The sequence below is a fragment of the Lysinibacillus sp. FSL L8-0312 genome (assembly GCF_038003285.1).
In the GTDB taxonomy this organism is placed as follows: domain Bacteria; phylum Bacillota; class Bacilli; order Bacillales_A; family Planococcaceae; genus Lysinibacillus; species Lysinibacillus fusiformis_D.
Window position 1 is genome coordinate 746,744 of the sequence record NZ_JBBOOV010000001.1, and the last position, 57,671, is coordinate 804,414.

The following is a 57,671-nucleotide window of genomic DNA, read 5'->3' on the forward strand; positions in this document are numbered from 1 at the left end:
CATATTGATGCTTGCGAAATAGATTGAAAAATTTGACAGTTTCGTCTACATAATTATCATCACGTGTTGCTAAGAAAAATTGTGTTAAGTATTGATTGATATTTTCTTCACTAATGGTTAATTGAGAGGTAGGGGATATCTCGCTTAAATAATGATGAAAAATGGCATTCATGGAGGGGGTAATATCTTTTAGCTTTTGATAGAGTGTCCTCAAATGCTCCTCATCCTGTGAATGAAAATGGTTGAATGCCAGTGTTTGATGGAATCGGCCTGTTGCATGCAAATCCGTACCACGTTTTAGAAGTTCTTCTAACTCTGCTTTAGGTCGAATACTTGAAAACATAAAAATTCCTCCCAAAAAGTATGTATAATAAGGTAATAATAGCATAATTCAGGTGGTTTTAATAGACATTTCAGATGTGTTTGCTAAAATGAAATTATCTAATGACAGCAAGGAATGGGCAAATATGTATACAATTATTTACATGAAAGCGGACTACGAGCCTTGGTGGAAATTTGAAGGCTGGGAAGCTTTTATTCAAACACAAGATACATTTGAAACGAAGGAGCTTTTTGAAAGTGCATTACAGCAAAAATTAGCACACTTTCGTTCCTCTTATGACAATGAAATGACGAAAGAAGGGCAGTATTGGGCTTTTTGGTCTGATGACGAAAGCTTCTATTGTGAGGCTTGTGATGACGATGCACAAGTTTATCATGGCATTATTGCTTGTAAAATCGGAGAGTTGTAAAAAGATTTTGAAATAAAGTAAAAAAACAATTTCTTTATTTGACAAAATTATGAATGGCGGTTATACTTAGGTTAACAATTTAATTGCTTCACCGGAAACATGAATTCACATATTACAAAAAGTGATCGCGTTAGTTCGGTACTCTTTGTAATATGTGAATTTTTTTCATTCCTTGAAGAAATTACATATTGTTCACTTTTATTTTTTGGAGGTTTTCTTAAATGAAACAAGGTACAGTAAAATGGTTTAACTCAGAAAAAGGTTTTGGATTCATCGAAGTTGAAGGTGAAAACGACGTATTCGTACACTTCTCAGCTATCCAAGGCGAAGGTTTCAAAACACTTGACGAAGGTCAAAAAGTGGAATTCGAAGTTGTAGATGGCAACCGCGGACCACAAGCTGCTAACGTAACTAAACTTTAATTCTCAGTAATTAAAAAATACTTTCGTTAAACCCAGACATCCTATGCAAATAGGGTGTCTTTTTTTGTAGCATTTAAAAGTTTAAGGGATTACAAATCATTATTTAGGTTATATATAGAGTAGTGGATAGAATGAGCAAAGTGAAGGATAGCCCGCAAAATTGGAGAGCATCTGAGCAAAGCGGTGGATAGAATAGCAAAAATAGCGGATAGACTGCGTAAAGCGAAGGATAGCCTTATGAAAGTAGTGGATAGAATCTTCAAAGTAAAGGATAGCTCGCAAAATTGGAGGGCAATTGAGCAAAGAGGTGGATAGGATAGCAAAAGTAGCGGATAGACTGCGTAAAGCGAAGGATAGCTTTATGAAAGTAGTGGATAGAATCTGTAAAGTGAAGGATAGCTCGCAAAAATGGAGAGCATCTGAGCAAAGCGGTGGATAGAATAGCAAAAGTAGCGGATAGACTGCGTAAAGCGAAGGATAGCTTTATGAAAGTAGTGGATAGAATCTTCAAAGTAAAGGATAGCCCGCAAAATTGGAGTGCAACTGAGCAAAGCGGTGGATAGGATAGCAAAAGTAGCGGATAGACTGCGTAAAGCGAAGGATAGCTTTATGAAAGTAGTGGATAGAATCTTCAAAGTAAAGGATAGCTCGCAAAATTGGAGTGCAACTGAGCAAAGCGGTGGATAGAATAGCAAAAGTAGCGGATAGACTGCGTAAAGCGAAGGATAGCTTTATGAAAGTAGCGGATAGACCACACAAAGCGAAGGATAGCCTGCAAAATTGAAGGGCAACCGTGCTAAGTAGAGAAAAGACTGCACTTAATAGTAGCGAATACCATGGAAAAAATTCTAGATTGTTTGTAATAATGAAGGAGGTAGATGGATTTGCAGAATGTAGAAAAATTGCCTGAGGAACAGGAGCAGCAAGATTTTTATCAGAAGTTGCGTATGAAATTAGTAGCTTTTCTTGGATCGAAGAAGGGGAAAAAGAATAAATTTACGTCTTATTTAATGTTTGTGCCTGATTTATTTCATTTATTAATTAAAACAGTAACCGATGCGGGTGTAGATAAGAAAAGTCGAGCTTTAATAGGGGCTTCTATTGCGTATTTTGTGCTACCGATTGATCTGATGCCAGAGGGATTATTAGGCTTTGGTGGCTACTTAGATGATGTGGTGCTGGCGACTTTTGTGATTAATACGATCATCAATAAATTGGGGCCAGAAGTAGTGGAAAAGCATTGGACGGGGGATGATAAGCTGTTACATGTGCTACAAAAAGTTGCAGAAGTGAGTGATGAGGTAGTCAGTAAGATTCCTGTGAAATCGCCAATCGCTCAGTTTGTAAAGCAAGAAAGTAAGGATAAATAATAATATTATGTAAACTCTATTCCCCCAAAAAATGAACCTGCTTACCACAAGTTCATTTTTTATGTTGCGCTTCTAATAAATGATGGAGCTGTTGAACGGGTACGAACAGGCCGACACGACCAATCGGCTCATGTTTCATCGTCGCAAAGATAATGCCAATGACCTTCCCCTGTTGGTCGATTACAGGGCTACCACTATTCCCTCGATAAACCGGGGCTTTCAGCATCATAACGGGCTCCTGCCAATCCTCTAATTGAATGGATTCTAGTAGTGTCCCTTCATTCGCAATACCTGTAAAGGCGAGAGGGTTACCAATAAAATAAATATGTTCATCCGCAGAAAAAGGTGGATCTTCTGCTAGTGGGAGATAGGGGAGTTGCTCGGCCTCCACTTGTACTAGAGCTAAATCTACTGCTGGATAACTTTCGATTAACGTTGCCTCCATCAATCCCTCGTCTGGAAATACAACAGATAATGAAGTGGCATCTTCTACTACGTGGGCATTGGTGACAATAAGCCCGTCAGGAGAAATGGCAAAACCAGTGCCTTTACTAGAGCCAGTCGAGATTTCAACGACTGCCTTTTTATAGGTTTGTATATCCTCTTGTGCCGAGAGCCGGGTTGAAACTTTGATGAATTCAATCGCTGGAATGGAATAAATTTGAAAAACCAAGGCGAATGTATTGAAAAACAGGACCATTGCCATGCTCCACACCATCCAGCGCACAAGAGGTTTTTGTTTTTTGGGTTTTTTTCCATGAAGCCGTTCTTCTCGTTCTCGTGCTAATGCTTTTTGTTGTTCTTCGAGTACGAGCTCAATGAATTCTTCTTCCGTCAATTCTTCTTGCTTGGATGTTGCATTATGTATGTCACTCATATAAGACCCCCTAAGCTAAAATAACAGGTGCCCAAGCTGGACGCCTGTTATCATCAAACTATTCTATTTTTTGCAAGGTGGATGTTACAACAAATGGTTCATCTTGATCTGTCTCCATCGTATCCTCTATGCGAATTAGGCCTATATCTTTCACAAAATATTTGGTCGTCGTCATTTGATCTTTAGAGCGGGTTAGCTGGATCACATCTTGATAAATGTTTGTTCCTGTATCAACAGTGGCGGTCGTTGATTGAATGGTCCAGCCTTGAAAACTTGTCCCAACTTGTAATGGCTTTTGAAGAATTGTTTCCAGTACAGGATAAGAAGCTGCCTCTGCTGCACTTGGCAAACTTGGATTGCTGTCAACTGGTTCCCGATAGACAAGATCAATATTTGTATCCGTTATGCGATAGATTTTTAAGAGAGTCACACCACCATTATCCTCTATTTGTGCAATATGCTGTGGATCGAGATAGGTTGTACGCAGTGTGAAGCTAGCAAACTCATTTCCTTCTCCTTGAAAATAGGCCGTAGACCCATCAGCTGGAAAATAGGAGAGAAGCGATGTTTGTTTCTGCTCAACAGGCTGTTTGTCCTCCGCAGTTGGCGTGGGCTCTACTTTTCCTTCTTCATTACAACCAGTGAGTAAAAATGCAAGAGAAAATACTAGGACAAAGTGTCTCATAGGCATACTCCTTCGCTATTTTCTTTCATTATACGTGAATGCGAGACGTTATACGAGTGATATGAGGTTAATATAAATAATTATATTATGTAAACTATAATCAGAAACTTGTCTCCCATGGGAAAATTAACTATGATAGAAATGAAGTTGAAGAGTGGGGGGCAAAGATATGTATAGACAAATTGATGATTTTTTACAGGAATGGTCGAATGCATCTAAAGGAACACTGCAAGTATTACAGGCTCTAACAGATGATAAGCTAAATCAAAATATTGTGGAGGGCCACAGTACACTTGGCTGGCTAGGCTGGCATTTAGTTGGGGCTGCAGGCTATTTTAGTTATCTGGCAGGCTTAAAGGTGCCAATGATTCGACAAGAAGATCCCGTACCAACGACAGCTGCTGACATTGTGACAGCCTATGAAAATATTGCCAACGGTATTAAAGAGGAAGTGGCAAAGCTTTCTAACGAAGATTTACTAGAGGTAGTCAATGGCTTTACAGCGCCAATGCCAAAAGGGGCTTTATTACGTGTATTGATCGACCATCAAACACATCATCGTGGACAAATGACGGTTCTGCTACGTCAAGCTGGTTTACCAGTACCTGGTGTGATGGGACCAACAAAAGAAATGCAATAATTATTCAAGCGGCAGATAAATCATTTATCTGCTGTATTTCTAAAAATTGACACTTACCTACTAGTAAGTTAGTATAAAACCATGACAAATAGAAAAACGCAAATTATAGAATTATCATTGAAGCATATTCAGGAAAAAGGTTTCACATCATTTAGTTATGACCATTTAGCTAAAGAGCTTGGCGTTACGAAGGCAAGTATTCATTATCATTTTGAAAAGAAAGGAGACTTAGGGGTTGCGGTTTGCGAAAGGATTCAACAAGGGCTAAAAGGGACGTATAAAACGATTCAAGATTCCGCTATACCAGTGGAGGAAAAACCTTTTGCTTTTATTTTGCAACGAGTAAAATGCCTAGAAAAAGAGGGTGTTTGTCCTATTTCAGCTTTACAGGCAGATTATCAAGAATTACCACAACGGATGCAAGACAAGCTACAACAGCTTAGTCAAATGGAAATCGATGTTTTTATAGCCCTATTGAAGGAAGCCAAACAACAGGGTGCACTCCAAGCGACGGATGATTTAGAGTCTCTAGCCATATTGCTTATTTCTAGTACAAAGGGTGCGTTACAATATAAACGCGTTTTAGGAGAAGCGTTTTTTGTAAAAATGCTGGAGCAATTAAAGGCGTTATTAAAATAATTTTCTAAATAAGAAGGAGAGATGTGCATGGTACGAAGAGTCGTTGTGACTGGATATGGTGTTATATCTCCATTAGGGAATACAGTTTCAGCCCTATGGGAGAATATAAAAACTGGGAAATCAGGAATTCAAAAAATTCAAGGAGAGCAATTCAGCGGTATTAATACGCAAATTGCAGGGACGATTACGGATTTTGACGCAACACAGTATATGGATAAAAAAGAAATCAGTAAGTATGATTTATTTGTGCAATATGCAGTTGCCGCTTCTCAACAAGCTTTAGAGCAAGCCAATTTAAATATGGAGCAGATCGATAAGGAGCGTCTAGGTGTTTATGTTGGCTCAGGCATTGGTGGTATTGAGACGATTTTAGAGAATCATCAGGCAATGCTCGATAATGGGCCTAGAAGGGTGTCCCCATTCATGGTGCCAATGATGATTAGCAATATGGCCGCGGGAATACTAGCGATACAAACGGGCTTTAAAGGGCCAAGCTTTTCACCTGTCTCAGCCTGTGCAACAGGAAACCAAGCGATTGGAGAAGCCTTCTTAGCTATACGACATGGCTATGCGGATGGCATTTTAGCAGGTGGAGCAGAGGCGCCCATCAATCCACTTAGCTTTGCAGGTTTCTCACGAATGAAAGCAATGTCCACCAGAAATGATGAGCCAGCAAAAGCAAGCCGTCCCTTCGACAGTGAGCGAGATGGCTTTGTCATGTCAGAAGGAGCTGGCATCGTATTCTTAGAGGAATATGAACATGCCAAACAAAGGGGCGCAACGATTCTTGGTGAGATTGTAGGCTATGGTGTCACAACAGATGCTTACCACATTACAGCACCTGATTATACGGGCGCTGCCAATGCGATGAAATTAGCCTTAAAAATGGGCGATATAGAAGTATCGACTGTCGATTACATTAATGCGCATGGTACTAGTACACCAGAGGGCGATAAATCCGAAACAAAGGCAATTAAAAGTGTCTTTGGCGAACATGCCTATCACTTAAAGGTGAGCTCTACAAAATCGATGACAGGGCATCTCTTTGGAGCGGCTGGGGGCATCGAAGCCATTATTACATTGAAAAGTATAATGGAAGGCATCATTCCGCCAACCATTAATTACGAAACACCAGATCCAGAGTGTGATTTAAACTATGTGCCGAACAAGGCACTGCAACAACCTGTCAATATTGCGTTATCCAATGGTTTTGGCTTTGGAGGTCATAATGCCGTACTAGCGTTTAAAAAGGTTGAGGAATAAAAATCGAGTAATCGTTGATGAAAAGAATGGTAGGAGCATCCAGCTTCTTACCATTCTTTTATTTTTGCCCCTCCTAAGAAATCGTTTCATTCAATAAGCCTTTCTTATAATAAATAAATCAATCAAAAGCTATATTATGGAAATTGGAAGAGGTAGAAAATTATCAGCAGAACAAGCAAATCTCCATGTCGTGGGGGAGTGGATGTATCAGGGGCTTTTCAAGATTTCGATCAAAACTAGTTATTATCACCTAAACAAAAAATTCTTTCAATCTTTCTTAATCAAATGTCCTTTACCACTGCCTCTAATGCTGTTTTATTTCCGTGGACATCCGAAATAATTGCAATTTTGCCCCTCCTAAATCATCTTTTGTATCTTAATAGCATTCTATAAATTATGACAGCATCCGCTACACAAAAAAATCCTCTACCTAATGCTGGTAGAGGATTTTTGGTGGAAATTAGCTTAAGCCTTGGCTGTCTTTCCACTCTAAGAATTCATCATATGTTAATTGTTTATCTAAAATTGAGCCGTCTTCACGGATTTCGATGACACGGTTGGCGATTGTTTGGATAAACTGATGGTCATGTGATGTGAAAATCATGGCACCTTTGAAACGAATTAAGCCTTCGTTCAATGCTTGAATGGATTCAAGGTCAAGGTGGTTCGTTGGTTCATCAAGTAAAATCACGTTTGCTGTCGCAAGCATCATTTTTGATAACATACAACGAACTTTTTCGCCTCCTGATAGAACAGCAGGGGATTTTTTCACTTCTTCACCAGAGAATAGCATACGTCCTAAGAATCCACGTAGGAAGCTTTCTGTTTCATCGTCTGGAGAATATTGACGTAGCCATTCCACTAATGTTTTCTCAGAACCTTCAAAGTACTTGTCATGATCGTTTTCGAAGTAGCTTTGAGATGTTGTGACACCCCATTTAAATGATCCAGCATCTGCTTCTTTTTCTTCCATTAAGATATCAAGAAGGGCTGTTTTCGCCATTGGGCTACCAAGTAAAACGATTTTGTCTTCTTTGTTCATAGAGAAGCGAATGTCTTTGAATAATGTTGCGCCTTCATGACTTGCTGTCAAATCTTCTACTGTCAGTACATCATTACCGATTTCACGACCGATTTGGAAGTTGATAAATGGATATTTACGGCTTGATGGCTTAATATCATCGAGCTCAATTTTATCCAGCATTTTTTTACGAGATGTTGCTTGTTTTGATTTAGAAGCATTCGCAGAGAAGCGTGCGATAAACGCTTGTAATTCTTTAATTTTTTCTTCTTTTTTCGAATTTTGATCTTGCGCCATTTTTTGTGCTAATTGAGAAGATTCATACCAAAAATCATAGTTACCTACATATAATTGGATTTTAGAGAAGTCCAAATCTGCAATATGTGTACATACTTTGTTTAAGAAGTGACGGTCATGGGATACTACGATGACTGTATTTTCAAAGTTAATCAGGAATTCCTCTAACCATTGAATCGCCTTTAAGTCAAGGTGGTTGGTAGGCTCATCGAGTAAAAGGACATCAGGCTGACCAAATAGTGCCTGTGCAAGTAAAACTTTGACTTTGTCAGAACCTTCAAGATCGCCCATTAGCATGTAATGAAGATCATCTGAGATACCTAAACCGTTTAATAATGTTGCAGCTTCTGATTCAGCTTCCCAACCGTTTAGCTCGGCAAATTCACCTTCTAGCTCGGCTGCACGCATGCCATCTTCATCTGAGAAGTCTTCCTTTGCATAGATAGCGTCTTTTTCCGTTTTTACATCATAGAGGCGTTTATTCCCCATAATAACTGTGTCGAGCACTGTATGCTCATCGTATTCGAAATGGTTTTGTTTTAGGACAGATAAACGTTCGTCCTTGCCCATTGATACGTTACCTTCTTGGGCTTCAATTTCACCAGAAAGGATTTTTAAAAATGTTGATTTACCAGCACCATTTGCCCCAATTAAACCGTAGCAATTTCCTGGTGTGAATTTTATATTTACGTCTTCAAATAGTTTACGATCGCCATAGCGAAGACCTACATTACTAACTTGAATCATGCAAGTTCCTCCTTTTTTCACAATGGCTCTAGTATAGCATGAAATATGTTCCATAGTCTATAAACATTATTAAATCAAGGTTTGGCGTTCTTTCAATAGTTTTTGTTAAACAAAAACTGAATAAAGATACATTTTTAAAATTTTTCTTGCTGTAACTTTCTTTTAGGATGAGACGTCTACATTGTAGTGTGATTAACTGTTTTTGCAAAAGAATAGAAAAATGACATCATTTACCACATGGATATTGTTTGCTTCTTCACAAAGCTATCAACTAAAATAATGCTGATTGTTTACATTCAAGGAAACAACGTCCTGATCATCACTGGTGTGTAGGCACGTCATCCCCGATTTGATTGCTAGCCGATCGTTCCTTTCAATCATCCTAGTTTTCGCAACTAGCATTGTCTAACAGATGGACAAAAAACATCCAATCCTCAAAAAATGATTACATTCATGAGTTTAGGTGAATCCTTTCAAACCAAAGAATTCCGTAGATGAGGCGTTTTAGTTAGCTTTACAGACATGCTTTCATATGGATGCACAGAAAATAGGACATTCAGCTCTTCCAAGAGGCGGAAATGATGATAAAATAAACATGTTTGTGGAAATATTAGTTATCGGAGGTACTTTATGGGTAAGGGCTTATTATGGACAGCCACTTGTGTAATAGTAGTTTTACTTGGGTTTGGAAGCTACTATTTTATAAAAGAAATGACGAACTCTATGGCATACAATAAATTAGTGGATGAGTATAAAAAGCCAGAGCCAATCAAAAATATAGAGACAGAGTATGATGTCATTGTCATTGGTGGTGAACCTGAGGGAGTAGCTGCGGCAGTGGCTGCGGCACGAAATGGTGCTAAAACTTTATTGGTAGAAAAACGACAAGAGTTAGGTGGATTATTTACATACGGTATGTTGAATTTCCTTGATATTCCGCGTGATGGTCGTAACAACTCAATTAGTGAAGGTATTTTTAAGGAATGGCATGAGCTGGTGACAGGGAAAGATGCGTTTGGCATTGTTGGTGCTAAGGCTGCCTTTAAAAAACTGATCGATGAAGAACCTAATTTAACCTTGTCGGTGCAAACCGAGGTCGTGAAAGCGAATGTTCATCAACAACAATTAACGTCAGTGGAATTAAAAAATGAGTACGGTACATATGTAGTGACAGGGAAATCATTTATAGATGCCACGCAGGATGCTGATTTTGCGGCCATGTCCAACGTTCCTTTCTTTGTGGGAGGAGAAGATATTGGCATAAAAGATAAACGCATGGCTGTGACATTAATGTTGCATTTGAAAAATGTCGATTGGGATGAAGTAAAAAAAGCGGCTAAATCCGATGTGTTTGGCGGTGCTAATTTGAATCATACCGTGATGTGGGGCTTTACAAAGCTCCATGATGAATACAAGCCTTTGCAAGAGGGTACACGATTAAGAGGGTTAAACTTAGCTCGTGTAGATGATGAATATTTTATTAATGCATTACAGATTTTTGGTATTGATGGCTTAAATGACAATTCGAAACAAGCTGCTATTGTCGCAGGAAAGAAAGAAACGTTACACATTCTAGAATATTTACAAGCGAATTTTCCAGGGTTTGAAAAGGCTGAAATTATTAGCTATCCAGAGGAACTTTATGTAAGAGAAACGAGACATATTTGGGCGGAATATCAATTAACGATGGCTGACCTGTGGAAAAATAGTGACCAATGGGATAGCATTGGGATTGCTTCTTATCCAGTCGATGTGCAAGCACAAACGCCGCATGATTATGGGTATGTCATTGCAGCGCCAAAGCAGTATGCTATTCCTTTCCGTTCATTAGTACCGAAGGACATTGATGGCTTATTGGTGGTTGGACGCTCTGCAGGGTATTCATCACTGGCGGCAGGTAGTGCGCGCATTGTTCCGACAGGGATGGTGACAGGTGAAGCGGCCGGGACTGCGGCTGCACTAGTCATGAAAGAGGATGTAACCTTTAGAGATATGAGCAAGGATAAACAGTTAATTGCTACGTTAAGAAAACAGCTCGACAAACAGGGAGCCTATGTTGATTCATTTTCTATGGAGTACCCATATCAAGGGAAATGGTATGATGAAGCTATTCAAACACTCATTAACTATGGCCTAGTGGTGGGTGGTTATGATAATGATTTAAAAGTGGACAGCCAGGCGACAAAAATAAAGTTTGCTAAAATGTTAAAAGAGAGTATGCTACGAGCTGGTGGAGAAAGTGCAGCAGGTATGAGTGATCAGCTCGAAATTGTCATCAATAAAGTTTATAATAATGGCGAAGAAGCCATTGAACGTGATGAGATGGCTCAATATTTGGCTGACGTCCTCATTGGTGAATCCAATGCGACTAGCTGGGATACATTAAAGGAAAAAGGAATTGTCACTGAAAAAGTAGCAAAGAAAATTTCAGACAATAAGAAATTAAAATTAAAAGAGATGTACGCCATCATGGCTGATGTCATTCATTATGTAGAAAAGAAGCATTCCTCTTCTTGAGGAATGTTTCAGACTGTAGACAAGCACGAAAAATTTGAGCGTTTGCCTACAGTTTTTTTATTTTACAATAATATAAAGCCGTTGATTTCCACTATGGGCAGCCTCACTCAGTCAGAGATCTCCTTTTGTTTCAAGCAACCTTTACATATAGTGTTAAACGGAAGTATTAAATTTGATCCTTTTGATTTAATCTATAGCTCATGAATGTTAACACTGAGGCTATGAGCGCTAAGATTCCACCAGCCCACGAAAGTTTGTCTAGACTGCCAGAAGCTACGACAAATCCTCCTATTGCAGAACCTAATGCAATCCCCACATTAACAGCAACAGGGGTTAATGAGGATGCAAAGTCTTTTGCAGAGGGAGAATATCTTTCAGCTAAATCCATGAAGTAGAGTTGGACAGTTGCATTAACAGCATATAGCATGACAGCCATTAACATAATAGTCAGTAGCCCTAACCACATAGAGGACATCGTAAAATACAGAGTAAATAAGATAATGGCCTGAATAATGAACGTATAGCGCAATCTACCTAAACCGTTATGCTGAGCAATCTTGCCAGCTAAAAGATTACTAAAGATTGAAAAGAAGCCATAGATTAAGAGAACAATACCTATGTATTTCGTTTCAATACCAAGTTTTTGTTGTAAAATGGGCGTAATAAAAGTATAGATTGTGTATGTTCCAGCAATCGTAAAAACAGGAATGAAGAATGCTAGAATGATTTTAGGTTGCTTAAATAAACTTAATTGCTCTGATAGTGAACTTTTTGTTGCTTTGATATTTCGAGGTAGCACAAACATGCTGATGATAAAGGCAATCCCGCCTAAAGCTGCCGTTAACCAAAATGTCATGTGCCAATTACTCCATCTAAAGCTGCCGTTAACCAAAATGTCATGTGCCAATTACTCCATTGTCCAACCATTGTTCCTAGAGGTACACCCATGACGTTGGCAATGGTAAAGCCCGCAAATATGAAAGTAATGATAGAGGATCTTTTTTCTTTTGGCATACTATCATTCGCTATGGACATGGCTAATGCTGTAAGTACGCCGCTGACAACAGCCGTAACAACTCTGGAAGTTATTAAAATACCATAGGAACTAGAGAGGGCACTTACAATATTTCCAAGTATAAAGAGGGAAATCAATACTAACATGAGTGGATATTTTGCAAATCTACTAACAAAACCGGTTAAGATGGGTGTACCAATCGCATAGGCGATAGCAAATCCAGAAATCAAGGAACCAGCTGTGGCAATTGGTATACTTAAATCTGTAGAGACCTCCGTTAATAATCCTACAATAACAAATTCACTTGTTCCCATGACAAACGTTAATAAGGTTAATGTGAAGGCTAAAATTTTATGTTTATTGCTAAATGCATTTTCTTTATTCATAATCAAAAAACATCACTCCTTTATATCAATATATCGAGAAATTTCGATGTATTGTGCAAATGTATACGAAACCTAATAACTATAGCGTATCTATTTATCGTGAATAATCGATATGCCATTTTAAACAGAAACCCAATTTTAATCATTTTGGGTATCTGATACAAGAAACGAGGCAATTTGATGAATCGTTTCTTCTTTTAATTTATAATATGTCCATTGACCATGACGAAAAGATTCGAGAAGTCCAGCCTTTTGCATCATATTTAAGTAGTGAGAAACGGTTGATTGAGAAGTTTGAGCTTTCTCCTGAATATCACCAACACATACGCCTCCTTCGATACTCACTTTTGGGAAATGTTTCTCAGGTTCCTTCAGCCACTGTAAGATGTTTAGCCTAGTCTCGTTTGATAACGCTTTGAAAATTTCAATTGGTTCCATATCGCAATAATATATCGAATTATCTCGATATGTCAATTGCTAAGTACCAACATTATATTTAAAAAATGGTTGACGCCAATAAGGAAGTCCTGTAATATATGTCAAAATCATAGAAAAATTCGATGAAGAAGAGAGTAATTGATGGACAACTGGCAAGCGAGTTAGGGTTGGTGTGAGCCTAATGCAGAACCCATGAATGAAGCGCACTTTGGAGAAGATTCTCGAACAAGTAGTAGAGAATAGCGGGGCGTCACCTCGTTAACAATGGAAAGTGGTCATATTAAATGGCAACTAGAGTGGTACCACGGGATTATAATGCTCTCGTCTCTAATTTTAGAGACGGGGGCTTTTTTATTTGGACAGGAGGAGGATCAAGATGAATAAACAAATCGCTGAAAGTATGGCAGAAGTAGTAAATCATCAATTAACAGCAGATGATATTGCGTCATTATTAGAAAAACCAAAAAGCTCGGAGCTAGGGGACGTGGCATTTCCTTGTTTTACCTTAGCAAAAGAATGGAAAAAGTCACCACAAACTATTGCAGCGGATATAGCAAGTCAATTAAACAATGACAATATCCAGCGTGTGCAAGCTGTTGGAGGCTATGTCAATATTTTTCTAGATCAACAAAAAGTGACGCAACAAGTGCTAAGCAACATCATGCAAGCAAAACAATCATATGGAACTAATCAAACGGGGATGGGAGCTGTCGTCTTAGATTTTTCATCTCCTAATATTGCGAAGCCATTCTCGATGGGGCATTTACGTTCAACAGTCATTGGGAATGCTTTAGCCAATATGGCAGAAAAAAATGGTTATCAAGCAATTCGCATCAATCATTTAGGGGACTGGGGTACACAGTTCGGTAAGCTTATTGTGGCTTATCAATATTGGGGTGATAAGCAAGCCATTACAGCGTCCCCAATTGAGGAGCTATTAAAGATTTATGTGCAGTTTCATGAAGAGGCAGAGCAAGACCCAGCACTGATTGAACAGGCACGTGCCGCCTTTAAAGCATTGGAGGATGGCGATGCAGAGGCACTGGCATTATGGCAATGGTTCCGAGATGTATCATTAGTAGAATTTCAATCAATATACGAGTTGCTAGGAATTCACTTTGATGCTTTTACAGGAGAAGCCTTTTACAATGACAAAATGATGCCTGTTGTGACAGAACTACAAGAAAAAGGGCTCCTAGTGGAATCAGATGGGGCGTATGTTGTGGAGATGGAGGAAATGCCCCCATGCTTAATGACGAAAACAGATGGAGCCACGCTTTATGCGACACGCGATTTAGCTGCTGCCCTGTATCGCCAACAGCATTACCAGCCAGAAAAGATTTTCTACGTTGTTGGCAATGAGCAATCCCTCCATTTTAAACAACTTTTTCAAGTCATCGAAAAAATGGGCTATGCTTGGGCCAAAAATCTACAGCACGTCCCATTTGGGATGATGCTCAAGGATGGCAAAAAAATGTCGACCCGTAAAGGCAAAGTGGTGTTATTAGCAGATGTGCTAGCAGAGGCCATTGCGACGGCGAAGCGTAATATCGAAGAGAAAAATCCCCATCTTCCTAACAAGGAGCGAGTAGCCCAGCAAGTTGGGGTTGGCGCAGTTATATTTAATGATTTGAAATACCATCGCCTCAATGATATTGAATTTTCGATCGAGCAAATGATGAATTTTGAAGGTGAAACAGGTCCTTATGTACAGTATACGTATGCCCGTCTTTGCTCCATTTTAGAAAAAGCAAACGCCCCAGCTGAAGTGATGACCTTCCAGCCATTAGGAGAGCAGGCTTGGCCAATTGTTTTATTACTGGAGCAGTTTCCGAAAGTGGTAGCTACGTCTTTTGATCAGGCTGACCCGTCCCAAATAGCGAAATATGCCTTACAATTGGCCCGTTTATTGAATAAATATTATGCCCAACAGAAAATATTAGCGGATGATGAATATCAAGCGTCACGTCTAGCACTTTGTTCATGTGTTGCGATTGTCTTAAAAGAATCATTCGCCTTATTGGGCATTGAATTACCTGAAAATATGTGACATCTACTGAATCAAGATAAAAAACAGCCATTTTCAAGAAACTGTCCCAAGATTGACCGTCTATCGAAAACATGGTAAAAGGAGAGAGGAATAAATAAACAAACTCTTTCAGCAATGAATGTTGAGTGGCAGTAGAGAGGATATTGAACAAATGGCAAAAAAACAATGGACCCTTTCACTTATACTAGTGGTCATCAGTATATTTTTTGTTGCACTCAATATGAGACCTGCAGTAACAGGGATTGGCCCACTTTATAATGTACTGATGACATCCTTACATGTCTCCAATACAAGTATGAGTTTTCTGACATCCATCCCCGTTTTTTGTATGGGTTTATTTGCACCTTTGGCTGTACCGCTTCAGCGAAAGGTTGGCACGAAATCCGCCATAACATTTTTAGTGGCTATTCTCGTCCTTGCCAATGGACTACGCCTTTTACAAGAAAGCTACGCTTTGCTCATTGTGACAAGCTTTGCAGCAGGCTTAGCTATTGCGATGATTGGTCCTATTTTAAATGCCTTTATTAAGAAAAAGTTTCCACAGCGTTTTACGACTGTGATTGGCATTTATTCCTTCGGCATTGGCGTAGGTGCTACATTAAGTGCGGCCTTAACGGTGACATTTTATCAAATTTTCGGCAATAGCTGGACCGTCGCTCTGGGGATATGGGCTCTATTTGCATTAGGGGCGCTAGTTATTTGGTTATGGGCCATACCATCACAGCAAAATGAACAAGTTCTAAAGATAACGACGACTGAATATGCTCGTAATCCTTGGACATCTGGACGTGCTTGGGCAATCTTACTGTACTTTGGCTTACAAACCTCGCTGTTTTTTTCGATGATGGCGTGGCTTACACCGCTGTTGCAGGATAAAGGCTTATCACTAGAAACAGCAAGTGCTATGCTGACGTTTATGTCTATTGTGCAAATGATCGGCAATATTGCAGTGCCGATGCTCATGGAAAAATGGTCAAGTCGAATGGTATGGATACTGGCACTAGGCTTTGTAGGATTAATTGGTTTCACGCTATTATGGCTTACGTCAGGCGTCTATTTATGGCTTGCTGTTTTATTAATCGGCATTGTTCTAAGTGGTCTATTTCCGATTGGCTTATTGTTACCGCTGGATGAAGCCAAAAATGATCTGGAGGCTAATAGCTGGTCATCCATGGTGCTATCAGGTGGCTTTATGCTGAGTGCGATTATTCCCATTATGATCGGGGTTTGCTATGATATCACAGGCAATCATACATGGACTTATATCATCTTTTTACTGTTGATGGTGGGCATTATCGTATCGACAGGACTGTTAAGAAAAAAATAATCGAAGAAGACATGTGAAGCAATGCGCATGTCTTTTTTAGTGAAAATTATTTTTAGGTCCAGTTATCCTCCAATCCTCATAGCAAATTTCGTATTTCATAAATAATAATAGGTAGAATGAAATATATTTAGCGGTGTTGTCGCATTTCCCTAACATTATTATATAAATAATAATATTATGTAAACTTGAAACATCACAAATCCTTGATTATGATAGATAATAGAGAATGATGAATAGAAAGTTTTGGTGAAGGTATGTATAAAAAAATGCTCGTGTTAGGAGCGACGGCTTTCCTCGTTACAGGCTGTGACAGTCAAATAGGCACAGGCTGGTTTCAAAGTAAAAATGCGGAGGTTCAAACAGAGGGGGCAGTGACCAAGCAAGAGGAAAAAATTGTCCCAGAGGTCAAAGTCATCGGAGAGTATGGTGTTGGAGCAGGTATTATTATCAAGCAGCAGGAGGATCAGCTGTATATTTTAACAAATGGTGCATTAGTTGCTTCCAAACCGACGGCCCTTGTTCAGTTTGGTCAGGACAAGCTAATGGCAGCAAACGTACATGTCATGTCAACAGCTCATAATCTAGCACTTCTGCAAGTAACGTATAAAGCGAATGTGCATGTGCCAAAAACGTATGAAGGTGAGCTGAATCAGCTAGCCGTTTATGTGAATGGCTTGCCCTACACGATTCAGAAATATCAAGATAAGGTAGCGGCCTATTATATAGATGTGAAACAAGCTATGCCTTTAGGAAGTCCTGTGATGGAGGCTGAAAATGGAGCCATTGTTGGACTATATTTTAATCGTCAACAGCAAGGAGAGTCCCAGCCATACATATTGCCGATGAAGGAAATCCAATCATTCGTGGATAAATGGATTGAGGATGGCATGAAAGCAAGTGTACGATTGTCCCAATCCAAAAATTTATATCCCTATATAGAACAAGGTGACAAAGAAGCTGTACAGCAAGCAATCGAGCAATATGGTGAGAATGTGTTTGCGTATAATACAGATGAAATCAAGCTGTTTTTAGATACGTTCCATAAGCATTTAAAGGCGGCTGTGGCCATTCAGGATGCGAGTGTCATGAAACCAATTGTCGGAACAGAGGATTTACAAGAGACCTTGAATAGCATGGTTGCTTATTATGCTTCCAAACAAGCTAAGATCCATTTCTCTAATACCGATATTCAAGCTATTCGTATAGAAGGCCAGCATCTTATTCTACGTGCTAAAACGGAATATGTTTTGACGAATGCTGCAGGGCAGGAGGCACTTGCCCATTCCATCATACTGTATGAAATCGAAAAAAATGAACAGGGCGAGTACATGCTACTTCGTCTAACAAACGAGGAGTGAACTTTGCATGGAGCAAGCAAGACAAATGCTACAGCATCATTTTGGCTATGAAGCCTTTCGCCAAGGACAAGCCCAAATTATAGAACAAACATTACGAGGGCAGTCGAGCCTGTGTGTCATGCCAACTGGTGGAGGGAAATCCATTTGCTATCAAATTCCTGCATTAATGCTAGATGGGTTAACTATTGTCATTTCCCCCCTTATATCTCTGATGCAAGATCAGGTGGAGGCTTTACGTGCGGCGAACATTCCTGCCGCCTATATTAACAGTACGTTGTCGGCACAGGAAGTAGATGAAACGATGCAACTAGCGAGCGCAGGTTATTTAAAACTTCTCTATATTGCGCCTGAGCGATTGGAAAGTGTATCCTTTCTGCAAGCACTATCCTATTTACCTGTGCCGTTAATAGCGGTAGATGAGGCACACTGTATCTCGCAATGGGGGCATGACTTTAGACCAAGCTATCGCTCCATTCAAAAGCTGTTTACACTATGGTCACAAAAGCCCACGGTTTTAGCGCTGACAGCCACTGCGACACCAGCTGTCTGTGATGATATCCGCCAATTACTAACAATTGATGAGCAAGCGACAGTCATGACAGGCTTTTCACGTGAAAATTTGGCGCTGTCCGTACTAATTGGTGAAAATAAAGAACGTTATGTAAAAAATTATGTACAACAAAATAAACAGGAAGTCGGCATTATTTACGCAGCCACTCGAAAAGCAGTAGACGCGATTTATGACATGCTGAGTCGCTCTGGTGAAGCGGTTGCGAAATATCATGCGGGTCTGTCAGAGGACTTGCGAATAGCTGAGCAGGAGCGGTTTTTAAAAGATGAAGCACGTATTATGGTAGCAACGAATGCTTTTGGTATGGGGATTGATAAAAGTAATGTGCGCTTTGTGTTGCATTATCAAATGCCTCGTAATATGGAGAGTTATTACCAAGAAGCGGGTCGTGCAGGACGTGATGGTCTGCCGAGTGCCTGTATTTTATTATATGCTTCTGGGGACGTCCAAACACAGCGTTTTCTAATTGAACAAACACAGGATGAAGCACGTATAGCCCAAGAATTAGCCAAGCTCCAAACGATGGTCGATTATTGCCATACAGAGGGCTGCTTACAAAATGCGATTTTATCCTATTTTGCTGAAGAGCCAGAGGAGCCTTGTGGGCGTTGTAGTAATTGCAATGATGGGCGGGCAGTGACAGACGTGACTGAGGATGCACAAAAGGTGTTAGCCTGTGTGGTACGCATGGGACAAAAATTCGGCAAGACCATGGTGGCTCAGGTGTTGATTGGCTCCAAAAATCAAAAAATAACGGAATTTGGCTTTGCACGTTTATCGACCTATGGCATCTTAAAAGGAAAATATGCCTCAAAGGATGTTTCGAACTTTATTGAATTTTTAATTGCGGAAGGTTTACTTGCTGTGAAGCATGGGACATTCCCAACCATATATGTATCAACGAATGGCAAGGAAGTACTGCTTGGCAATCGACAGGTTATGCGCAAGGAAGCTGTAGCAGTGAAGAAGCTGGTGGACAACGATCCTTTATTCGAACATTTACGCGTATTGCGCAAAGAGATTGCAGATGAAGAAAAGGTGCCACCATTTGTAGTGTTCTCTGACAAAACATTGCGTGATTTATGTGATAAGAAGCCAGCCGTACTGGAGGATTTACGACAGGTGAGCGGTATTGGTGAGGTGAAATTTGACAAGTACGGTAAGCGATTCTTTGACGCATTACAATCGTTTTTAGAAGCTTCCGTGTAATAGTGCTTATTACGTAGAAAGAGGTGTCTCTCCATTGTGAGACACCTCTTTTCATTATTGTTCCCAGTGCTTTGTTATGAATGTATCACGGCCAGAAATGGCACGATCTTGCTGATAGTGTTCCGTCTCTTTTTTATAATAATCTTGGTGATAGTCTTCTGCTGGATAGAAGCGTTCAGCATCGCGAATTTTGGTTACAATAGGTTTATCAAAGCGTCCACTATTGGCAAGCTTTTCTTTTGAGGCCTCTGCGATTTGCTTTTGCTCATCTGTGTAGGTAAAAATAGCTGTTGTATAGGATTCTCCACGATCATGGAACTGTCCATAAGCATCCGTTGGGTCAATTTGCATCCAGTAAATATCCAGGAGCTGCTCATAACTAAAAATAGCAGGATCGAATTCAATTTCGACCACTTCTAAATGGCCCGAAGACCCTTCCTTAACATCTTCATAGGTTGGGTTTTCTAAATGGCCGCCCATATAGCCAGAAGTCACTTTATGTATACCGTCCCACTCGACGAATGGCTTCACCATGCACCAAAAACATCCGCCAGCAAATGTAGCTTTTTCGATCATTTACATCATCCTTTCTTTTGTGAAAATATTATAGCATTGTTTTGCTCGAAACTGAGTAATTAGGTGTAAAATAATGATGAGATAGAAAAACATGGAATAGCTGATTGCCAAAATGAAACTTTCTAGCTAATCAATCGTTACATTAACTATATCAAAATAGAGGAGTTAGTTGTTATGGAAGAGCAAGATTATACGAGACGCTCCCAACGTCCTAAAAAACGTAAATTACGTAAAGGGAGAGCAATTTTTACACTATTATTACTGTGTATCATTGTCATTGTCGGATATGCTGTCATGCAATATCGCAGCGGGCTTGAGCTGGCGAATGATACGAAAGTAGCGCAGGAGGATTTTTCTGGAGATACAATCAAAGGGGATATTGAGAACTATTTAATTTTAGGAGTCGATACACGCGGCGAGGAAAAATCTCGTACAGATACGATGATGGTATTATCCTGGAATAAAGCAAACAATGATATTAAGCTTGTGTCCTTTATGCGTGATATTTACGCAGATATCCCAGGCTATCAATCCTATAAACTTAATACAGCTTACTACCTAGACGGTGTACAGCTATTAAAGGATACATTGACAAATATGTTTGGCTTACCGATTCATCATTATGCCCTAATTGATTTTAAAAACTTTGAATCATTAGTGGACATTTTAGCGCCAAATGGTGTGGAAATGGATGTAGAAAAGGATATGTCTGAAAATATTGGGGTAGAGTTAAAGCAAGGTGTTCATCATTTAAATGGACAGGAGCTATTAGGCTATGCACGTTTCCGTCACGATGCTGAAGGAGATTTCGGTCGTGTTGCCCGTCAGCAAAAAGTCATTGAGGCTTTAAAAACAGAGCTATTAACGCCTACGAACATGTTAAATTTACCAAAATTTGTTGGAGCTGCACAGGGCTATATAACAACCGATTATTCATCTGCTGAGGAAATGCAGCAAGTGCTTAAATTGCTATCTAAAGGTAAGGTCAACATTGAAAAAGCAACGATTCCCATCGAAGGTAGCTATCAATTCCAAAACTTTAGTCATGCAGGCGATTCCATCGTCATTGATGTGGAGCAAAACAAAGCCTTTTTAAGTGAATTTTTAGGTATTTCACTGGAGTGATGTTTCGCAAAAACCAACATTATCCTGTAATATAAAGGTAGAGCATTTGGATTGGGGTGGATATATGGAAAAAGAAAGACCAAAAGAGCGTTCAAGCCTATTAGCAACCAAGTTTATTCGTTTTTTAGGTGGTAGAAACCTATTATTTATGCTGGTGATTTTATTACTAGTTGCATGTGTTATTTTTATGTTTAATCAGGTTTCCTTTATCTTTACCCCGTTACAAGTATTATTTGAAGTAGTGATTTTACCAGGGGTACTAGCCGTCATAGGCTACTATTTATTGCGTCCATTGTTGGCGATCTTGGTCAGATGGCGAATCCCAAGAATTTGGGGGATTTTAATACTCTACATTGCGGTTATTGGTGTCATTACACTACTCGTTGTGTTGGTTTATCCATTTTTACGCGACCAGTTCACGAACTTAGCACAGGAATTCCCAGAGTATTTCATGAAGTTTACACAAAATATCGTTGCATTCTTGAACAATTCACGTTTTAACGATTATTTAGATAAAATTAATTTTGATTACAATGAAGTGGTTAAAAACTTCACTACAGATATGGTGAAAACTGTAAGGGAAACAGCTGCAAATGTAGCGCAAGGTGTGGCCACAGGTATTACGGGCTTCCTTTCAACCTTAACAGGTATTGTGCTATCACTTGTAACGGTGCCATTCATTTTATTTTACTTATTAAAAGAGGGCGAAAAATTACCGAAATTTATGCTGAAAGTGTGCCCACCACGTATGCGTAAAGAAGTCACTGAAATTTTCCATGACATGGACAAGCAAATTAGTTCATACATACAGGGGCAAATTTTAGTATCTATGTGTATTGGAGCAATGGTGACCATTGGCTTTTTAATCATTGGCATGAAATATGCTTTATTGCTTGGATTCCTAGCGATGATTACAAGTGTAGTTCCTTATTTGGGGCCAGTCATTGCCATTACACCAGCCGTTATTATTGCCCTTGTCACATCTCCATTGATGTTGATTAAGCTGGCGATTGTATGGACGATTGTTCAATTAATCGAAGGAAAATTCATTTCTCCTCAAATCATGGGGAAATCACTCAGTATTCACCCGATTACGATCATTTTCGTCTTATTAACGGCAGGCTCATTATTCGGTGTTCCTGGTGTTATTTTAGGGATTCCAGGCTATGCGATCTTTAAGGTGCTGGTGACCCATTTATTCAAGCTCTTTAAACAGCGTTACAACCGTTACGAAGATGATGTTCATCAAAAATATGATGTGTGATAAAAACAGCTACTGCCGTTTGACAGTAGCTGTTTTTTTAATGTGTGTTATCCTTATTAGTAGATTCATCAAAAGGATGGGGGAAAAGGGCATGACATACATACCGATTAATTTTCAAGAAAAATTAACTAAGTTTCAAGAGCATTGGTCTCCGAAAGTGATTGCTGAAATGAATGATTATCAATTTAAATTAGTTAAAGTACAAGGGGATTTTGTTTGGCATAAACATGATGATACGGATGAAGTGTTTATCGTCATTGAAGGGCAGCTAATCATCGAATTCAGAGATGGAGAAGTGCGTTTAAATGAAGGAGAGATGTTTGTCGTACCACGCCATGTTGAACATAAACCTTATGCGGCTTCTGAGTGTAAAATTCTACTTGTAGAGCCGATGGGGGTTGTCAATACAGGCGAAGCACAATCAGAGCTAACTGCTGAAAATGATGTGTGGATTTAACATTCCTGAATAGTCATAGTAAAACCCTTCTAACAGACAAGGTTAGAAGGGTTTATTATTTTTCAAAAGCACTAGCTTTGTGCCAGTAATTGCACTTGTGCTAAGCGATCAACAGCTTCTTGAAGAAGTTCCTTTGGTTGCACCAATGCTAAACGTAAATAGCCTTGTCCAGCCGTACCAAATACGGTTCCAGGAACGGTTACAACGCCAACTTGTTCAATTAATTGAAAGGCTAGTTCTGTACAGTCCATATCGAACGGATATTTTGCCCATACGAACATTCCACCATCAGATGGTGCGGCTTCCCAGCCTAATGCTTGTAAGCCGTTCATCAGGGTTTTATGACGTTCTGAGAATGTGGCACGTAAGCTTTCCGTAATTTCTTCTGCGTTATCAAGTGCGACGACAGCTGCATCTTGAATAGGCTCAAAAATACCGAAGTCTAAATTTGATTTTAATTGCTTAATAACGGCGATCATTTCAGCATTTCCTGCGATATAGGCAATACGCGTTCCTGCAAGACTAAAGCTTTTGGAGAGGGAGTTAATCTCCATGCCGACTTCTTTTGCACCTGGTGCTGCAAGGAAACTAATCGGACCGTCACCTGTAAAATAAAACTCGGAGTATGCCGCATCATGAAGGACGATAATATTATATTTTTTGGCAAAGGCAATGACTTTTTCAAAATACGCTAAGGACGGCATCGCTGGTACAGGATTCCCTGGTAAGTTTAAAATCAATAGCTTTGCTCTCTCAGCAATTTCTTCTGGGACAGCGTCTAAGTCAGGTAAATAACCATTATCGGCCGTTTGAGGCATGTAATAAGGTGTTGCCCCTGCTAAGTGAATTCCTGCATCATAGGCAACATAGGCTGGATTTGTGGATAACACGATGTCTCCTGGGTCACAAAAGGCTATCGGTAAATGGACAAGGCCTTCTTGAGAGCCAATAGTTTGAATAATTTCCGTAGCGGGATCTAAATCGACATGGCTACGACGCTTATAGTAGCGACTAACGGCTTCATAAAAACGCTGTGTGCCTGTCAGTGTGTAGCCGTAAGATTCAGCTAACCCTGCGCGATAAGAAAGATGCTCACGTATTTTGGCATGTGGAGGAAGATCAGGGCTTCCTAAGCTTAAGTCAATCAAGGTCATGCCCTTTGCTTGCTGCTCACGGGCAAAATTTTTCAAATCTCCGAAAATTGCTGGTGTAAATAATGACATTTTTTTAGATGGTACGATTTTCAAAACTAGTACACTCCTTATCGTTGTATAAAGTGCAACGTCAATCCGTAGATGATTCTCTTGTCTACGCTAATTGTTTGTTTGCACAAATCGGGCTTTAACAGACCCTTGTTTGCTTACAGGCCTGTTTATGCGAGATAACAGAATAGTAGTACACATTTTATCATACTAAAGCACAGAAATGGGCAGATATTCTGAAAAAAGAAAATATTTATATAATGTAGAGGATGTGTGCATAGGCTAGCGAAAATAGATTGTCTGATGTTGGGATAAGCGACTATAAATACCTTCAAAGAGAAAATTGTATTATACTGAGTATAAAGTTTTTCAGGTGGGGAGAGCATGCATCTTAACGATTGAATAGCTGACTCAGTAGTGAACGATATGTTGCAAGATTTCACTATTGTCTGCGCCGTAACAGAAACAACCTCCTTTTACAAGATTGGACATAGACTTTGCTTACAGCTATACATACTGAATAGTATTAAAGGATAGCCATCGTATTGATGTTCCCCTATTATTGACAGTGGCAATGCTGGATGAGTAGAGGCAAAACAAACTGCCTATGCAAGTGTACGACGAGGCAGTCTTTACAAAACATGATGAATCGTTCAGCATTACGATTTTCAATTGTCTACAGCCAAGATAGGGAGGTATTAAAAAAGCTATATGCCAGCGGACTAGCGGGCATTGTATGTAAAAACCTACGCAGCTGCTGACTATGATACTATGCGGAATACCATAGTTGCGGCATGCACACTATTTCGAAGCATGTATGATACTACCTGATACGCAAACCATTTAGTAAGGGAGGGAGAGGGCAGTGAAGGTATATTCGTTAAGTGGACCAAGCGGCACAGGCAAAAGTACGAGTGCCCTTGCCTTTGCTCATAAATTAGGAGTGGAGGCTATCATTGATGATGGTCTTCTCATTGTCAATGGAATAAGAGTTGCTGGCATTTCTGCCAAATTCGAAAAAAATACAATTACCGCTGTACGACGTGCCATTTTTACGGAACAGGAACATCGTGAGGCTGTCAAAAAAGCGTTAGCAAGTCATAAGGTGCAGTCCATTTTACTGATTGGGACATCCACTAAAATGACGAATAGTATTGCTAAGCAGCTAGATCTTGGACCCATTGAACATTATTACGATGTGGAGGATGTTCGTTCCTTTAAGGAAATTCAAAAAGCTCGTTTTATTCGTCAAACGCAGGGCAAGCATGTGATGCCAATTCCTTATCGACAAGTGGAGCAAAACTTTTTTAAACGATTGGTACAAAAGGGCATGGAGATTTTTTCATCAAAGCGCGAAAAAATCGGGGAAACAACGATAGTGCGACCTGATTTTCAACGGGAGTACATTGAAATTAGCAAGCATGTTTATGTTCAGCTACTGACGTATTGCTGTAGTCAACAAGCAATTGTACAAAAGGTGGAACAGGCCCAATTTTTGTTAGGAGATCAGGCTCAAGCTATTCTGACCATACAAGTAAAGCTACCGATAGATTATCCATTAGCAGCGCGTTTACTAGAGCTACAGCAGGCGGTGCAGAAGGCGTTTTATTTACAATTTGGCTATGAATTAGATGCGATTCATGTTCATGTCAAGACGGCTATACAAAAGAAAAAGTCGTGAAAAACAGGTACTCCCAACGCACTTTGCGACGAGAGTACCTGTTTTTATTTTGGTTGACGGCTGAACTGTGGCTGACGTTTTTCCACAAAGGCACGACAGCCTTCGGCGAAATCGCTGCCTACAAACGGTGAAGAGCCTTGCCATAAGGTCGGCACACTATCGAGACATTCTTGAACGGATTGCTTCACAGCAAGCAAGGACTCTGGTGACATGCCTGCCACAAGCTTGCCCATGCGAATCATATATTTATTTAAATCCTTTTCGGCTACTAAGTAGTTAAGCATCCCAAGCTTGAAGGCTTCCTCCGCTTTAAACATGCGTCCTGTAAAGACTAAGTCCTTTGTGGTCGCAGGGCCAACGAGCTGTACTAAACGTTGCGCAAATTTATTGTTTATGGTGATGCCTAATTTTCCGACAGGAATGCCGAGCTTGGCTTTGTCTGAGCCAATGCGGATATCACAAGCTAATGCCAATTCTAAACCAGCGCCCATCGCAGGCCCGTTGATGACGCCGATTGTTGGAATCGGAAGGCGCTCAATTGTGGAAATGGTTTTTTCCATATGTACAAACGCCTCCTCGGCTTGTTCAAGTGAGATGGCATTGAATTCTTTAATATCAGAGCCTGCGGTAAAGCTTTGACCAGAGCCTCGTAAAATGAGTACTTTATTTTTCGGATTGTCTAATACTTGTAGGGCAATCTTTGCTAATTGATCCCACATGTTTGCGGTTAACGCATTTTTTGCCTGTGGTCGGTGAATCGTAATTATCGCTAGTCCAGCTGTTTCTTGATAAATGATTTTTGCATCTTCTGCTTCCAATCGTGTCGTCTTTACTTGCATAGTGGAAAGCCTCCTACGTATTAATGTCTATCTTTATTATATAACACAATCAACTATAAACATGAAATGATATGAATTTTCACATAAAATTGCGTTGTTATACAAGAATGTAGGGAATAGTTAGCATTTATTGTTCTATAACAGGGGAGCGGAATTTACTATTGTAAGAAAGCAAAAGATATGAGAAACTACTGTAGGAACATACGTTTCTTATGCACGTAAGGGGCATTTGAAGACTGGAAGCGGCTTGTGTATCGATATTACAGATTATCCGACACTAAACTATTATAAAATGAATTGAAACACACGCACCCAAAATATAGTAAAATAAAATGACATGACGCACAGCAAACAAGGAGGGGCAATATGGTCACACTCAAGGAAGCATGGAATAGTTACATCTTACTGCTGCAATCATTGAAAAAAAGTGCTGCCACAAAAAAGCAGTACAACATAGATGGACAGCAATTTTTAACGTTCGCCCATGAACACCAATACTTGTATGTGGATCATCAATTAAAAAATCTATTACAGCTTTATTGTGACTATCTCAAGGAAACCTACTGCAATATCAATACATTTAACCATAAAATAGCGACATTGAGAGGCTTTGTAGACTTTATTTTTTTACGAGAATGGGTGACACCTTTTGATTATCAGCCCATTTTACAGCCGAAAAAAAGGCAAAAAGAGGTGCTGCAAGTACTGACCAATACGCAGATTATGCAAATTGCCAACGTCTGGCCAACCTATTTTCAATATGCAAAAACAGAGGAGCATGCTTGGCTGGCTAGACGCAATGGCTGTATAGTCCAAATGTTGATGGAAACAGGTTGTAAGCCTGCAGAGCTTGTGCGAATGAAATGGACTCATTTTAACGAAGAAAAGGCAACCCTTTTTATTGCGAATCGAAATGGCCGTCGAGAAATAAAATGTTCTCCTGTACTAATGGACATGCTAGCTCAGTATAAACTAGCGACAACAGTTTTACATGGGCAAGAGGTAGGGGAATGGGTTTGGGTAAGTGAGGCAAGTATTGTGAAGCCAATTTCAACGAAGACGGTGGAGCGTATTTTTCAAACGATGTCACAAGATATAGGAAAAAACATAAGAGCAACCGATTTGCGATATACCGTTATGCAACGGGCTTTTCAGCAGGAAAAAACGCTGGAGCATATCCAACAAGAAATGGGCTATGTGAGGAAATGGGTGCTGACAGAAAGACAGCAACGCTTCGAATAAAAGCGTGCAGTAATCGCGATTTATCACCATTACTGCACGCCTATTATAAATGATTCAATGCTTTGACACTCACTTTGACCGTTAAATCATGCTTGCCTCCACTATAAACACCTTCAACAGGGCTAATATCACTATAATCGCGACCTATACATAAAATAATATGATTTTCTAAAACTTCTACATTATTTGTTGGATCAAGACCAATCCAGCCAATACCTGGTATCATGACTTCCACCCAGGCATGTGTAGCACTATCACCAATGAGCGCTGAATTTTCATCCACATATAAGTAACCACTGACATACCGAGCGGGAATGCCTTTAGCTCGCAAAACAGCTAGCATGACATGGGTGAAATCCTGACAAACACCCCGTTTTAATGCAAATGCCTCACTTGCTGTTGTCGTTACAACTGTCGCTGTAGGATCATACTCAAAGCTAGCATATAAATATTGCATTAAATTAAGTGAAAAGAGCACTGGATTTTCAGCATGACCAATCGCATGATAAACTTCCTCTAATTGCTGATCGGTCATAAAAGTAAAATGAGTTGCTTTTAAATACGGTAAATAATGCTCATAAAATAGCTGTGAATGGAAAATGGTCTGCATTTCGGGCGAATATTGAATACGATGAATAAATGGTGCACGCTGAATACTAACAATCGAAGATGTATGAATTTCGAGTATTTGATGCTGCTCCGGTATATAAAAAGAACCAACTGTATTACCCCAAATATCCGTATGCTCACGGGTCAATGAGGAGGGCGTAATGGCAATTCGATACGATAATAATCGCTGCCGCTCATCACTGCGAGGCTTTAAACGAATCGTATTCAAGCTTTGATCGACTTCAGACTCATATTGAAAAATATTGGTATGCTGAATTTCAAATTTCATCGTGTCCGCTTCCTTCTGCTTACTGACTTGCCTGTTGAAAGGGAGCTGTGGTGGGTTCCTTTCAAGGTTGTATGCTGGGTTCATATAAATGATAAACTGTCGAAAAGGTATCACTAAAAGCTATACATTGCGACAGTCTTTCCTCCATTATAGTCATCGTTTCTTCAAGAGTCATTTGCCAAAAATCAAGATGATTGATTGCTAGGATGAGGCTACGAATGCTTGTATGCAGTGTTAAAAATCTTGAGGATAAAGAATCATGTTCAATCGCCGTAATAGCTTCCTCTATTTTCTTTAGACAAAACATCACAGAACATGGGAAATGCTCATCCTGTACTAAATAGCGAATAACCGCAAGTAAATTCGTCTGGCAATGTTTCCGCATATAAGACTCTCTTGCTGCTGTAAGCGCCAATAAAAAGCTACCATCATCCTCTAACAGGGATAGGCCCGACAGCTTCTGTTGTTCCACTATACTTAACGTCATCCGCAGTGTTTTTTCTGCTCGTTCAAGCCATTTGCCAACCTGCATGAAATAAAAGGGAAGATCACGATCCATCGTGCTCTCGATTAACCCGGTCTCCATCCATAGAGTTTTTCTTACTTCCTGTAAAAATGCTTGAAGTTCAATAAGTGGGATTGGGCGTTCTCTTGTCAGTATGGCCTGTTGCTTCGTTAAATAAAAGGTATTTTGTATTTCCCATAGCTCAGTTGGTATACTATCACGCGTAACCCGTGCATTTTCTCGTATGGCACGTAATGTAACGTGGAGGGCATTGCCGTTTTTCTCGGAAAAAAGTAGATAGTCAATCAATGGGTTGACACGTATGGCTGAGTAATTCGCTAAATATTCCTCCTTAGAGGCACAAATAGCTAAGACAGCCTCCCAATGATCAAGATAAGCATGTTCTTGCCCCGATTGCTCCAACATATTCAACAGCTGTACCTGTAATATATGTGCATTTGATTGTGTGCGTTCACTATACCGTGCCATCCAGTATAGCGCGTCGGCTACTCGACTTAGCATGCTGCAACTCCTCCTTTAGTATCCATGTATCCTTAGCACCACCGCCTTGTGAGGAATTTACGACAAGTGATCCTTCTTGTAGTGCCACTCGAGATAAACCGCCAGGCAACACGTAACAATCCTCACCCTTCGTGACATAAACTCGTAAATCGACATGACAAGGATAGAATCGTCCATTTTGAAAGGCAGGGGCTCTAGACAATTTAATCGTTGGTTGTGCAATATATTGAAATGGCTGCTTGCTAATTTTTTGCTTAAACAAAGCAATCTCTTCCTCACTAGCATGCGGGCCAATCAACATATCATAGCCGCCAGAGGCACTCACATTCTTAATGACTAGCTCTTGAATATGTTCTAGCACCCATGCTCGTTGCTTATCATCTCCTAAATGATAGGTTTTCACATTCGGTAAAATAGGCTCCTCCTGCAAGTAATACCGAATCATCTCTGGTACATAGGCATACATTGCTTTATCATCAGCAACCCCGTTGCCAACAGCATTTAAGATGGCGACATGCCCCGCTTGATAGGCAGCCATTAAATGAGGAACACCCAATAAAGAATCCTCACGAAAGACAACAGGATCTAAAAAATCATCATCAATACGACGATAAATTATATCTATTTGCTGCAGACCATAAATAGTTTTCATATATACTTTCAAATCCTGTACCACTAAATCACGACCCTCTACGAGCTGTATATTTAAATGCTGGGCTAAAAAGACATGATCGTAATAAGCTGAATTGTACATGCCAGCTGTTAGTAGCACGGCTTTAGGCTCTCTCTCTGCTTGCATGGAAGGTGGGCGGTGCACAAGAAGTGCTTTTTTCATATAAGCGATGTGTTTATCAAGTGGTTGGATGGTATGCTTAGAGAAAAATTCAGGATACACTTCCTTCATGACATCACGATTTTCAAAGACATAGGAAATGCCAGAAGGGTTGCGTAAATTATCTTCCAATACATGATAATCACCCTTTTCATCCCGTATTAAATCAATGCCTGCTAAAAATATATGATTCGCAATCGGTACTTGGAAACCCATCATTGTTGCTGTAAAATACGGATTATTTTCAACAAGCTGTCTTGGAATAAAACCGTCTCGAATAATCCTTTGTTGCCCATAAACATCCTGCAAAAATAAATTGAGGGCTTGCACACGCTGTTTGACGCCTGCCTCAATCATGGCCCACTTCGTTTGAGGAATAATAATGGGGACACAATCAAAGGGCATTGTACGCTCAGTTCCATCTTGCGCTCCATAGACCGTAAAGGTAATTCCTTGTCTGAGAAAGCTTGCTTGTGCTTGTCGATACTTTTCTTCAAGTTGCTCCTGAGAAAAAAAGGATAGCTTATGATGAAAAGATTGATAATGAGGCTTCGGCTGATTGCCATCAAACATTTCATCGAAAAACAGACTAGAATCATATAAATTCATCATATGGATCGCCTCCGAATTCAAGTAGTAGTGAAAACATGTTACACTGTGAATAAATACATATAAGGAGCTAACAATCATGACCATCATTAATTTAATGCAAGCTTATGAATTAGATAAACTATCTAAATTAAATTTTTCAGAAGAAGAGATCTTAGGCGCTTTACGTACGGGGGATGTATCAGCTTGGCAAGAACAAGTACCAAACTATGAATTTAATGAGACAATGGCTCTTTATAAAGAAGGGGAACAACAATTCATAGAAGCGTACCATGGCCATTATCGAATCAAGTATGTAACATTGCCAGGCATCCAACGTTTATTGCAACTTCGCTTTCAATTAGAAGAAGGGAAGGATTACCAACTGTTAGAAACAGGTATCCAGCATTTAACGTGTAATGAGGAGACAGTCGCAAGACTTCAGCAAATGTTATCGACAAACTGGTCACTAACAAAACAGGCAGACGGTGCTTATTCAGTTTTTGTAAAATAATACCATTCGTGTTGTGAGACGAATCGACATGGGTAGTGACCCATCTTCTATTTTTTCAAAGCGTCTCATAGGGCAAGCGAATTGCGACTCCTCGTAACTTTGTTTTCAAGTAAATAAACAATACTCAAGCTACCAAGTAGAAGTTACTTGATATTAATCACACCGATATTGCCATAAGACATAGCCCTTTTTGACGGTTTAGTAGAAGGTGGGCAAGACAAGCATTTAAGCTGAATGAAGATGAAGTATACTAGATTTTAATATTCATTTAACGTGAACTTTATGACTATTTTCCTGCAACTGTCACAAAAGATTTAAAAGGAAATCCTCTTTTTTTAAAAAGGGGATTTTTTTATTGCTTAAAAAGAACGTTTGTTCTATATCGTGAAAAAGGGCATTTTTTTCAATAAAGTTCCCAAATTTATATTTGGGAACGTTTTTTCGTGGTAAAATAGAGCAAATAGAGGTGATTAGCATGCAAAATACCAAGCAACCGAAATTCATGAAGGATTTTCTAGTTTATTTAACGACCATCAAAGGAAAATCACAGCGCACAAGAAAAGAATATGAATATGACCTAACCTTATTTTTCCGTTTCCATAAAGCAATCCAGGAGGATCTGGATATAGAAAATTTAGTAGCCATTGATATTGCCACTATTACAATAGAAGAAATTCGTGATATTACATTAGAGGATCTTTATTACTTTATGGAGTACTGTGAGGTACAGCGAGGAAATTCTGCTGCTTCGAGGGCACGAAAAGTGGCGACATTAAAATCCTTTTTCAAGTACTTGAAAGGAAAACGTCGACTTATTGAGGAAAATCCAGCAGAAGAATTAGAAACACCAAAAATTGGCCGAAAAAGACCAATTTATATGAATCTTCAAGAGGCTACTCAATTTATTGATGGAATACCAACAAATCAGGCATCACCAAGAAATTACTGTATGATGATGTTTTTCTTAAATTTAGGAATACGTGTGACGGAGCTTTGCCAGCTCAATAAAACATCTATTCAAGGACGTTATTTAACGGTTGTCGGGAAGGGCAATAAGGAGCGTACTGTCTACTTAAATGATAGCTGTTTGCAGGCACTCGCAGATTATGAAAATAGTGGGAAAACGCCTTATAAGGGGGACGGGGATGAGCCTCTTTTCGTCTCACAAAAAGGAACACGCTTTACGCGCCAAACTGTTGCCAAAATCGTGAAACGTATTAATCAACAATCAGGTCTTCAAAAGGAACGACTTACACCACATAAGTTGCGTCATACATCTGCGACTATGATGTATAAAGCAGGTGCAGATATTCGGAGCTTACAGCATATCTTAGGACATTCAAGTGTAGCGACGACTCAAATTTATACGCATATAGAGGACGAGCAGCTACAACATGTTTTAGAAAATAATCCCTTTAATATTGTGCGCGAGAGATGATTTTTACCCCTCTCTGTCGAATATAGTAGTATGCCAAATGAAGGGGGTTAACTTATGATGTTAGTAGCAAAAGAACAATTCGACGCAACAAGGGCGCAATTACTTCAAACGATTCAAAACTTAGACAATACAAGCTTTAATGACAAACCAGATGCACAAAGCTGGAGTGTAGCACAAATCTGTCATCATCTTGTGTTAGTAGAGGAAGCAGCCAAAAAAGCCATTACATGGGGATTACAAGCCCAAGAACAATCATCACCTGCAAGAAAAAATGTTCAGCTTGTTGTTTTGGATAGAACAAAAAAATTTCAAGCACCAACTATTGTGGAGCCAATAGATCAGCCTTTTACCGTTCAGGAGATGCTAGATTTACTAGCCACATCAAGAATGAATTTTCTCGCTTTTTTACAAACAATCGAAGAACCTGAAATTTTAACAAAATATGCTGTGAAGCACCCAGCCTTAGGTACATTGCCACTCGATCAATGGATTGAAATGGTTTATTTACACGAGCAGCGTCATATCGAGCAAATACAAGAAATAATGAAATAAACATATGGTAAGTAAGTATAGAGGGATTTGAGCACACAAGTGTGAGCCAAATTCCTTTTATTGTTATATGTTTTTTCTATCATAACCTCTTGACGTGCTACATAATCTGTTATATATTAAATAAAAATAACAACAACTGTTATAAAACAGTTTTCAAATCAAGGAGGAATTTTTAATGACAAAGTATCGAGACGGCTATGAATTTTATTGTGAAATGTGTGAGCGTTATGGATTAGAGCCAATTTCTTTCCGCTATTATGTATTACAGTTATCACAGCAACAACTGTCTGCTTATAACATGCAAGCAAAACAATTAGGCATTTAAAGGACGTGGTTATGACGGAAGCCGACGTGAATATTTTATGAAAAGCCCAGCCATACTAAATACAATGGTTTGGGCTTTTGTGATTTATAAAAGAAATTTCAGATAATTTATTGACAAGCATTACACTCTGTTATATATTTTTAGAAAATAATAATACTGTTATATAACAAAAATAAAAAAACACATTTAGTAGCAATCATGAAAGGAAGTTAGAAGGGTGACAGATTATCGAGAGGGTTATGAATTTTACCGCCAAGTATGTGAGGAGCACGGACTCGAGCCTATTAATTTTCACTATTATATTTTAAATTTATCGCAAGAGCAGTTACATGCATATAACCAATATGCAAAATCATCAGAAGAGTCAATCGAATATGAGGTTTCTTAACTTGTAAAATACCTTATTACCTCTGTGGGTTCGTAAGGTATTTTTGCTTTCACAAAAAATTTACATAGCTGCATTCTCTTTATCTAGCATAATTGAAATTTGTATTTAATAGATAAATAGCCTAAAGAAAGCACTTTCAATAGTACAAAAGTATCAAAAAACTTTACGATTAGGTAAATTTAGGGTGTTTATAACCGCTATTTTTTGGCTATTTTCTCATAAATCCTCAAATAGGGCTTTAGATGTTTTTGATATTTGGGTTGAATTAACTGCTTTTCTAAGACTATAATATAATTACATAAAAAAGGGCGATATACCACAACTTTATACCTCGCTGTAAGATAAAGCAAAAGTACCAAACCCTTCATATTTTAATGAACGGAGAATGAAAATGATGAATATCACGCCTAATAGCATTAATCAAATGAACTATAGTCTAAAAGAATTACAAGATATCTTTTCCGCCATGAATAGTTCCATCATTGTAGCGATTACCGATCGTACCGGGAAAATTACGTTTGTTAATGATCATTTTTGCAAAATTTCGAAGTATACGCGTGAAGAATTATTAGGTCAAGATCACCGTTTACTTAACTCAGGCTTCCATCCTAAATCTTTCTTTAGAGAGATGTGGAGAACAATAGGTAATGGTGATATGTGGAATGGCGAGGTGTGCAATCGTGCGAAAGATGGCAGTTTATATTGGGTAAAGACAACGATTTTCCCATTCCTTGATGAAAAGGGAAAGCCTTATCAATATATCGCCATTCGCGTCGATATTACAGCGCAAAAGGACATAAAAAAAATTACCCATATTGCCTATCACGATGAATTAACAGGACTGCCAAATCGTCGTAAACTAGAACAGCGTTTAGAAAATGAATTCCATCAATCTCGACGTACAGGAGATAAATTTGCGTTATTTTTCATTGATGTGAATCGATTCAAACACATTAACGACGGGCTTGGTCATATTATCGGCGATATGTTTTTAGTGGAAATGTCGAATCGTCTACGAAATGTTGATTATACATCTAATTCATTCTATCGCCACAATAGTGATGAATTTGTCATGATTTTAAATGACGTCAGTCGCATTGACGAAATGGCCAAAGAAATCATTAATGTCTTCAATGAAAGTTTCATCGTCGATACCTATGAATTTTATGCAAGCATCAGTATCGGCATTAGTATATTCCCAGATCATGCAAACTCTGTAGAAGAATTATTGAAAAATGCGGATATTGCCATGTATGCAGCAAAATCTACGCGTGGAAATCAGTACCGTTTATACCGTGACAATATGGATGAAGCCAACGATAAATGGCTTCTATTAGAAACAAAATTACACCAAGCATTAAAACAGGACCGCTTAGAATTACATTACCAGCCTAAAATTGATTTAAAAACAGATACGGTCATTGGCATGGAAGCCTTGCTACGCTGGTATGATCCTGAATTAGGTCATATTCCACCAGATCGTTTTATTCCATTTGCAGAAGAATGTGGGCTTATTAATGATATCGGTGTTTGGGTATTACATAAAGCCTGTGCTCAAGCTCGTTTTTGGAATGAAGCACATAATTTAACATTGCGCGTAGCCGTCAATATTTCTCCGATTCATATTAGTACAAGTAGCTTTGTGGACATGGTGTGTGAAGTCATTGCAGAAACAGGCATTGACCCACACTTATTAGAAATTGAAATTACGGAAATGAGTATGCTTGATTATACGGAAGATTTAATTGATACCATCAAGCAATTACGGGCATTGGGCATTACGATTTCATTAGACGATTTCGGGACAGGCTATTCATCGTTAAACTACTTAAAAAAATTCCCTGTGGATGTCCTTAAAATTGACCGTGCCTTTGTCCGTGACATTGTGCCTGAAAAATCAGGGATTGCGATGATTTCAGCTATGATTTCCTTAGCACATGCTTTAAATCTTCAAGTAGTTGCTGAAGGTGTCGAGGAAGAAGCTGAATTGAACGTACTTCGTGAGCATGGCTGTGAGTATGTGCAGGGTTATTATTTCAGTAAGCCATTGTCTGTAGATGATTTTACAGATTTAATCGTTAATTCTGTGACAAAATAGACCAGTTATGAATTGCTATTCCTGAATGATTTTGCTAAAGTAGGATAAAGCCAAACAGTTCAGACAATATTCAATTTGATGATGTGGCCAAGTAAGTAAGAATTGTGAGACAGAAAATATAGCAATTGCTGAGAGCTATATCACCGCTTCTTTACTGAACACCTACCACGGAGATGTTATGCAAACATAACCGAGTCGTTTTCGTTACCAAACGTGAGAGGGTTTTAAGTTCTACTTAAAGCTAAATCAAGGTGGTACCACGTCTATCCAGCACAAAGACGTCCTTATTCAGAGGACAGCTTTGTGCTTTTTTCATTCAGCTTGATAGTAACAGCTCGCTGAAACAAGCTAAACGCCCTGGTAGATGGCACTGTTTTTCTTACACCAAGGCAACAATGATTTAACAAAAATTGGAGGAGATCACATGTCAAAACAATTAGAAGATTTTTCGAAATGGTATATTGAGACTATCCAAAAAGCCGATTTAATGGATTATACACCTGTTCGTGGCTGTATTGCCTTTAAACCTGATGGCTATGAGATTTGGGAGCATATTCAAGAGGAAATGGATCGTCGCTTTAAAGAGACAGGGCATCGTAATGCTTATTTCCCAATGCTTATTCCTGAATCTTTCTTCCAAAAAGAAAAGGATCATATCGAAGGATTCTCACCTGAGCTACCTTGGGTAACAGAGGCAGCAGGGGAACAATTAGAAGAACGTCTGGCACTACGTCCAACGTCTGAAACGATGATTGGCCATCTTTACTCCAATTGGATTAAAAGCTACCGTGACCTACCCGTTTTGATTAATCAATGGGCAAACGTCTTCCGTTGGGAAAAGAAAACTCTTCCTTTTATTCGCACATCTGAATTTTTATGGCAAGAAGGACATACAGCGCACGTCGATGAAGAGGATGCTCGTCAAGAAACGATGCAAATGCTTGAAATCTATAAAGAAGTTGTAGAACAAGTACTAGCAATTCCAGTCTATGACGGACAAAAAACACCTTCTGAACGTTTTGCAGGTGCTGTCGATACGTATTCGATTGAGGCGATGATGAAAAATGGCAAGGCTGTGCAAGCTGGTACATCTCATTATTTAGGTACGAAATTTGCAGAAGCCTTTAACATTAAGTATTTAAATAAAGCGAACCAGCATGAGTATGTACACACAACATCTTGGGGTACATCTACGCGCTTAATCGGCTCGGTAATTATGGTGCATGGTGATGAGCAGGGGCTTGTTTTACCTCCTCGCATCGCGCCAACTCAAGTTGTTTTAATTCCAGTGGGACCATGGAAAAAGAACCCTCAAATTATGGAGCATTTAGATGAAATTTTTGTCGCTTTAAAAGCGAAGGGCATTCGCGTACGCCTTGACGATTCGGACCAATCACCAGGCTTTAAGTTCAATGAATGGGAGCTAAAAGGGGTGCCAGTTCGCATTGAATTAGGACCTCGTGATCTTGACAACAATCAAGCTTTACTTAAAGCCCGTGATGAAGAGGAAAAACGAACAATTGATTTAGCTACGATTATCACAGCCATTGAAGAAGAATTAACAACCATGCAAGCGCGCTTACTCGAAAAAGCACGTCAGTTCCGTGAAGCAAACACACATACAATGATTGATTCATTACCACAATTACAACAGCATATTGAAGCAGCCAAAGCAAACGGTACAATTCCTGGCTGGGTACTAGCTGGTTGGTGTGGAGAAGATGCATGCGAGGAAAAAGTGAAGGAAGAAACAAAATATACATCTCGTAATATGCCGTTTAATCCACCAACAACAAAAACAACATGTATTGGCTGTGGAAATGAAGCTAAACATACGGTTTGGTTTGCACAAGCCTATTAATAACGACTACAACAGCCTCCTATTTAATTAGGAGGCTGTTGTTATGAGGTGGTGATCGATTACATCCTTTGCTTTCGGGAAGTAGTCCAATTTTAAGCTTTCGCCATCCATCTGTCTGATCAGTTAAAAAGACTGCCGTTACGCCCCCATTAGGATATTTAAAATAGTCCTGATAACCTGATAATATCGTTAAAAACTGAAGATTGTTTGCATGCAATTCTGTCTTTTCATACAGCTCTCACTTCGCTGTTTCTTCAAGGGTTTCCCCTAGTTCCATTGCTCCTCCAGGTAATCCCCACATTTCGATATCAGCACGAAATTGAAGTAGAACTTCTCTCGTTTGATTTAAGACAATTACTGTAGAACCTACTAAAATAACAGGCATTGTCCCAATTAGTTGTCTTAATTATGGTTACATAATCACTCATAGCGATAGCGCCCCTCCAACATAGTTAGCCAAATTTTTATTCTACTTATGATAAAATGAAGGGGTGTTATATCTTGAAAATTTCCTGAAGAAATGGGGATATAGCGATTAAAAATGATGCTACTATGACTCAATTTTTTGATAAGGATGCTAACAGACTATTTTTGACAAGGAGATAAGGGAATGACAGATACAACAGGCTGGAAACAGAATGCACAAAATCGTCCATTTATTGCCTCATTTAGTGGTGGAAAGGACAGTACTTTAGCTTTATATAAAGCATCCCAGGTAGGTCAGGCTGTAGGACTGCTTGTGATGCTAGAGGAGGAAGGGAAACGTTCGAGGTCACACGGCATGCCACCTGAGCTTATCCAGGCGCAGGCTGACTCGATCGGATTGCCTGTCTTTACGGCTGCAGCTAGTTGGGCAGACTACGAAAGTGTCTTTATGCACCTTTTAGAAAAGGCAAAACAGCAGGGGGCAGAAGTGTTAGTGACAGGTGACTTAGATATGCCTGCACATGGCTGCTGGCATGATAAGGTCACAAAAAATGCTGGGTTACAGCTAGGCATGCCATTATGGGAAATGGACCATCGCGAAGCAGTCGATGAATTTATTAACTTAGGATTTATCACGATGATTGTCACGGTCAACTTATCCTTAGGCATGACTGAGGATGATTTAGGGCGAATACTTACCCCTGAATATGTATTAGAACTAGAAGCTCGTAAGATTGACCCGTGCGGGGAGGGAGGAGAATTCCATACAACCGTCATTGATGGCCCTCTTTTTCAGCAGCCAATAGCTGTGCGCAAATGTCCAATTATAAGAGATGGAGACTATGCATTTTTACCTTTAGAACGAGCGTAAATCCACAGCCTTTCTTGTGATGATCATGGTTTTTCCTTTTAATGTATATGGTCGTGTGTAATAAAATGATTACAGAGGAAAAATACATTAAATGGGGATGAATTACTATTAGTATTAAGTGCTTTGTCAAATCCTTATCGTTGAAAAATGATTGCCACTCTTCATCAAGAAAAGCAATATGTTAGCTGGCTAGCGCGAGAGTTAGGGAAGCTAAATTGATTAATGGTTATCACGAAATTTCTGAAAGTGGCAAAGCATTGAAAAAATACTGAAACAAGTTGATTAGACAAATGAGCGTTTCTTAAATAAACGATTTCGAGTAATAGAGAAAACAATGAGTCAACATATAGGCTTACTACATACTCTGGTTTTCATGGCTCTCATAATAAATTTAAAGAAATAGATACTAATAATGAACGAAAAGTACAAAGGCTCTCACCTCTGTACTTTTTTTGCATTTTGGCTGTTTCTTCTTTATAGGTATAGAATCCATCTCATTTTGTCCAAAATAATCATTGACCGGACACTAAATGGTGTCATATAATTAAGACACCATTTAGTGTCCTATTAGAAAGGGTGGTGGTTTTGAATAATAATCATCAAGAGCGTGACGTTTATGTAGCCATTGCTGACCCTACAAGACGAAAGTTGATCCGTTTACTGGCAGAGGTAGATGAGTTACCGCTTCACGAATTAACCGCTCAATTTGACATGGGGCGTACCGCTGTTTCGAAACATTTAGCCATCCTGAAAGATGCAGGTCTTGTCGTTGCTCGCAAGGAAGGTAGAGAGACAAGGTATCGGCTGAATGCGGCCCCGTTGAAAGAAATACAGGATTGGGTATCGTTTTATGAAGGATTTTGGAAAGAAAGAATCGCTAAATTACATCTATTATTGGAGGAAAAAAAATGAAACCAGATGTATCATTAGATTTTACATTTACAAGTTCAATCGAGCAGGTTTGGCATGCTTTAACCGATTCAGATACGCTAGCAAAATGGATTTGGAATAATGACTTCCAACCAATCGTTGGGCATAAATTTCAATTCCGTGCTGAACCAAATGAATGGTGGGACGGCATTGTAGACTGTGAGGTACTTGTAGTAGAAGAGCCTCATACATTATCTTACACTTGGACAAGTGCTGGTGAAACAACGACTGTTACATGGACATTAACACAAGATTCAGATGGCACGACTCAGCTTCATCTTGATCAAAGTGGCTTTAGCGAAGAAACAAAAGCTCGTCAAGGGGCAATCGAAGGGGCAACATATGCTTGGACGAATATGAGCACACAGCTTGAAAAAGTACTAGCCTAATACAAATCAAACGATAACAAGGAGAGCGCAATTCCGTAGCAAGAATTGTGTTCTTTCATTTTCACTCAAATTTTTTAATTTTCTAGACATGGAAGGATAACTAAATGAAGATCAATCAACTAATTGCCAACAATATCAACCGTTTAGATGTCGTCTTACCAGAACATCAATCATTGGGTATAGCCGGTTTGTCTGGCTCAGGGAAAACGACATTTTGTCAAACGATTGGGGAAGAATCCAAAAAACGTCTCGTTTCTTTATTACCTAAGGCGGAGTATCAATATTTATTTCCAAACATTATGGAAACGAACTTCAGTGCCATCAAAATGGAGGATATGCCCCTCGTACTTTTTTTAGGAAAATCCTCTATCTCCAGCAACCCACGTTCAACGATTGGTACTCATACGGGTGTTTTTAAAGAAATTCGTAATCGACTCGCGGATGAATTTCAACTTTCTCCAGAGATGTTTTCCTTTAACAATGCATTAGGCTGGTGTCCTGCATGTAAAGGACGTGGCACGACGAAAAATGTAGAATGTAAAAAATGCTCAGGTAAACGCTATAGTCCTGAAGTGGAGCAACATAAAATAGCTTTATGGAATGAATCATACAGTATTTCTGATATTCACAATTTCAGTATCGAAACGATCTATTCCTTATCAAAAGAATTAAATATAAGTGAAGAGAAGCAACATATTCTTCAAAATATTATCCAGATGAATATTGGCTATTTAACATTAAATCGTATTATGGGGACATTGTCGGGCGGAGAATTAACAAGACTTTACTTAGCAGAATTCATGGCTACTAGCGAAAACACGGTCATTATTGTCGACGAAATTTCTGTTGGTCTTGACCATGACACATTACTAAAAATCTTAGAGCAAATCCAACAGTTGGGCACTAAAAACCAAATTTGGCTTATTGATCATTCAGATACGGTGCTAGACACGGCAAATAAGCACCTATTCTTTGGACCAGGGAGTGGGAAATACGGCGGTAAAATCGTGGAAGAATCTCCTCGACCACAGCCTATCTATTCAGAACGAAACCTATCAAAGCCAACATCCTTTTATCAATTCCGAGACTTATATTGCCGCAATATACAAATGGACGAAATAACCATTCCGCAAAACCGACTTATTACTTTTACTGGGGAGTCTGGCTGTGGGAAATCAACGCTTGTGAATGAGTGTATCGCTAAAGATTTTGTCAAACGCTATCCAAAGGACAAACTAGTGATGGTCGGGCAGGATCGGAATCAGTCCATTACTAGTCGATCAACTGTCGCAACTTTCCTCGATATTAAAAAGAAACTAACCAAATATAGCGAGGACATTGATGCTATTTTCCAACGCTCGATTGAAGACATTATTGATGAACTTCCTCATGAAGATATCGCCCATAAACGTTTAAGCTTACTAATTAAACTAGGGCTAGGCTATTTGACACTGGAAAGAAAAACACAATCGCTGTCGACTGGTGAATTCCAATGTGTGCATTTAGTATCGGAGTTATTTGCGAACTCCCGAAATCCACATACACTGTTTATTTTTGATGAGCCTTCTAAAGGATTATCTCAAAACATTTTAAACCAGTTTATTGATAGTGTAAGGGACATCCTTGAGGATGAAGCTATCTCTATCATCATGATTGAGCATAATACCTATATGTTAGAGAGCTCTGATTTCATTGTAGACTTTGGTAAAAGACAGCAGGAGCCTGTGACACATCTTGAGGTAGTTTGTCATGAGGACTATTATAATCAGGTTAACTATACAAAAACGGCTCCATTACAAATCGCGTCTACGCTCGCATCAAGAAATGGTATTCAATACTTAGAAGACCAACCTATAAGCTATTTTAAAAAGGCTGAAAATATTTATAAAGGTGGCATTTTAAAAAGCCTATCTTCAATGGCACGTCTCATTTACGGTGACTACGAATCCAATAAAATAGCGCCTGTTATTGCGATCGACTTGGAAAGACATTTATATAGTCAGTATAGTTTTCTGTATGAAATGGGTGGTCTGATTAATCATATTGTCGCTGCACACCCAACGAATAAGGATACAAGAAGCTTCGATTTCTATAGCCAAGACAATCATTGTCCAAGCTGTTCAGGGAGATTGGAAATTTCCAAATTCGATTTTGATCTAGTCGTACAAGATAAAAACGTGCCATTTTGGGATGGCTTATTACACCCAGATATTATGGAGGTCTTAAAATACTATCAACATGCGAAGCTGGAATTTCTTTTTGAAGAAATTAAAAATGAACTTGGTCAAGACATTAGTAAAAGTTACAATGCTATGACTGAGGAAGAAAAGCATACATTTTTATATGGGTATTGGGATAAGTCCTTTTATGATAAGGCAACAAAATCTTCGAAGAAATGGGAAGGTTTTAACTTTATCATTGGTCGCTATATCGTCATTTCAAAATCCTTTATTAAGGAGCAAATGAAGGAAACAAGAGAGATGATGCCTTGCCCAATTTGTCATGGCACTGTGCTTAACCACCAGAAAAAATTACAATTTGGGAACACAGATATTCGTGACTTGATTCGTCAACCTCTTGATGTGGTAATAAAAACTGTAGGGAACTTACCACAACTTGAAAAATTGAAAGCCATTGTAGGGGGTGACATGTCACTTCTACAAGATGTCTCCTTATTGCCAAGAGAAATACAAGTAGCGTTGAAAATGCTGGAATTAGAGCTAGCAAGCTTTGTTGGCTATGAAATGGTCCTACAAAATGCACTTCCATTCTGGGACAAAATCCAAGATTATATAAAGAACATCAGCCTAAAAAACCAAGTAACCATCTGTGATTTTGCCAATATTTACGAGACAAGAGAAAATATCATCGACCAGTATTTTACGAATGGAAAATACAAAAAATTAACGTATGTTTATGAAGCATTTGGCTATAAAAAAATTGTCACTCAAATCAATAAAGTAAAAGCTAGTCATAGTTGTCCATTCTGCAAAGGGAAAAAGGTGCTTTCAGAGGATGGATTGCATGATGGGGTCAATAAATTAACCGTTCCATGTGTCAACTGTGGTGCAAGTGGTATAAACGATGAAGGTCGCCAGCAAATTGTTGATGGCATTGATGTGGAAACGTGGCTAACTGGTACTGTCAGTGATGTAGTAATAGAAGGCTCTCATCTTGAGGCAGTTGCCAATATTCCTATTTTCAATCGCATTCGTGAGCTGAATAAACAGGAAATGATGGCGGTTTATCAGTTCTTACAGCATAATAATTAAAGCCAATATGTTAGAAAGCCCATTTGCACTGAGCAGATGGGCTACTTTCATTTGACTAGAATCACACACTAATTTTTCCAAAAACATTCAAATCTGTATCGTCTTTGAGCTTTTCATCGTACTATAGGAATAGCCAGATTGGCAGGAAAAGGGAGGATATTCTTTGGTAAAAAAAGTGCTGTTATTTGGGGATATTGGCATTGATGATACCGTAGCATTAATTTATGCCAGGCTCAATCAGGAAATAGAAATTGTTGGGTTAGTGGCAGACTACGGCAATGTATCGCGAGAAGATGCGGTATCCAATATTTATTATGTCATGAGATTGTTTAACTTCCCTCAAGGGATTCCCGTTATTTTAGGGGCAGAAGTACCTTTAACTGGTGAACAGCCGACTTACTATCCAGAAATACACGGCGAACGGGGATTAGGACCCATTATTCCAAATGATGATCATGAATTAAAAATTGAAAACTTTTTTGAAATCGTCAATATTATAGAAAGATATAAAAATGATGAACTAACAATTGTTAATATTGGGCGATTGACCTCGCTCGCAACGATGTTTATCCTCTACAAAGAGCTTATGAAACATGTCAAGGAATTTTATATTATGGGTGGAGCGTTTTGGGTTCCTGGCAATGTCACAACAGTGGCAGAGGCAAATTTTCATGGTGATCCGTTTGCGGTTAATATCGTGCTTACCTATGCAAAGAATGTCACAATCATTCCCTTGAATGCTACACAAAAGGCGATTGTCACGCCAGGTATGGTAGACTATATTGATTCATTTGGACAAACAAAAATCCTCAAGCCATTAATGGAATACTATACTCGCTTTTATCAAGAACGGGACCCCTCACTTTTAGGGAGCCCTGTGCATGATGCGTTAACGCTGATGGCTATAATGGAGCCTGACATGTTTATATATGAGTCCTATCCCGTAACTGTTGTCGATAAATTAGAAGGCCCTGCAAGAGGGCAAAGCATTGCTGAAACACGGCCTTATGAAAGTATAAACAATGGCGAGAAAAAACATCGTATTGCCTTTGATATCCAATACGAGAAATTTTTCCACCACTTTTTGACGATCATGACAGGGCAACCATTGCAGTAGCTTATTCAAAAACACCGTTCCGTAAAATCACAAAATCAACATGGACATTTACTTTCATATCTTTATACATCTTATGCCATTTTTCTTTAGTGAGTTCAGAATGTCTCACAGAGCTTCGGTATTTTTCACCGAAACCAAAAATATCGGATTCGACTTCCTGACTATGGGCAATCACTCTTGATACTTCCTTCGACAATTTTTTCTCAATCGCTTTTTCTAGTGCCGATACACTTTTTGGGTCACCTTGGTTAATATCTGGGTACACTTCTAATACTCTTGACTTGATTTTGATGTTTAGGTCAAATGTTGGTTTATCCGCATCGATTAATTGTATTTCTCTTTTCGAATGAATCGCATCAAAGGCTACTGTGATTTTGTTGGCTTTTTTTTGAAGGATCTTGGATGGAACATCTTCGTTGTCCAGTATAGTTTCATATAGTCCCACTTTGAATGTGTCTCGAACGATTTTTACGTAAAAGCTATCTTTAACTGGTAGGGTGCTGACCATTTTACTTCCTTTAAAAAGAGCGACACCACTTAACTCCACTAGCTCATCATCTCTTTTTAATATGGGCATAGCTAAATCTTTGCCAATTGAATAATAATCGTGGGCAATTTGATGAAGCGTGGACGAAATCATATATTCCTGCTTGACGTTTTGTTCGATGAGCCTAAAAATATGCTGCCCAATGTCCTCGATATTTTTGTATTCGTATTTCAGTAATGGTGCTGCTTCGCCTTCCACAACTGCCATAAAGATTCCATTGCTGACACTTGCATTTTCTAGATTTGTATCAAGATAATAACGAAGATCATCTTTCGCAAGTTCTTCACCGAACAAAATTACCCTCATTTGACCAACCATGATTTTTTTCGAAAGCTTGCGATTGGCTTCCATTCGATTCCCTTTACTTGTATCGTTTTCCGTTGTTAGAACTTCCACATTGCTTTGGAATTCAGGATTTACTTCACGTATGACGGCTGTCGTTGCAATTTTTTCTTCTTTTCCTATATCGTAGCCGACTAAAGTGGTTAATCCTACTTTATCCAAAATATTCGTTTGGGCACATCCATATAAAAAAACAATCGATAGAAGAACCAACCATTTTCCTTTAAGCTTGTTCATTCTTTTTCACCTTCTTTGATGTGAGGTTCTTCTTCAGTAGTGCGATTGGCCATAGCACAAGAGGGTAGACAAAGATCACAAAAAATGCCACTTGTCCAAACACCGTGTTGATTGTATTGATCTGTGTGCGTGTTTGAATAAGTAATGTTCCAATGAAAACAAAGAACGAAAGTATCCAGACAAAAGTCGTTCCACTTATATTGACTAATCGAATTGCTCCCCGATAGGCCGCCCATAAATACAGACAAAGATTAGGTAAAATAATCAACATCCAAAAACAAACGGCTACAAATTCAAAGCGTTCCATGAAAGGGAAGCTAATAAAGCTAAACAATGTCAAGGTTGCCCAAATTGTTTTCAGTAGTTTGCCTTCACTGTAGTAGGTGATAGACACCAGCATGACGGCTAAATAGATGACCGTTGAAGCCAATAACCCTAAATGGACAGGTTTTCTAACATTTTCCTTGTCTTTCACAAAGGGATAAATCACGTTCAAAATTTCAAAGCCAATGATGGTAAAAGTCATCGAATGGGCACCCTTTAAAATCGAGCGAAAGTCGTTTTCTAAAATAGGAAAGAGACTTTCTGCTGAGGAATACTTCAAAGGGAAGGCTAACATCGGCATAATCCATAACGATAGGATGATACTAAAAAAAGACACCCCAACAATTACTCGAAGCCCACCCGTAAAGGCATAAATAATAATGATTAATAACGTAGCAGATAGAAACCATGTCCCAATACTTGGGAAAATCCATGCTTGTATAACTTCTATATAGTTTCGCAAAACGGAAAAGAATGCTACAGAACAATAGATGACATACATAACATTTAAAAAATTGCCAATCCATTTGCCAAAAATATCGATTTGAATTCCATATAAATCATTGGAGCCATAGATCTCTAAAGTTTTAATCATACAAAATGTGACGATATGTGTAGCAATACCAGCCAGTAGAACTGAAATCCATGCATCTTGTCTTGCATCCTGATAGATAATGCGTTGAAATCCCTGTATACCAACCCCAATTTGTGCACCGTGTACCACAAAAAAAAGCAAATAAGCATTGATCATATCTTTAGGGCTAAGTTGTATAGGTTTTGCCATTTATCTCACCTTCAGTTCAACTTTTTTCCGGTTTTACAGGCTCAGGCTCGAATTTATAATCATCCTTCGGTCTTGTTAAAGCTGGTCTTTTTGCTGTTAAGGGAATGGGCATTCTGATAATACTATCCCGCATTTCCTTCAATCTTGGTGGGTAGAAAGGAGACATATATGGTGCCCCCAAGCTTGTCTGGCGTAACAGATGAATAAGAATAAAACAAAAAGCCAGCATGATGCCGTAAAAACCCCAAAATCCTGCAAGTATAATAATGGGAAAGCGAATAAGACGAATCACATTGCCCATCATATAACTCGGTGAGGTAAATGATGCTAAAGCACTTAGTGCAATAATAATCAGTAAAATATTACTTGTTATACCTGCCTGTACAGCTGCTGTCCCGATAACGATACCGCCAACGATACCAATGGTTTGTCCAATTTTAGTTGGCAATCTGGCTCCAGCTTCTCTCAGTAATTCAATGATAATTTCCAGCAGTAAAGCTTCAAATATCGGTGGGAACGGAACCAAAGCCCTCGATTCACTTAATGGTACGAGGAAGGCTTGCGGAATTACCTCGTAATGAAAGGTCAAAGCTGCCACGTAAAAAGGTGTTAAATAAACGGACAAAAAAAAGGCAGTAAGTCGCAATAAACGGAGAAAAGTAGCAATTTGCCATCTTAAATTTTGATCTTCCTGACTTTGGAAAAACTCAGTAAAGGCTTGGGGGCCAATGATGGCCATTGAGCTACCATCTACAAGAACGCCCACCTTGCCATCTAAAACCGCATCACAAAATCTGTCAGGTCTTTCCGTCAGCAGCATCTGTGGGAAGACTGATAATGAATTATCATCAATCATTTCTGCTAGAACCGCACTATCGAGCAATTCATCGATCGTAAGGTCTGTAATTCGCTGGCGTAACGTCTGGACCATTTGATCATTAGCAATCCCATGCATATATAGGAGTGAAACAGACGTATTGGTGCGCGTGCCAACTTTTATTTTTTCATTGCAAAGATTCGGACTCACTATGTAGCGACGAATTAAGGAAATATTCGTTGAAAGACTCTCATTGAAACCAACCTGTGTACCAATTACTTGTGATTCATTTTCAGGAGCTGACAAAGCTCTAGATTCTCGGCTAGCGATATTGGCTAAAATCACTTGTGAGCTACCGTCTACATGAATCACAACAGATCCATTGACCATTGACGCTACGGTTTCCTTTAATAAACTGGCTTGACTAACTTCAGCAATAGAAAGGGCCATCACAATGTCCTCTGGTGTTTCATGTGGCTTGTTCTGTAAACAGGCGATAATATCATTATTCAAAGATTGATCATCAATTAAGTTATCGATATAAATAAGGGTCAAGTTTGGAGGAAGTGATTTAATAATTAAATCAGCTGGATCATTTGTTGCATTTTTGATTGATTGAATAAAATGTTCTGTTGTATGTGCAACCCTCACAAGATTTTCTTTAGGTGCCTCTTTGATGGAAGGTGGCTGTTGTTTATTGAAAGGTAGTTTAAATTTCATGATGAATTGTAGGCTCCCTTCATTGCTAACTTCTTTTATAGAATTGTCTTGAAAGGGGTATTCTATACTTATTTCCTTCATTTTCATCATCAAGTAGACAGTACTTAACAAAAAGTGGTAGTATAATAGTGAATCGGCTACACTAAGTTGGACATAAAAAATAAGGGCTAGTACACTTAGACTACCAACTTAAAGGAGCGTGCTACTATGTCACGTCAACGTCGAACTTTTACATCTGAATTTAAATTGCAATTAGTAAAACTTTATGAAAATGGAAAATCCCGTGCAGATATTGCCAGAGAGTACGATATAACGCCTTCGGCTTTAGACCGTTGGATTAAAAACCATCAAGAAACCGGTTCATTCGCTGCCAAAGATAATCGCTCTGAAGAAGATAACGAACTAGCTCGATTACGCAAAGAAAACCAACGTTTACTGATGGAGAATGATATTTTAAAGCAAGCAGCGCTGATCATGGGACGAAAATAGATGTGATTCGAAATAACGCTCACAAATATTCAGTATCAGCAATGTGTGACGTCCTTGATATTCCGAAAAGTACGTATTACTATCATGCCGATGTTTGTGGCAAACGTGCGCTAAAAACTGAAGATAATGAGATTTCCAAAGAGATTGCTCGTATTTTCAAAGAAAGCCGTAATAATTATGGTACGCGTAAAATCAAGAAAGAACTAAGTAAATTACCAGAGCCAAAACACGTATCACGTCGTCGAATTGGTCGATTAATGAAAGGTCTTGGACTAGTATCAAACTATACAGTAGCACAGTATAAGGTGCATAACTCAACATGTAATGAAGCGCCGATAAAAAATGAATTACAGCGCCATTTTGAGCAAGAAGAGCCGTTGGCTGTCATCGTGAGTGATTTAACATATGTCCGTGTCGGAACAAAATGGCATTATGTATGCTTATTTGTCGACCTTTTCAATCGTGAAATCATTGGCCGTAGTGCTGGTGCAAATAAGACAGCAGAGCTGGTTTATCAAGCACTAGTAAGTATTAGAGGTAACTTGAACGACATACAAATGTTTCATACAGACCGAGGTAAAGAGTTTGATAATAAGCTCATTTCAAAAGCCCTAGAAACATTTGGAATCCAGCGATCCCTGAGCATGAAGGGATGCCCTTATGATAACGCCGTGGCTGAGGCGATGTTTAAGGTATTTAAAACCGAATTCGCTAACGGAGCACATTTCTCTACTCTTGAACAGCTCGCTCTTGAACTAGATGATTATGTTCATTGGTTCAATAACATTCGAATTCACGGGACACTAGGCTATTTAACTCCAGTGGAATTCAAGCAACAGACCTTATAATTTTTGTCCAGTTTAGTGTTGACATACCATAGTATTCTTAAAAACAGAAGGGAGATCAGCCGTTTATGCTAAAACTAATTATCGCAAATTAAATTCCAATGAATTTAATAAAGGGGCTATTCTATAATTTTTTGTGAATTATAGGGTTTATTTAGTATGGCCCTCTTGCGATAACGAAGAGCAGCATAATCCTGTCTGATCCATGTAAACAGAGATCATTGGTAGTTACTTAAGTGGCTAGCATTATTTTCTGTATATAACAAAGGACTTTATGAGTTTGTTCTCATAAGGTCTTTTTTCTGTTTTTAGGAGGTGAGTATTCCCACAATAATGAGCTAATAAAACATAAAATCGGAGGGAATAGACGTGATAAAATATGAGTTAGTGAGTAATTATCGTCATGATGAAAAATTGAAGGCCAGCTTTAATGATTTAGCCATCGAAACATTCGGCTTAGATTTTAGAGGCTGGTACAACAAAGGCTATTGGAATGATCGATATATTCCGTATTCTTTTGTTCAGGGAGGAAAAGTGATTGCCAATGCCTCTATTCATAAAATGTCTGTACTAATAAATGGTCAACAATTAAAAGGGATTCAAATTGGTACGGTGATGACCGATGAAAAGTTTCGCCATCAAGGTTTGGCTAAGCAGTTAATGCAGCATATTCTCAAGGAATACGAAGATGCCTGTGATTTTATGTATCTTTTTGCCAATGATACGGTACTAGATTTTTATCCAAAGTTTGGCTTTACACGAATTCATGAAAGCGAATTTAGCTTAGACCTCACGGAAAAGCCTATTCCACGGAGGGAGGATGCCATCGTCCGACAGTTGACAATTGAACAGGATCTAACACTCCTTGAAAACTATGCGAAAAATCGTCATATCCTTTCAAATATTGTAGATGTTGAACAAAACGAGAGTTTATTAATGTTTTATTTCACCCTAGTATTCCAACATGCCATTTACTATTTAGAAGATTTAGCAACCATTGTGTTAATGGAGGAAGAGGACGGGATATTAAATATTTACGATATCATCTCCCAGCAGGCAATCAATGTGGAGGCTGTGTTAGCAAGCATTGTAAAACAAACAACGAAAAAGGTGGTATTTTATTTCACACCTAACTTTGCGATGGACGACATGACAGCAACCATCACACCAAATGATGACGACGCCCTATTCATCCTATCGAAAAACCCACTCCTACAAGGTAACTTTATGTTCCCTTTAACATCCCATTGTTAGTCTGGACATGAGTGCTTTTAACAAAAATTCATCAAAGCAAAAATAACATGAATACTAGCTCGTACCTTCAAAGGTGCGGGCTTTTTTTAGCCATTTATGATATTTTGTCAAATGGCTGTAACATTGTTGTTTTACGATACAAGCATCACATGAATGGAATTGAGGTTAAACACTATGAAAAAAATAATCATCATCTTATTTGCAGTAATGATAAGCTTGTACGTAGCCAAACTATGTGGGCAGGACAATAACGATGAAATGAAATTTGTCGACGACATTGCGCCAATCGCTGTTGCATTACATCAACAAAACGAAGAGATATTGCCTAGTATAACAATCGCGCAGGCTATTTTAGAATCCAATTTTGGACGGAGTGAATTGGCTGTCAATGCCAATAATTTGTTTGGGATAAAGGGACGGTATCAAGGGAAGTCCATCAAAATGCCGACAATGGAATATCAAAACAATAAAAGCTATACAACCGAAGCTGAATTTCGAGCCTATCCTGATTGGAAAAGTGCATTAAAGGACCATCGTCAGCTATTATTAAATGGAACGAGCTGGAATGCCCATCAATATGATGAGGTGCTGAAGGCAACCAATTATCAAGAGGCAGCCTATGCCTTAAAAAAAAGCAATTACTCGACAGACCCTTTATATCCTGAAAAATTAATTGCGATTATCGAACAATATCATTTAGGAAAATATGATCAATAGGAGTTCTATAAAATGAATATACTCATTGCTGATGATGAATTAGATATGTTAAAGATTTTACAAAGCTATTTTCAAAGGGAGGGATTCACTGTCTTTACTGCTATAAACGGGGAGGAAGCACTTGCGATATTTTATCAACAAAAAATTGATTTAGCGATTTTAGATTGGATGATGCCTAAAATAGATGGCATTACAGTTTGTCGTGAGATGAAAAAAACACAAAAAATCAAGGTTTTAATGCTTACAGCAAGGGACACTGGTGAGGATGAATTTCAAGCGCTAGCAGATGGAGCTGATGATTATGTTCATAAACCATTTTATCCAAAGGTACTCATTATGAGGGTGAAAAAATTGCTGCAAATAGAGTCTGTCCAGCAACTAAAGGAAGTATCCTTCGATATCGCTAGCAAGCGCGTTTGGCGAGCAGGGACAGAAATTGAGTTAACCAAAACAGAATTCGAGCTGTTACGCGTTTTTAGCCAGAATCGCAGACAAATCTTAACGAGAGATCAGCTCTTAGATTTAGTGTGGGGACTGGAATATGTCGGAGATCCTCGTACCGTCGATACACATATTCGACGATTACGAGAAAAAATAGGAGAGGACATTATCCAAACACATAGAGGTGTTGGCTATAGTACAAGCGAATGAAGCAAAAAATTGGCACTAAATTAACCATTTATATCACATTCGTTGTGATTGTCACGTTTACGATTTCGCTTGTCGTCAGCCAATTTTTTCTGCCTAAATATTATCTCTATCAGTTAAATAAAAAAGTAGCAGACGCTTATGAAACGTATCAGACCAAGGATGAACCTAGCCTAGTGGAACGACAATTTGATGTCACAATCATCACTGTGCCTCTTGAAGGCTCTATCGATAATCTGAACGAAAATTTAAGACTACAGCTGGCGAGAGAACAGATCGCTCTTAATAAATTTTGGGTTTCAGAAGAAGTGCTACAAGACATAGCTGGAGAAAAAATAGTAGGCAAACTGTATGATCAAGGAAAACAAAAATCGAGCTTTCTTGTGCATTATGCCAAAGAGGGAAACCAGCTTATAATGATTGGGGCCTCTATGGCTCATTTTACGGATATTGCTTCTTTTATCAATCGCTTTAATTTCGTCTTTTTAATTGCCAGTATTTTAGTAATTATCATGGTGACAGCCCTCTTATCTCGCAAGCTGACCAATCCATTAAATGAGCTACAACAAGTGGCACAGGAAATTGGCGCACTAAATTTTCAGCAGGCAAACATTCAAACAGGTGATGAAATCGAAGAATTAGCCAAAAGCATTAATAAAATGAGTCAAACACTGGAATCAGCCCAACAGCAATTAACGCAACGCAATCTGGATTTGAAGCAATTTATGGTAGGCTTAACACATGAGTTAAAGACACCTCTTGCCTTAATCAACGTATATGCAAGTGGAATGGAAGATGGGATGGATGATGGAACCTATTTAACCGTTATTCATCAGCAAATAGATCGAATGGAAAAAATCATCACAGATATGCTTTATTTCGCTAGAACTGAAGAAAACGATTCGAAAGTATCCAGCTTTGATGTTATTCAGCTACTGCAACAAATCATTCATAGCTATCAGCCGTTGCAGGGAGATAAACAAATTTTTCTTCAATCAGAACTAACCGAATTCATGCTAAACACCGAGCAAGAGAAAGTCCATTTTATTGTAGAGAATTTGATCAGTAATGCTGTCAAATATACCTCTGGTCGTGACATATTCATCTGCTTCGATTCACATGGTAGGCTAGAAATTACGAATGATACTACACTGCCAGATATCTCTAAAATATGGCAGCCATTTTATGTAGGGGAAAGCTCTCGAAACAAGCATATTTCAGGAACTGGTCTCGGTCTCGCCACAGTGAAAAGTCTTGCTGAACAATTAGGCTACACGACTAAATCCACATTAGCCGATGGGAAAATCACCTTTACAATTAATTTTTGGCAGAGGGGATAGTGCCTTACTCTTTACAATGATGTAGATGGGGACTATTTCCTCCAATAGAGGAGCTAGACAATGTTTTCCACGAGTATTTTCTTTACATGTAGAGGTATTTGCAACAGAGTAAAGTGGGGCAGCCATTATCTATGCTGATTGAAACTCAACAAATCAATAAAAGTGATATCTTTTAGCAAAAATGAAGGTGTTCATCCCTCATTTTATCGATGGCTGTTGTGACTAATACTTCTTCACATTGAAAATAAGAACGTATTCTTCTCCTAATGATGTGCTATTTTATTCATTACTACTTACTAGTAAGAAAGACAAAAAGCCACTTAAGATTGGAGTAAAGCCAGCGTCACTCTTAGGGGATTAGCATCATCTTTCAACATGAAAAAGGGGAGGTCACATGAAGTGACCCCCCTTTTGTCTATTAGGAAAGTATACGCATAGTTGAATCGGTTTTTGTTCTCACTTTTAACGTTAGCAGCATGAGAACAAACATTACCACTAATAGGGCGAAAAGGGCAACGTCAAATGTATTAGTGACATCTTTTATGACCCCAACAAGCATCGGAATAATTCCACTAATAATATAGCCACCAAATTGAATCATGGCTGTCCATTCGCTTGCAGCTTTTGGTGTAGTCGTTGCATCTAAAGGCAGAATCATAGCTAATGGGAATAAACCACCAGCACCTATCCCCGTTAATGCGGCACAGAGAATTGGAGAAGTCCCGCCAATTATTAATAATAGGATGCCGATAAAGGAGCTGAAAGCACATAGTAGCATCCAAGGTTTTCTCTTCACACTATTATTAATGATAATTGGAATAATAAAGCTACAAATCATTTGCATAACAGAAAAAATAGTAACCGTTGTTGCGGCATATGCATCACTATAACCCATGTCCTGTACTTTTGGCGCAAGCCATGTTGCCAAGGAATAATAAACACCCGATTGTAAACCAAACATCACCATCAAAAGCCAAACATAACGATTTCCCCAAGGTAGTCGGCTTTTTTGACTGACAGCTTGCTCTGCTATGTTTTGTGATTGATGTGATTTTTTTATAATAGGAATCCAAACGATGATTCCTACTAGTGCAAACAAAGACCAGATCGCTAAAGCGATGTTCCAAGATTGGTGAAAAGCATGCATAACAGGCACAACTAAGCCAGCACTTAAAGATGCACCAATCCCCATGCCAGCTGAATAAACACCAATCATCGAGGATGAGGATTTAGGAAAATGCTTTTTAATATAACCAGAAATTAGTGGACCTGTAATGGCAATGCCTATTCCGCTAAAGACAGCTGTCAATAATAAAAGAAAAGGGAAAGTCGCTACTAAACGTAATGCAGTTGATACGCCAATTAATAAAATCGATAACGCAATCGTCAGCTCAATGCCCCACCGTGCACTTAACTTTCCAGCCAGTGGTGCAAAAAGCCCCATACAAAAAACGGGTAAAGCCGTTAGTAAACTGACGACAACACTCGACAACTGTAAATCGGCCTGGATATTTTTCAGCACGGGTGAGATGGATGTAATGGAAGCTCGTAGATTCATAGAGAGTATGAATAAAGAAAAAACGCTCCAAATAATATATAGATTTTTTGATTTTGCTATCATTGAAAGCACACCTCTTTTTGTCAATATAGATGATTATTTGATATACTATAATTAACTTTTTATTTTAAAAATAAACTATAATTTATCGACTTGTATACTATAATATACTTAATATACAAAGTCAATGAAAGGGGTGCGCATAATGAATGAGGAAAATATTGACTTATCTGGTCAAGTCGGGGTTAATCTAAGAGAAATTCGAAAAAACAAAAGGATGAGTTTAGAGGAGCTAGCGAATGTCAGCAATGTTAGTAAATTGACATTAGGGAAAATTGAAAGAGGGGAAACAAATCCAACCGTCAATATCCTGTGGAAAATATGTAGAGGACTCAATATTCCACTCGTTTCTTTATTAACATTTGAAGAACATACAGAAGTCCATCGATTCGGCTCGGAGTATCAATTTGCAGGGCATAATAACGACTGGTTTGTCGAACCATTATTTAAAACACATGGATCAGAGTGGTATAGAGGCTGTATCGAGCCAAATAGTAAGTACAGTGAATGTCACTTAGCAGGGTCTGAAGAAATTGTACTTGTGTTAAATGGACAATTAGAGCTGAAGGTCGGAGAAAAATGCCATCAGTTAAACCAATGGGATGTCATTAAATTTAAAGGTGAAGAACTTCACACTTACATCAATCGCTCAAATGAAAAAGTACATTTAATGCTGTCGTTAACGTATACAACGCCCTAATTATCCCACAAAAGCTAGGCAGAAACCTGACTCTAAAAAGGTTGATGTAAAAAATAGAAAGAACCCACTTTTAATAAAGAGGTTATACAAATACACAATAAGTATCATTAATTTTCTCAGTTATACCTGTTCTAAAGCAACCCCTTATCAGTATCGCCACAACCATTTACGAATGAACGGGGAAGGCTTAATAAAAATATAATGAAAAAAGTCGCATTCCTATAGTTTAGGAATCGACTTTTTTGTGAAAATAATTTATGTAAACACATTGAAATAAAGCATGTCTTATGATAAATTTATATAGATAGACGTTGTATATTTATTATACAGCGCATTATCCCTATTTTAATTATATAATACATTCTATTCTTCGTCAACACTTTTAATAGTCTTTTTTTTGAGGGGTGGTTTTGATGAAATCAACAGGGGCAAAACAGCAGATTGGGGGAAAAATGAACGAAGCAGTTCAAATCTTTTAAGGACTTAAAGGTAATCGAAAGGCTTCCTAAACATGTGAATGAAATTGAAAAAGATAAAGAAAGTAGGACTGATACTATATGTCAGAGAAAACCATTTCAGTTGAGACAAAAACGCCATACGGCATGATTGCCATTTTATTTATTGGGGCATTTGTTGCTATATTAAATGAAACCTTACTAAACATTGCGCTTCCAGCCATTATGATTGAATTCGATGTGAATGCAACGGCAGTACAGTGGCTTTCAACAGGTTATATGTTAATTAACGGTATTTTAATTCCCGCCAGCGCGTTCTTCATTCAACGCTTTACGGA

56 protein-coding genes, 2 pseudogenes and 2 other annotated features (2 of these 60 running past the window's edge) are annotated in these 57,671 nt (G+C 38.8%); of the genes and pseudogenes, 40 read left to right on the plus strand and 18 right to left on the minus strand.

From position 1 onward, the window contains the following. On the minus strand, positions 1 to 343 hold the 5' portion of the coding sequence (locus tag MHI22_RS03915; protein ID WP_036126005.1) for a methyl-accepting chemotaxis protein. 1,385 nt of this gene lie to the left of the window's left edge; 343 of the gene's 1,728 nt are visible here — the first part of the coding sequence; its start codon is at positions 341 to 343; its stop codon lies beyond the left edge, outside the window. An 88-nt stretch (positions 344 to 431) separates the two neighbouring features. Between MHI22_RS03915 and MHI22_RS03920 the strand changes: the two genes are divergently transcribed. The 6 genes from MHI22_RS03920 (at position 432) to MHI22_RS03945 (ending at position 2,544) form a co-directional block, all read left to right on the plus strand. After that, complete coding sequence (locus MHI22_RS03920; protein ID WP_230593917.1) at positions 432 to 752, plus strand: DUF1033 family protein; 321 nt, start codon at positions 432 to 434, stop codon at positions 750 to 752. Positions 753 to 973: 221 nt separating this feature from the next. After that, positions 974 to 1,174, plus strand: coding sequence for a cold-shock protein (locus MHI22_RS03925; protein WP_004230088.1), 201 nt, complete (start codon positions 974 to 976; stop codon positions 1,172 to 1,174). Positions 1,175 to 1,481: 307 nt separating this feature from the next. Continuing rightward, on the plus strand, positions 1,482 to 1,613 hold the full coding sequence (locus MHI22_RS03930) for a hypothetical protein (protein WP_340808983.1): 132 nt from the start codon (positions 1,482 to 1,484) through the stop codon (positions 1,611 to 1,613). Next, positions 1,606 to 1,737 (plus strand): hypothetical protein, encoded by a 132-nt coding sequence (locus tag MHI22_RS03935; RefSeq protein ID WP_340811097.1) that lies wholly within the window; start codon positions 1,606 to 1,608, stop codon positions 1,735 to 1,737. Before MHI22_RS03930 ends, MHI22_RS03935 begins: the two co-directional genes overlap by 8 nt. Further along, entirely contained in the window at positions 1,730 to 1,861 is a 132-nt protein-coding gene (locus MHI22_RS03940; protein WP_340811098.1) for a hypothetical protein, read from the plus strand. The genes MHI22_RS03935 and MHI22_RS03940 overlap by 8 nt, the downstream gene beginning before the upstream one ends. 191 nt (positions 1,862 to 2,052) lie before the next feature. After that, positions 2,053 to 2,544 (plus strand): YkvA family protein, encoded by a 492-nt coding sequence (locus MHI22_RS03945; protein WP_058844432.1) that lies wholly within the window; start codon positions 2,053 to 2,055, stop codon positions 2,542 to 2,544. Positions 2,545 to 2,596: 52 nt separating this feature from the next. On the opposite strand, the gene MHI22_RS03950 is transcribed toward MHI22_RS03945, so the two are convergent. Together MHI22_RS03950 and MHI22_RS03955 are read right to left on the minus strand one after the other, a co-directional pair. Beyond that, entirely contained in the window at positions 2,597 to 3,421 is an 825-nt protein-coding gene (locus tag MHI22_RS03950) for a S1C family serine protease (RefSeq protein WP_340808984.1), read from the minus strand. Between the two features lie 58 nt (positions 3,422 to 3,479). Further along, entirely contained in the window at positions 3,480 to 4,106 is a 627-nt protein-coding gene (locus MHI22_RS03955; protein ID WP_089933593.1) for a hypothetical protein, read from the minus strand. A gap of 169 nt (positions 4,107 to 4,275) precedes the next feature. On the opposite strand from MHI22_RS03955, the gene MHI22_RS03960 reads away from it, so the two are divergent. The 3 genes from MHI22_RS03960 to fabF all read left to right on the plus strand — a co-directional run bounded on the left by MHI22_RS03960 (position 4,276) and on the right by fabF (position 6,648). Then, positions 4,276 to 4,746: a DinB family protein gene (locus tag MHI22_RS03960; RefSeq protein WP_036125994.1), complete on the plus strand. Its 471-nt coding sequence runs from the start codon at positions 4,276 to 4,278 to the stop codon at positions 4,744 to 4,746. 81 nt (positions 4,747 to 4,827) lie between these two features. After that, positions 4,828 to 5,385, plus strand: a complete 558-nt coding sequence (locus MHI22_RS03965) for a TetR/AcrR family transcriptional regulator (protein ID WP_036125992.1) — start codon at positions 4,828 to 4,830, stop codon at positions 5,383 to 5,385. 27 nt (positions 5,386 to 5,412) lie between these two features. Further along, complete coding sequence (gene fabF / locus MHI22_RS03970) at positions 5,413 to 6,648, plus strand: beta-ketoacyl-ACP synthase II (RefSeq protein WP_340811099.1); 1,236 nt, start codon at positions 5,413 to 5,415, stop codon at positions 6,646 to 6,648. 460 nt (positions 6,649 to 7,108) lie between these two features. Here the strand turns inward: fabF and MHI22_RS03975 are convergent, their stop codons facing one another. Beyond that, positions 7,109 to 8,713, minus strand: a complete 1,605-nt coding sequence (locus MHI22_RS03975; protein WP_036125988.1) for an ABC-F family ATP-binding cassette domain-containing protein — start codon at positions 8,711 to 8,713, stop codon at positions 7,109 to 7,111. A gap of 532 nt (positions 8,714 to 9,245) precedes the next feature. Here MHI22_RS03975 and MHI22_RS03980 point away from each other — a divergent pair. Continuing rightward, positions 9,246 to 9,380: a hypothetical protein gene (locus MHI22_RS03980; protein ID WP_255358812.1), complete on the plus strand. Its 135-nt coding sequence runs from the start codon at positions 9,246 to 9,248 to the stop codon at positions 9,378 to 9,380. Then, positions 9,344 to 11,230 carry an FAD-dependent oxidoreductase gene (locus MHI22_RS03985; RefSeq protein ID WP_036125984.1) on the plus strand — a complete coding sequence of 629 codons (1,887 nt, stop codon included), beginning with the start codon at positions 9,344 to 9,346 and terminating at the stop codon, positions 11,228 to 11,230. Before MHI22_RS03980 ends, MHI22_RS03985 begins: the two co-directional genes overlap by 37 nt. Before the next feature lie 166 nt (positions 11,231 to 11,396). On the opposite strand, the gene MHI22_RS03990 is transcribed toward MHI22_RS03985, so the two are convergent. The 3 genes from MHI22_RS03990 to MHI22_RS04000 all read right to left on the minus strand — a co-directional run bounded on the left by MHI22_RS03990 (position 11,397) and on the right by MHI22_RS04000 (position 13,069). Next, positions 11,397 to 12,086 (minus strand): MFS transporter, encoded by a 690-nt coding sequence (locus MHI22_RS03990; RefSeq protein WP_340811101.1) that lies wholly within the window; start codon positions 12,084 to 12,086, stop codon positions 11,397 to 11,399. Next, complete coding sequence (locus MHI22_RS03995; RefSeq protein ID WP_340811102.1) at positions 12,083 to 12,631, minus strand: MFS transporter; 549 nt, start codon at positions 12,629 to 12,631, stop codon at positions 12,083 to 12,085. Before MHI22_RS03995 ends, MHI22_RS03990 begins: the two co-directional genes overlap by 4 nt. Before the next feature lie 138 nt (positions 12,632 to 12,769). Continuing rightward, positions 12,770 to 13,069 (minus strand): ArsR/SmtB family transcription factor, encoded by a 300-nt coding sequence (locus MHI22_RS04000; protein ID WP_271913570.1) that lies wholly within the window; start codon positions 13,067 to 13,069, stop codon positions 12,770 to 12,772. Between the two features lie 113 nt (positions 13,070 to 13,182). Further along, positions 13,183 to 13,401 (plus strand) — a binding site (T-box leader). Between the two features lie 38 nt (positions 13,402 to 13,439). Here MHI22_RS04000 and argS point away from each other — a divergent pair. The 4 genes from argS (at position 13,440) to recQ (ending at position 19,584) form a co-directional block, all read left to right on the plus strand. Then, positions 13,440 to 15,119, plus strand: a complete 1,680-nt coding sequence (gene argS / locus MHI22_RS04005; RefSeq protein WP_340809814.1) for an arginine--tRNA ligase — start codon at positions 13,440 to 13,442, stop codon at positions 15,117 to 15,119. Positions 15,120 to 15,237: 118 nt separating this feature from the next. Further along, positions 15,238 to 16,446 (plus strand): MFS transporter, encoded by a 1,209-nt coding sequence (locus tag MHI22_RS04010; protein ID WP_340811103.1) that lies wholly within the window; start codon positions 15,238 to 15,240, stop codon positions 16,444 to 16,446. A gap of 254 nt (positions 16,447 to 16,700) precedes the next feature. Further along, positions 16,701 to 17,804, plus strand: coding sequence for a hypothetical protein (locus tag MHI22_RS04015; protein WP_036125975.1), 1,104 nt, complete (start codon positions 16,701 to 16,703; stop codon positions 17,802 to 17,804). A gap of 7 nt (positions 17,805 to 17,811) precedes the next feature. Then, positions 17,812 to 19,584, plus strand: coding sequence for a DNA helicase RecQ (gene recQ / locus MHI22_RS04020; RefSeq protein ID WP_340811106.1), 1,773 nt, complete (start codon positions 17,812 to 17,814; stop codon positions 19,582 to 19,584). 54 nt (positions 19,585 to 19,638) lie between these two features. Here the strand turns inward: recQ and msrA are convergent, their stop codons facing one another. Further along, complete coding sequence (gene msrA / locus MHI22_RS04025; RefSeq protein ID WP_082673741.1) at positions 19,639 to 20,160, minus strand: peptide-methionine (S)-S-oxide reductase MsrA; 522 nt, start codon at positions 20,158 to 20,160, stop codon at positions 19,639 to 19,641. A 174-nt stretch (positions 20,161 to 20,334) separates the two neighbouring features. Between msrA and MHI22_RS04030 the strand changes: the two genes are divergently transcribed. The 3 genes from MHI22_RS04030 to MHI22_RS04040 all read left to right on the plus strand — a co-directional run bounded on the left by MHI22_RS04030 (position 20,335) and on the right by MHI22_RS04040 (position 23,006). Further along, positions 20,335 to 21,285: an LCP family protein gene (locus MHI22_RS04030; protein WP_036126458.1), complete on the plus strand. Its 951-nt coding sequence runs from the start codon at positions 20,335 to 20,337 to the stop codon at positions 21,283 to 21,285. A gap of 64 nt (positions 21,286 to 21,349) precedes the next feature. Next, the gene (locus MHI22_RS04035; RefSeq protein ID WP_141904389.1) at positions 21,350 to 22,549 is read left to right on the plus strand and encodes an AI-2E family transporter; all 1,200 of its coding nucleotides are present in this window, start codon (positions 21,350 to 21,352) and stop codon (positions 22,547 to 22,549) included. A gap of 91 nt (positions 22,550 to 22,640) precedes the next feature. After that, complete coding sequence (locus MHI22_RS04040) at positions 22,641 to 23,006, plus strand: cupin domain-containing protein (protein ID WP_340811108.1); 366 nt, start codon at positions 22,641 to 22,643, stop codon at positions 23,004 to 23,006. Positions 23,007 to 23,077: 71 nt separating this feature from the next. Here the strand turns inward: MHI22_RS04040 and MHI22_RS04045 are convergent, their stop codons facing one another. Further along, a complete protein-coding gene (locus MHI22_RS04045) occupies positions 23,078 to 24,253 on the minus strand; it encodes an aminotransferase class I/II-fold pyridoxal phosphate-dependent enzyme (RefSeq protein WP_058844421.1) in 1,176 nt (391 codons plus the stop codon). 820 nt (positions 24,254 to 25,073) lie between these two features. On the opposite strand from MHI22_RS04045, the gene MHI22_RS04050 reads away from it, so the two are divergent. Then, complete coding sequence (locus tag MHI22_RS04050) at positions 25,074 to 25,889, plus strand: AAA family ATPase (RefSeq protein ID WP_036126442.1); 816 nt, start codon at positions 25,074 to 25,076, stop codon at positions 25,887 to 25,889. A gap of 44 nt (positions 25,890 to 25,933) precedes the next feature. On the opposite strand, the gene MHI22_RS04055 is transcribed toward MHI22_RS04050, so the two are convergent. Next, complete coding sequence (locus MHI22_RS04055; RefSeq protein WP_036126440.1) at positions 25,934 to 26,728, minus strand: enoyl-CoA hydratase/isomerase family protein; 795 nt, start codon at positions 26,726 to 26,728, stop codon at positions 25,934 to 25,936. Positions 26,729 to 27,094: 366 nt separating this feature from the next. On the opposite strand from MHI22_RS04055, the gene MHI22_RS04060 reads away from it, so the two are divergent. Continuing rightward, a complete protein-coding gene (locus MHI22_RS04060; protein ID WP_036126431.1) occupies positions 27,095 to 27,970 on the plus strand; it encodes a tyrosine-type recombinase/integrase in 876 nt (291 codons plus the stop codon). A gap of 43 nt (positions 27,971 to 28,013) precedes the next feature. Here MHI22_RS04060 and MHI22_RS04065 read toward each other — a convergent pair whose 3' ends face one another. The 3 genes from MHI22_RS04065 to MHI22_RS04075 form a co-directional block, all read right to left on the minus strand. Then, positions 28,014 to 28,868 carry a transglutaminase family protein gene (locus tag MHI22_RS04065; RefSeq protein WP_036126429.1) on the minus strand — a complete coding sequence of 285 codons (855 nt, stop codon included), beginning with the start codon at positions 28,866 to 28,868 and terminating at the stop codon, positions 28,014 to 28,016. Positions 28,869 to 28,929: 61 nt separating this feature from the next. Next, complete coding sequence (locus tag MHI22_RS04070) at positions 28,930 to 29,895, minus strand: alpha-E domain-containing protein (RefSeq protein WP_271913414.1); 966 nt, start codon at positions 29,893 to 29,895, stop codon at positions 28,930 to 28,932. Further along, positions 29,849 to 31,339: a circularly permuted type 2 ATP-grasp protein gene (locus tag MHI22_RS04075; RefSeq protein WP_330493330.1), complete on the minus strand. Its 1,491-nt coding sequence runs from the start codon at positions 31,337 to 31,339 to the stop codon at positions 29,849 to 29,851. Before MHI22_RS04075 ends, MHI22_RS04070 begins: the two co-directional genes overlap by 47 nt. 76 nt (positions 31,340 to 31,415) lie before the next feature. On the opposite strand from MHI22_RS04075, the gene MHI22_RS04080 reads away from it, so the two are divergent. The 7 genes from MHI22_RS04080 (at position 31,416) to proS (ending at position 38,491) form a co-directional block, all read left to right on the plus strand. Further along, positions 31,416 to 31,829 carry a hypothetical protein gene (locus MHI22_RS04080; protein ID WP_271913417.1) on the plus strand — a complete coding sequence of 138 codons (414 nt, stop codon included), beginning with the start codon at positions 31,416 to 31,418 and terminating at the stop codon, positions 31,827 to 31,829. 475 nt (positions 31,830 to 32,304) lie between these two features. Then, complete coding sequence (locus MHI22_RS04085) at positions 32,305 to 33,267, plus strand: tyrosine recombinase XerC (RefSeq protein ID WP_036126422.1); 963 nt, start codon at positions 32,305 to 32,307, stop codon at positions 33,265 to 33,267. Between the two features lie 54 nt (positions 33,268 to 33,321). Continuing rightward, complete coding sequence (locus MHI22_RS04090; RefSeq protein WP_369802772.1) at positions 33,322 to 33,819, plus strand: DinB family protein; 498 nt, start codon at positions 33,322 to 33,324, stop codon at positions 33,817 to 33,819. Between the two features lie 175 nt (positions 33,820 to 33,994). Next, complete coding sequence (locus tag MHI22_RS04095) at positions 33,995 to 34,144, plus strand: hypothetical protein (RefSeq protein WP_036126419.1); 150 nt, start codon at positions 33,995 to 33,997, stop codon at positions 34,142 to 34,144. Between the two features lie 217 nt (positions 34,145 to 34,361). After that, positions 34,362 to 34,532 (plus strand): hypothetical protein, encoded by a 171-nt coding sequence (locus tag MHI22_RS04100; protein ID WP_058844418.1) that lies wholly within the window; start codon positions 34,362 to 34,364, stop codon positions 34,530 to 34,532. A gap of 391 nt (positions 34,533 to 34,923) precedes the next feature. Beyond that, positions 34,924 to 36,630 (plus strand): putative bifunctional diguanylate cyclase/phosphodiesterase, encoded by a 1,707-nt coding sequence (locus tag MHI22_RS04105; protein WP_271913421.1) that lies wholly within the window; start codon positions 34,924 to 34,926, stop codon positions 36,628 to 36,630. 69 nt (positions 36,631 to 36,699) lie between these two features. After that, positions 36,700 to 36,919, plus strand: a binding site (T-box leader). A gap of 135 nt (positions 36,920 to 37,054) precedes the next feature. Further along, a complete protein-coding gene (gene proS / locus MHI22_RS04110) occupies positions 37,055 to 38,491 on the plus strand; it encodes a proline--tRNA ligase (protein ID WP_058844416.1) in 1,437 nt (478 codons plus the stop codon). Between the two features lie 238 nt (positions 38,492 to 38,729). Here the strand turns inward: proS and MHI22_RS23365 are convergent, their stop codons facing one another. Next, positions 38,730 to 38,876 carry an NUDIX domain-containing protein gene (locus MHI22_RS23365; protein WP_257982898.1) on the minus strand — a complete coding sequence of 49 codons (147 nt, stop codon included), beginning with the start codon at positions 38,874 to 38,876 and terminating at the stop codon, positions 38,730 to 38,732. Positions 38,877 to 39,101: 225 nt separating this feature from the next. Between MHI22_RS23365 and MHI22_RS04120 the strand changes: the two genes are divergently transcribed. The 5 genes from MHI22_RS04120 (at position 39,102) to MHI22_RS04140 (ending at position 45,496) form a co-directional block, all read left to right on the plus strand. Beyond that, positions 39,102 to 39,788: a Dph6-related ATP pyrophosphatase gene (locus tag MHI22_RS04120; protein WP_101966646.1), complete on the plus strand. Its 687-nt coding sequence runs from the start codon at positions 39,102 to 39,104 to the stop codon at positions 39,786 to 39,788. A gap of 585 nt (positions 39,789 to 40,373) precedes the next feature. Beyond that, positions 40,374 to 40,700, plus strand: coding sequence for an ArsR/SmtB family transcription factor (locus tag MHI22_RS04125; protein ID WP_101966647.1), 327 nt, complete (start codon positions 40,374 to 40,376; stop codon positions 40,698 to 40,700). Continuing rightward, positions 40,697 to 41,107 (plus strand): SRPBCC family protein, encoded by a 411-nt coding sequence (locus MHI22_RS04130; RefSeq protein WP_036126406.1) that lies wholly within the window; start codon positions 40,697 to 40,699, stop codon positions 41,105 to 41,107. Before MHI22_RS04125 ends, MHI22_RS04130 begins: the two co-directional genes overlap by 4 nt. 104 nt (positions 41,108 to 41,211) lie before the next feature. Then, positions 41,212 to 44,379, plus strand: coding sequence for an ATP-binding cassette domain-containing protein (locus tag MHI22_RS04135; protein ID WP_340811111.1), 3,168 nt, complete (start codon positions 41,212 to 41,214; stop codon positions 44,377 to 44,379). 163 nt (positions 44,380 to 44,542) lie between these two features. Next, entirely contained in the window at positions 44,543 to 45,496 is a 954-nt protein-coding gene (locus MHI22_RS04140) for a nucleoside hydrolase (RefSeq protein ID WP_058844414.1), read from the plus strand. A 1-nt stretch (position 45,497) separates the two neighbouring features. Here MHI22_RS04140 and MHI22_RS04145 read toward each other — a convergent pair whose 3' ends face one another. The 3 genes from MHI22_RS04145 to MHI22_RS04155 are packed head-to-tail and all read right to left on the minus strand — an operon-like array spanning position 45,498 to position 49,267. Then, complete coding sequence (locus MHI22_RS04145; protein ID WP_036126396.1) at positions 45,498 to 46,622, minus strand: Ger(x)C family spore germination protein; 1,125 nt, start codon at positions 46,620 to 46,622, stop codon at positions 45,498 to 45,500. Beyond that, positions 46,609 to 47,730, minus strand: a complete 1,122-nt coding sequence (locus MHI22_RS04150; RefSeq protein WP_036126393.1) for a GerAB/ArcD/ProY family transporter — start codon at positions 47,728 to 47,730, stop codon at positions 46,609 to 46,611. The genes MHI22_RS04145 and MHI22_RS04150 overlap by 14 nt, the downstream gene beginning before the upstream one ends. Before the next feature lie 16 nt (positions 47,731 to 47,746). Next, positions 47,747 to 49,267 carry a spore germination protein gene (locus MHI22_RS04155; protein WP_340811112.1) on the minus strand — a complete coding sequence of 507 codons (1,521 nt, stop codon included), beginning with the start codon at positions 49,265 to 49,267 and terminating at the stop codon, positions 47,747 to 47,749. A gap of 207 nt (positions 49,268 to 49,474) precedes the next feature. On the opposite strand from MHI22_RS04155, the gene MHI22_RS04160 reads away from it, so the two are divergent. The 6 genes and pseudogenes from MHI22_RS04160 (at position 49,475) to MHI22_RS04180 (ending at position 54,560) form a co-directional block, all read left to right on the plus strand. Beyond that, a protein-coding gene (locus tag MHI22_RS04160; protein WP_340811031.1) for an IS3 family transposase occupies positions 49,475 to 50,604 on the plus strand; the annotation gives its coding sequence in 2 pieces (ribosomal slippage) (positions 49,475 to 49,721 and positions 49,721 to 50,604; 1,131 coding nt in all). Between the two features lie 366 nt (positions 50,605 to 50,970). Next, positions 50,971 to 51,855, plus strand: coding sequence for a GNAT family N-acetyltransferase (locus MHI22_RS04165; RefSeq protein ID WP_340811113.1), 885 nt, complete (start codon positions 50,971 to 50,973; stop codon positions 51,853 to 51,855). Between the two features lie 174 nt (positions 51,856 to 52,029). Next, positions 52,030 to 52,572: a glycoside hydrolase family 73 protein gene (locus tag MHI22_RS04170; protein WP_340811114.1), complete on the plus strand. Its 543-nt coding sequence runs from the start codon at positions 52,030 to 52,032 to the stop codon at positions 52,570 to 52,572. A 12-nt stretch (positions 52,573 to 52,584) separates the two neighbouring features. Further along, positions 52,585 to 52,936 (plus strand): annotated as a pseudogene (locus tag MHI22_RS23370) (response regulator transcription factor); the annotation flags it as partial. Positions 52,937 to 53,010: 74 nt separating this feature from the next. After that, a pseudogene (locus tag MHI22_RS23375) lies at positions 53,011 to 53,223 on the plus strand (winged helix-turn-helix domain-containing protein); the annotation flags it as partial. Then, entirely contained in the window at positions 53,220 to 54,560 is a 1,341-nt protein-coding gene (locus MHI22_RS04180) for a sensor histidine kinase (RefSeq protein ID WP_058844410.1), read from the plus strand. The pseudogene MHI22_RS23375 and the gene MHI22_RS04180, both read left to right, overlap by 4 nt. Before the next feature lie 418 nt (positions 54,561 to 54,978). Here the strand turns inward: MHI22_RS04180 and MHI22_RS04185 are convergent, their stop codons facing one another. Further along, complete coding sequence (locus tag MHI22_RS04185; RefSeq protein ID WP_058844409.1) at positions 54,979 to 56,181, minus strand: MFS transporter; 1,203 nt, start codon at positions 56,179 to 56,181, stop codon at positions 54,979 to 54,981. A 142-nt stretch (positions 56,182 to 56,323) separates the two neighbouring features. On the opposite strand from MHI22_RS04185, the gene MHI22_RS04190 reads away from it, so the two are divergent. Both MHI22_RS04190 and MHI22_RS04195 read left to right on the plus strand, forming a co-directional pair. Then, on the plus strand, positions 56,324 to 56,878 hold the full coding sequence (locus tag MHI22_RS04190) for a helix-turn-helix domain-containing protein (protein WP_036126370.1): 555 nt from the start codon (positions 56,324 to 56,326) through the stop codon (positions 56,876 to 56,878). A gap of 557 nt (positions 56,879 to 57,435) precedes the next feature. Next, positions 57,436 to 57,671 carry the 5' end (the start) of a DHA2 family efflux MFS transporter permease subunit gene (locus MHI22_RS04195; RefSeq protein ID WP_036126369.1) on the plus strand. It continues 1,294 nt past the right edge of the window, so the window shows 236 of its 1,530 coding nt (coding positions 1–236); it begins with the start codon at positions 57,436 to 57,438; its stop codon lies off the right edge, out of view.

Excerpts from the sequence above, each read along its gene's own strand:
- MHI22_RS03975 (WP_036125988.1), bottom strand. The coding sequence starts at position 8,713 with ATGATTCAAGTTAGTAATGTAGGTCTTCGCTATGGCGATCGTAAACTA.
- MHI22_RS04095 (WP_036126419.1), top strand. The coding sequence starts at position 33,995 with ATGACAAAGTATCGAGACGGCTATGAATTTTATTGTGAAATGTGTGAG.
- MHI22_RS03955 (WP_089933593.1), bottom strand. The coding sequence starts at position 4,106 with ATGAGACACTTTGTCCTAGTATTTTCTCTTGCATTTTTACTCACTGGT.
- MHI22_RS04130 (WP_036126406.1), top strand. The coding sequence starts at position 40,697 with ATGAAACCAGATGTATCATTAGATTTTACATTTACAAGTTCAATCGAG.
- MHI22_RS23365 (WP_257982898.1), bottom strand. The coding sequence starts at position 38,876 with ATGCCTGTTATTTTAGTAGGTTCTACAGTAATTGTCTTAAATCAAACG.
- MHI22_RS04145 (WP_036126396.1), bottom strand. The coding sequence starts at position 46,622 with ATGAACAAGCTTAAAGGAAAATGGTTGGTTCTTCTATCGATTGTTTTT.
- MHI22_RS04180 (WP_058844410.1), top strand. The coding sequence starts at position 53,220 with ATGAAGCAAAAAATTGGCACTAAATTAACCATTTATATCACATTCGTT.
- MHI22_RS03965 (WP_036125992.1), top strand. The coding sequence starts at position 4,828 with ATGACAAATAGAAAAACGCAAATTATAGAATTATCATTGAAGCATATT.
- MHI22_RS04055 (WP_036126440.1), bottom strand. The coding sequence starts at position 26,728 with ATGCAAGTAAAGACGACACGATTGGAAGCAGAAGATGCAAAAATCATT.
- MHI22_RS03985 (WP_036125984.1), top strand. The coding sequence starts at position 9,344 with ATGGGTAAGGGCTTATTATGGACAGCCACTTGTGTAATAGTAGTTTTA.
- MHI22_RS04080 (WP_271913417.1), top strand. The coding sequence starts at position 31,416 with ATGACCATCATTAATTTAATGCAAGCTTATGAATTAGATAAACTATCT.
- MHI22_RS03920 (WP_230593917.1), top strand. The coding sequence starts at position 432 with ATGAAATTATCTAATGACAGCAAGGAATGGGCAAATATGTATACAATT.
- MHI22_RS04170 (WP_340811114.1), top strand. The coding sequence starts at position 52,030 with ATGAAAAAAATAATCATCATCTTATTTGCAGTAATGATAAGCTTGTAC.
- MHI22_RS04120 (WP_101966646.1), top strand. The coding sequence starts at position 39,102 with ATGACAGATACAACAGGCTGGAAACAGAATGCACAAAATCGTCCATTT.
- MHI22_RS04060 (WP_036126431.1), top strand. The coding sequence starts at position 27,095 with ATGGTCACACTCAAGGAAGCATGGAATAGTTACATCTTACTGCTGCAA.
- MHI22_RS04065 (WP_036126429.1), bottom strand. The coding sequence starts at position 28,868 with ATGAAATTTGAAATTCAGCATACCAATATTTTTCAATATGAGTCTGAA.
- MHI22_RS04190 (WP_036126370.1), top strand. The coding sequence starts at position 56,324 with ATGAATGAGGAAAATATTGACTTATCTGGTCAAGTCGGGGTTAATCTA.
- MHI22_RS03945 (WP_058844432.1), top strand. The coding sequence starts at position 2,053 with ATGGATTTGCAGAATGTAGAAAAATTGCCTGAGGAACAGGAGCAGCAA.
- MHI22_RS04075 (WP_330493330.1), bottom strand. The coding sequence starts at position 31,339 with ATGATGAATTTATATGATTCTAGTCTGTTTTTCGATGAAATGTTTGAT.
- MHI22_RS03990 (WP_340811101.1), bottom strand. The coding sequence starts at position 12,086 with ATGACATTTTGGTTAACGGCAGCTTTAGGCGGGATTGCCTTTATCATC.
- MHI22_RS03925 (WP_004230088.1), top strand. The coding sequence starts at position 974 with ATGAAACAAGGTACAGTAAAATGGTTTAACTCAGAAAAAGGTTTTGGA.
- MHI22_RS04105 (WP_271913421.1), top strand. The coding sequence starts at position 34,924 with ATGATGAATATCACGCCTAATAGCATTAATCAAATGAACTATAGTCTA.
- MHI22_RS03960 (WP_036125994.1), top strand. The coding sequence starts at position 4,276 with ATGTATAGACAAATTGATGATTTTTTACAGGAATGGTCGAATGCATCT.
- msrA (WP_082673741.1), bottom strand. The coding sequence starts at position 20,160 with ATGATCGAAAAAGCTACATTTGCTGGCGGATGTTTTTGGTGCATGGTG.
- MHI22_RS04015 (WP_036125975.1), top strand. The coding sequence starts at position 16,701 with ATGTATAAAAAAATGCTCGTGTTAGGAGCGACGGCTTTCCTCGTTACA.
- MHI22_RS03995 (WP_340811102.1), bottom strand. The coding sequence starts at position 12,631 with ATGAATAAAGAAAATGCATTTAGCAATAAACATAAAATTTTAGCCTTC.
- MHI22_RS04010 (WP_340811103.1), top strand. The coding sequence starts at position 15,238 with ATGTTGAGTGGCAGTAGAGAGGATATTGAACAAATGGCAAAAAAACAA.
- proS (WP_058844416.1), top strand. The coding sequence starts at position 37,055 with ATGTCAAAACAATTAGAAGATTTTTCGAAATGGTATATTGAGACTATC.
- recQ (WP_340811106.1), top strand. The coding sequence starts at position 17,812 with ATGGAGCAAGCAAGACAAATGCTACAGCATCATTTTGGCTATGAAGCC.
- MHI22_RS03950 (WP_340808984.1), bottom strand. The coding sequence starts at position 3,421 with ATGAGTGACATACATAATGCAACATCCAAGCAAGAAGAATTGACGGAA.
- MHI22_RS04085 (WP_036126422.1), top strand. The coding sequence starts at position 32,305 with ATGCAAAATACCAAGCAACCGAAATTCATGAAGGATTTTCTAGTTTAT.
- MHI22_RS04090 (WP_369802772.1), top strand. The coding sequence starts at position 33,322 with ATGATGTTAGTAGCAAAAGAACAATTCGACGCAACAAGGGCGCAATTA.
- MHI22_RS04040 (WP_340811108.1), top strand. The coding sequence starts at position 22,641 with ATGACATACATACCGATTAATTTTCAAGAAAAATTAACTAAGTTTCAA.
- MHI22_RS04135 (WP_340811111.1), top strand. The coding sequence starts at position 41,212 with ATGAAGATCAATCAACTAATTGCCAACAATATCAACCGTTTAGATGTC.
- MHI22_RS04150 (WP_036126393.1), bottom strand. The coding sequence starts at position 47,730 with ATGGCAAAACCTATACAACTTAGCCCTAAAGATATGATCAATGCTTAT.
- MHI22_RS03980 (WP_255358812.1), top strand. The coding sequence starts at position 9,246 with ATGGATGCACAGAAAATAGGACATTCAGCTCTTCCAAGAGGCGGAAAT.
- MHI22_RS04000 (WP_271913570.1), bottom strand. The coding sequence starts at position 13,069 with ATGGAACCAATTGAAATTTTCAAAGCGTTATCAAACGAGACTAGGCTA.
- MHI22_RS04185 (WP_058844409.1), bottom strand. The coding sequence starts at position 56,181 with ATGATAGCAAAATCAAAAAATCTATATATTATTTGGAGCGTTTTTTCT.
- MHI22_RS04155 (WP_340811112.1), bottom strand. The coding sequence starts at position 49,267 with ATGAAATTTAAACTACCTTTCAATAAACAACAGCCACCTTCCATCAAA.
- MHI22_RS04035 (WP_141904389.1), top strand. The coding sequence starts at position 21,350 with ATGGAAAAAGAAAGACCAAAAGAGCGTTCAAGCCTATTAGCAACCAAG.
- MHI22_RS04070 (WP_271913414.1), bottom strand. The coding sequence starts at position 29,895 with ATGCTAAGTCGAGTAGCCGACGCGCTATACTGGATGGCACGGTATAGT.
- fabF (WP_340811099.1), top strand. The coding sequence starts at position 5,413 with ATGGTACGAAGAGTCGTTGTGACTGGATATGGTGTTATATCTCCATTA.
- MHI22_RS04030 (WP_036126458.1), top strand. The coding sequence starts at position 20,335 with ATGGAAGAGCAAGATTATACGAGACGCTCCCAACGTCCTAAAAAACGT.